Origin of the sequence: Xaviernesmea oryzae, assembly GCF_900109605.1 — a bacterium.
Lineage (GTDB): Bacteria > Pseudomonadota > Alphaproteobacteria > Rhizobiales > Rhizobiaceae > Xaviernesmea > Xaviernesmea oryzae.
The window spans coordinates 285,490-340,991 of record NZ_FOAM01000005.1; the positions used below are offsets into that span (position 1 = coordinate 285,490).

A 55,502-nucleotide genomic window follows, 5' to 3' on the forward strand; every position below is an offset into this window, starting at 1 on the left:
ACTCGTGCGCCTGGGCGGCAGCAAGATATTCGATGGCGAGGATCTGCGCGGCATTGTCGAGGATCGTGTGCAGCTTCAGCGCCGCCGCGGTGGGATGGGCGAGAAAATCCTCCTGGAGACCGGAGGTGACGCCGCCATCGGTTGAGGCCGGTGCGGCCAGGCGTCGGCTGTCATTCGCGAGCGCCGCAGCCGTATATTGCGCGATCATGAAGCCGGAGCGACTGCCGGCGTCGCTGGCGAGGAAGGGCGGCAGGCCACTGACGAGCGGATTGACCAGCCTGTCGAGCCGGCGCTCGCTCATTGCCGAGATCTGGGCGAGCGCGATGGCGAGACCATCGGCGGCCAGCGCCAGCCCGGGTGCCACGGCATGGGCCTGCGAGGACACGATGGGCGCCTCGGGCGAGCCGGAAACGGCGGGATTATCAGTGACCGAGGCCAGTTCCCGATCGACGGTCGCTGCCACCTGGTCGAACAGATCGCGCGCGGCGCCATGGGCATGGGGAATGGCGCGCAGGCTCAGCGCATCCTGCGTGCGCCGGCCAAGGCTTGCGGCAATCAGCCCGCTGCCGGCAAGCCGCGCGCGCAAGGTTCGACCGACGGTCTCGATGCCTTCAGACGGACGCAGCGCCAGAATGTCCGGATCGAAGGCCGCCATCTGCGCGCCCGCGGCCTCCAGCGTCAGCGCACTGACCGCATCGGCCCAATTGAGAAACCGGAGCGCGTGCGACAGAGCGAGCGCGGCAAGCCCCGTCGAGCAGGCGGTGCCGTTGACGAGGCTCAGGCCCTCCTTTGCGCCGAGCACCAAGGGCTCCCGGCCGATCTCGGCCAAGGCCTCGCGGCCAGTCAGGCGCCGGTCGCCACAACGCACCCAGCCTGCCCCGATCAGCACCAGCGCCGTATGGGCATTGTGCGTCAGATAGCCCGCCGAGCCGCCGGCCGGCACTTCGGGGATCATATCCTTTTCCAGAAGGGCCAGCAGCGTCTCGACAATCACGGGACGCACGCCGGAATAGCCATGGGCGAAATTGGCGATCTGGGCGGCGATAATCGCCCGCACAGCCTCGCGCGGCAGCAGAGGCCCGACGCCGCAGGCATGGCTGAAGAGGATGTTGCGCGACAGCGCGGCCTGCGAAGCACGATCAACCACCGTATCGGACAGCGCGCCGACACCGGTCGTAATGCCATAGGCGCGCACGCCCGTTTCCACCAGGCTTTCGACGATCGACGCCGCACGCGCCAAGCGTGCCCAGGCGGACTCGGCAAGGCGCAGCACCGCACCATCGGCCACGGCGGCGATATCCGCCCAAGTCAGGAGCTGCTGATCTAGAACAATGGTCATGGCGCTTCTTCAAACTCGACGATTGGGGGCAAAAAGCATTGCGCCGATTCCGCTTTTCGGGCCAGCGCTCTAGGCGGGGCCGAGATGGCCGATGAACTGGCGAAAGGCGGGCGAGCCGCCGCCACCGAACATCTCTTCCGGCGTGCCGCTGCTGTCGACCACGCCTTCGCGCATGAAGACGACGCGGTTGGACACATTGCGGGCGAAGCTCATCTCATGAGTGACGACCAGCATGGTCATCCCCTCCTCCGCCAGCGCGCGCATGACGCGCAGCACCTCGCCAACCAGTTCCGGGTCGAGCGCGGAGGTCGGCTCGTCGAACAGCATGGCCTTGGGCTTCATGGCGAGCGCACGGGCAATCGCCGCGCGCTGCTGCTGCCCGCCTGAGAGATGGGCGGGATAGGCATGGCGCTTGTCGACGATGCCGACCTTTTCAAGCAGCGCTTCCGCCTCGGCGATGCACTCGGCGCGCGGGCGCTTGAGCACATGCACCGGTCCTTCGATGACGTTCTGCAGGATGGTCATATGAGACCAGAGATTGAAGCTCTGGAACACCATGCCGAGTTCGGATCGGATATGGTCCACCTGTTTCTGGCTGGCCGGCTGGTTCCGCCCGCCCTTCTTCACCATGCGGATCTCCTCGCCATCGACGAAAATCTCGCCTTCGGTGGCGATCTCCAAAAGGTTGATGCAGCGCAGGAAGGTAGACTTGCCCGAGCCGGATGCGCCGAGCAGCGAGATGACATCACCATCTTTCGCATCCAGCGAAATGCCTTTCAGCACCTCATGCGTGCCGAAGCTCTTGCGGATGTTGCGAACGGACAGTCGGGAAGGACCGGACATGAAGGCTCCGAAGATCAGCGGGGAATGGGGCTGGGCGAAGTGGGCGGCGCGCGCCGGTGCTTCGATAGGGCATATTCCAGCAGCGAAAGCGCCTGCAGGATGATGAAATTCAGCGCGAGATAGATCAGTGCCGCGCAGAGAAACACCTCCATGGTGCGGTAGGTCTGCGAGATCAGCCGCTGGGCAACGCCGGTGACCTCCCAGACCGTGACGAGGCTGGCAAGCGCAGTCGATTTCATCATCAGCACGATCTCGGTCGAATAGGCCGGCAGCGCATGGCGAAAGGCGATCGGCGCCAGGATGCGGCGCACCAGGAGGAAGCCGGACATGCCGATGGCGCGCGCCGCCTCGATTTCCCGTGTCGGCACGGCTCTTAAGCCAGCGCGGAAGATTTCCGCAGAATAGCCGGCCGTGCACAAAGCGAGCGAAAGCACGGCGCAGACCATCGGCTCGCGCAGGAAAGGCCAGAGGAAGGAATAGCGGATAACGCCGAACTGCCCCAAGCCATAAAAGACCAGAAACATCTGGATGAGCAGCGGCGAGCCGCGAAAGACGAAGATGTAGCCGCGGGCAAAGCCCGCCAGCAGCCGATTGCCGCTGACGCGCATCCAGACGATGAGAAGCGCCAGCAGGCCGCCGAAGAAGACCGACAGTGCAAACAGGATGAGCGTGGTCGGCACGGCCTTGATCAACGTCAGCATGGTCTGCGAGAGGAAGGCGATATCCATCTCTTACCCCCTGCCGATCATGGCGGCGGACTGGCTGCGGTCGGCCTGTCGCTCAGCGCCTTTGAACACCCGATCCGACAGGCTGGTCAGGATCAGATAAAGGCAGCCGCCGACGATATAGAAGAGAAAATACTGCCGGGTGGAGCCGGCCGCGACCTGGCTGGTGCGCATGAGCTCGGCCAGGCCGGTGACGGAGACCAGCGCCGAATCCTTCAGGCTCAACTGCCAGACATTGCCGAGGCCGGGAATGGCGAAGCGGATGACCTGCGGGAGCACGATGCGGCGCAGGCGCAGGCGCCTGCTCATGCCGATGGCCAAAGCGGCTTCCAGTTCGCCGGGGGGGATCGCAAGATAGGCGCCGCGATAGACCTCGGCCTGATAGGCACCGGAAATGATGCCGACCGCCAGCGCGCCGGCGAGGAAGGAGGGCAGGCCGAGAAAGCCCTCAAAGCCCAGCGCGTGACCAAGGGCTGTAACGGCGGAGCTGCCGCCGAAATAGATGAGATAGATGATCAGAAGCTCCGGCACGCCGCGAAACACCGTGGTGTAGACATGGCCGACAGCGGCACGCAGCGGACGGCCAGAGAGCTTCATGGCGGCCACCAGCGCGCCCAGGACAGCGCCGATGGCGAGCGCCGAGGCGGTGACCGCCAGCGTGATCAGCGCGCCCAGGAGCAAAAGCGCGCCCCAGCCACCGGAGCCGAAGCCGAGAAGTTGCAGGCTTGTCATCATGCCGTTCCCGCTCTGGCGCTCTTTGCGGCGCCCTTGCCTGAATTTGCCCGGCGGCGCGGGAGAGCCTTACCCGCGCCGTCGCATCACCTCACGCAGGCCTGGCGGCACGATGACCACCGAGCCCGTCCTGCCCGATCAGCGCGGGCTCACATCGATCTTGAACCACTTCATCGACAGCGTCTTCACCGTGCCGTCCGCCAGTGCGGACTTGATCGCCTCGTTGAACTTGTCGCGCAGGTCGGTGTCGGCCTTGCGGATGCCGAGGCCTTCTCCTTCGCCCCAGATCGAGCCGACGATCTCCGGGCCCGTGAAGGCCAGCGTGTCGTTTGCGGCGGCAAAGGCGTTATTGAAATAGACGGCATCGTCGAAACCGAGATCGATCCGGCCGTTCTGAAGGTCGAGGTCGCGATCGGCGCCAGTCTTGTATTCGCGAATTTCGGCAATATCGCCGAAATTGTCATAGATGAACTTGGCGTAGACGGTGGCGGCCTGGATGCCGATGGTCTTGCCCTTGAAGGCGGCCTTCAGCGCGTCGATCTCCTTCACGCCGGTCTGGCCGGGGGTCATCTGGATCGTGGCGCCTGTGCCGGCGGCTTTCGCAAGCGGGCTATCCTTGGCCGTAGCGAAGGCGGCGGGCGTGGCGGCGTAAGGAATGGTGAAATCGATGACCTGCTTGCGCTCGTCGGTGATCGACAGCGCATCCATGATCACGTCGAACTTGCCGGCATTGAGCGCCGGGATCATGCCGTCCCAATCGGAAGCCACCAGCTTGCACTCGAGCTTTGCGCGCTCGCACAGGACCTTGGCAAGCTCGGGTTCGAAGCCGCCGAGCGTGCCGTCGGCATTGGTGAGGTTCCACGGCGCATAGGCGCCTTCGAGCGTGATGGTGACGGTCTTCCATTCCTTGGCCTGGGCGGCCGGGGCGGCCAGCATCGTCAGGGCGCAGGCGGCGGAAAGAAGGGTTGCGCTAAGCTTCATCAAGCAGTCTCCTCTGAGGGTTGGGTCGTGACCCTTGCGGGCCATCATCGGCGTGAATGCGGCAGACCTGCCTAAATCACGACGATCTAAACCAAAAGCACGGAAGACCGGGTTTCGAACGAAAATCGCCTGAGGATCTGCGCTCCAGCCCTGCTCCCGCGTAAACCACCGGTCTGCCGCCGGCTTGCCCAAGCAAACACATGGTTTTGCGCTGCCGGGAGGTTGTATAGGGCAGCATATGGTTTATTGTGGCTGGCGCAAGAGGAAAGTCGCTTTATGAGCATTTTCATGCACTGCAAAAGGATTAGGCAATGAAACGGACCGACGGGCTTGGCCGGCAGAGGGCGCAGGGCGAAACGACCCCGCTCTACAGGGGTGTCAAGCAGGCGATCCTGGAGCGCATTCATAGCGGCGAATGGCCGCCGCGCCATCGTGTTCCCTCGGAAAACGAACTGGTCGCCGAATTGGGCGTCAGCAAGATGACGGCGAACCGCGCCCTGCGGGAGCTTGCCAGCGAAGGCGAATTGGTGCGCATCCAGGGTGTCGGCTCCTTCGTTGCCGAGCGGAAGGGCTATTCCGCCTTGTTCGAGGTGCGTAGCATTGCCGACGAAATTGCCGAGCGTGGCCATGTGCACGAGGCGTCCGTGGTGGTTCTTGCCCGCGAAACCGCCTCTCCCGAGGTCGCAGACGCCTTGGAGATCGAGATCGGCGCACCCGTCTTCCACTCGCTGATCGTTCACAGCGAGAACAGCGTGCCCGTGCAGGTGGAGGACCGCTTTGTGCGCCCGGATGCCGCACCCGCCTATCTGCAACAGGACTTCACCACCACCACGCCGAACGCCTATCTGACCTCCGCCGCGCCACTCTCCGGCTCTGAGCATATCGTCGAAGCCGCCATGCCGCAGCCTTGGGAATGCAAGCTGCTGACTATTCTACGCACCGAACCCTGCCTGACGATTCGCCGCCGCACCTGGTCCGGAAGCCAGGTGGTCTCGCTCGCGCGGCTGATCTATCCGAGCAATCGCTATCGGTTGGAGGCGCGCAACGGCCGCATCTTCGAGGATCAAACGCGCTAACTTGTATAGGGAACTTGGGACGCGGTCGCCACCGCAAGACCAAGAGAGCCTGAAATGTCCTCCAGACGGCCAGCCATTCCATCTCGCCGCAGGTCAAAATTTCCATCGAGATTATAAACTATATTATATCATATATTGATTTTATGTCCTGCTGTGCCTTATCTTGGCGCAGGACGAGGTCGGGTATCATAGCGCGGCCCATCGCGCGGCTGGCGCTGCCGCTTGGGCGCTCGTCATGCACTTTGAGATGAGAAAACCGATGAGTCGGACACGGGAGGGCGAGCTTGCGGCCCAAAATATGGCGGCAAAAGCCGAAGAGGTTGCGCTTCTCCTGAAGACACTGTCGCATCCGGCGCGCCTGATGATCGTCTGCACGCTCGTCGATACGGAATTGGCGGTCGGTGAACTGGAGGCGATGCTGGAGCTGCACCAGCCGCATCTTTCGCAGCATCTTACCGTGCTGCGCGCCGCGCGAATTGTCGAGCCCCGGCGCGCGGGAAAGCAGATCTATTATCGCCTGACACAAGCGAAAGCCGCCGAACTGGTCGGCGCGCTCCACGCTATCTTCTGCAGGAGACCCGAATGATCAGCGTCTTTCTCCCTTCGCTTTTCGGTGGCGCGCTGATCGGCCTGTCAGCGGTGATGCTGCTGCTTCTGAACGGCCGGATCGCCGGCATCAGCGGCATTCTCGGCGCGCTGGTCAGCGGCACCGGCCTTGCTGTCAATCTGGCTTTCGTGCTGGGTCTGATGCTCGGGCCCTTGGCTTATCTGTCGGTCTTCGGCCAATGGCCGGCGGTGGAGATCGAAGCGGGATGGCCGCTTGTCGTGCTCGCAGGTCTTTTGGTCGGCTTCGGCACGCGGATGGGCTCCGGTTGCACCAGCGGCCATGGCGTTCTCGGGCTCGCGCGGCTGTCACCGCGTTCGATCGCCGCCGTTGCCACCTTCCTGGCAGCTGGCATTCTCGCCGTCACGGCTCTGCGGGCGGTGGCGCCATGACGCATCCCCTCGCCCGGCCCGCGGCTGCGCTCGCCTCCGGCCTTGTCTTCGGCTTCGGCCTGTCCCTGTCGGGCATGCTTAATCCGGCACGCGTGCAAAGCTTTCTCGATGTGTTTGGCGCCTGGGATCCAAGCCTTGCCTTCGTGCTCGGCGGCGCCGTGCTTGTCGCCTTTGTCGGCGTCCAGGCCATGAAGCGGATGAAGCGCCCCGCCTTCGACGACCGCTTTCAGCTACCGGCGAACCGCCGGATCGATGCGCGCCTGCTGCTCGGCTCGGCGCTGTTCGGCCTTGGCTGGGGTCTTGGCGGCTTCTGCCCCGGTCCAGCCGTGGCGTCTCTGTCGCTTGGCCTGCCGAAGATCATGATCTTCGTCCTCGCCATGCTCACGGGCATGATCCTCCATGACCGTGTTGTAAGAAAGCGCTGAAAGGCATCGCCGCGCTGCATACTGCGGCGTGAAGACGGTAGCTCTTGCAGGCAACCGTCTTGAGCAACACTGCTGCGGATCGTGCCCGACCGAGAGGCCGTGCAGATCCACGACACTTAAGACATGATCAGACCGCCATCGACATTGATCGTCTGCCCCGTGATATAGGCCGCGTCGTCGCTGGCGAGGAAAGTGACGAGCCCCGCCACATCCTCCCCGGAACCGGCGCGTTTCATCGGGATGTTTTCCACCCACTCCTTCATCAACTCGCCGGGCGCATACGTGCCGAGCAGCTTGCCCCACGCTTCGTCATTATAGGCCCACATATCCGTTTCGATAATGCCGGGGCAGAAGGCGTTGACGGTGATGCCATCGCGCGCCACCTCCTTGGCAAGACTCTGGGTGATGCCGACGACGCCCATTTTGGAGGCGGCATAATGCGGAGTATAGATGAAGCCGTCACGCGCCTGGCCGGAGGCGGTGTTGATGATCCGCCCGCCGCTTTTGTGCTTGCGCATGCGCGCGATCGCCTCCTGGGCACAGAGGAAGACACCCTTGGTGTTGACCGCCAACACCTTGTCCCACTCCGCCTCGGTCATCTCCTCGATCCGGGCGATGGTGATGACGCCCGCGTTCTGGATGGAGACATCGACGCGGCCGAAGGCTTCTTCCGCCCGGTCGTAGAGCGCCACGACGCTCGCCTTGTCGGTGACATCGCAGAGAACCGAGATGGCCCGGCCACCAGCCGTTTCGATCTCGCGCGCAACCTGATGCACCGCCTCCTCATTGGCGGAAACCACGAGATGCGCGCCCTCGCGCGCGAAGCGCTTGGCGATGGCCGCGCCGATACCCCGGCTTGCGCCTGTGATCACCACCGTCTTGCCGTCGAACCGTGCCATTTCATCCTCCTTGCCGGCACGGTCGGGCTCCTCTTCTGCCCGACGCCGCCAGCCCTTGTCGCGAACTCAGATTGCGGCCACGCCTCATGCGGCCCTGGCGATGCCTAGAAAATCCTCGGCCTTCAGCGAGGCGCCGCCGACCAGCGCGCCATCCACATGCGGGACGGCGAAGATACTGGCAGCATTGCCGGCCTTGACCGAGCCGCCATAAAGCAGGCGCATCTCCGCGCCTGCCGTGCTGAAACGTGCCAGCAGACCTTGCCGCATCGCGGCATGGATCTCGGCGATCTGCTCTTCCGCCGGAACGCGTCCGGTGCCAATGGCCCAGACCGGTTCATAGGCAATTGCAGTGTTCTGCGCCGTCGCGTCGTCCGGCAGGGAACCGGCAAGCTGTTCGGCGACCACCCCAAGCGCCCGCCCAGCGTCCCGCTCGGCTTCGGTTTCGCCGACACAGATGATCGCCACCAGACCGGCGCGGTAGGCGGCGCGGGTCTTGGCGGCCACAAGTGCGCTTGCCTCGGCATAGGCCATGCGCCGTTCCGAATGGCCGACGATCACATGCGACGCGCCAGCCTCGACCAGCATCTCAGCCGAGATATCACCGGTAAAGGCGCCGGCCGGCTGGGCGTGGCAATCCTGCGCACCGATGCGCAGGGACGTGCCGCGCACAAGGCGTGCTGCTCGCTCGACCAGCGTGGAAGGCGGGCAGAGAACGAGATCGCAGGCAAGATCACCGGCGGCCGCAGCCATGGCCTCGATTTCGCGCAGAGCCTCGCCCGTGCCGTTCATCTTCCAGTTTCCGGCGATCAGCCTGCGCGGCCGGCTGACGATAGGCGTGCTTTCCATCTCCATCACCAGCAGCAGAAGCCGCCATCCACCAGGAGATCGACCCCGGTGACGAAGCTTGCGGCATTGGAGAGAAGGAAGACGGCGGGGCCGACCATTTCATCGACATTGGCCATGCGGCTCATCGGCGTCTGCTCTTCGAAGAGCTTGGTCTGATGCACCATTTCCGGCCGGGTATTCATCGGCGTGGCGGTATAGCCGGGCGAGATCGTGTTGACGCGAATGCCACGCCCGACCCACTCCATCGCCATCGACTTCGACATGTGGATGACACCGGCCTTGGACGCATTGTAATGCGCCTGGCTGAGGCCGCGATTGACGATGACGCCGGACATGGAGGCGATGTTGACGATCGACCCGCGCCCATGCTTCAGCATGGCCTTGGCCTCGGCCTGGCAGGAGAGGAAGACGCCTTTGAGGTTGATGTCCATCAGCGTCTGATACTGGTCTTCCTCCATCTCCTCAGCCGGATTGGCATTGGCGATGCCGGCCGCATTGACGGCAAGCGAGAGCGGGCCGAGATCGGCTTCCGTGCGGGCAACGGCGTCTGCAAGCGCTGCCTTGCTGGTGACGTCGGCGGCGATCTGGATGGCCTTGCGGCCGGCCTTCTCGATGAAGGCGGCCGTGGTGGCCAGGCCATCATCCGTGCGCCGGTCGATCAGCGCGATATCGGCGCCGCATTGGGCCAGCCCCATGGCGATGCGCTGGCCGATGCCGCTGCCGGCACCGGTGACGAGCGCGACATTGCCGGACAGATCGAACAGACGCGGTGCGTTGAGCGTGATCTCACTCATCGCTTTTCCTTTCGTTACAAAGTTGCAAGTTCCATGACCGAGACGTCATTGGCCTCTTCACGGGAAAGAATGCCGGCCTGGTTGCCCTGGGCCAGAACGAGAATCCGGTTGGAGACGCCGAGCACCTCTTCGAGGTCCGAGCTGACGACGATCACCGCCACGCCGCGCCGGGCGAGGTTGACGATGATGTCATAGATGCCGGCGCGCGCGCCGACGTCGATGCCGCGCGTCGGCTCGTCCAGCACCACTACCTTGGGATCGCGCATCAGCCATTTGGCGATGACCACCTTCTGCTGGTTGCCGCCGGACAGATCGGAAGCCGGCTGCTCGCCCCGCCCCTTGACGCCGAAAGCGGCAATGGCCTTGTCGGCAAAGGCGCGCTTGGCAGACGGCGTCAGCCAGCGGCTGGCGAAGCGGTCGAGATTGGCATAGACGAGGTTTTCGCCGATGCCGTGGGCCACGACCAGGCCCTGCTCCTTGCGATCCTCCGGCACCATGACGATGCCGCGCGCGATCGCATCCGCCGGGCTTTTCAGCGCCAGCACTTCACCATCGAGCTTGACGCTGCCGGAGGCGACGGGATCGGCGCCCGAAATGGCGCGCACCAGCTCGGTGCGGCCGGCGCCGACCAGGCCGGCAATGCCGAGGATCTCGCCCGCCTTGACGCTGAAGGAGACATCGCGGAAAGCGTCTTCGGCCGAGGTGAGCTTCTCCACCTCCAGCATGGTCTTCGGCTGCGGCTCCGGCAGGCTCGGGAACATCCGCTCCAGCGAGCGTCCGACCATGCTTTCGACGATGGTGCGCACGGGAATGGCGCTGTCGGCAAATTCCTGCACCTTCTCGCCATCGCGCAGGACAATGATGCGGTCGGTGATCTTGCGGATCTCTTCCATGCGGTGGGAAATATAGATGATGCCGACGCCCTCGGCGCGCAGCTTGCGCACCTGCTCGAACAGCGCCTCGGTCTCAGCGCCGCCGAGCGCGGCCGTCGGCTCGTCGAGAATGAGGAGGCGAGCGTTCAGGGCCAGCGCCTTGGCGATCTCGATCAGCTGCTGATGCGCGGTGGAAAGGCCCGCGACCTTGCGCGTGGCCGGGATATGCAGGTTCAGTCGCGCCAGTTGCTCCTGCGCGCGGCGCACCATCTGCGCCCGGTCGACCACGCCGTTCTTCATGGGCCAGCGGCCGATGAAGACGTTTTCGGCGACCGACAGCTCCGGCAAAAGCTGAAGCTCCTGGTGGATCAGCACCACGCCTTTGTCGATCGCTTCGGCCGGATTGGCAGGCGCATAAGGCTGGCCGAGCCAGGTCATGCTGCCTTCGCTCGGGCTGCGCGAACCGGCGATGATGCCCGAAAGCGTCGATTTGCCCGCGCCGTTTTCGCCCAGAAGTGCGACGACCTCGCCGGCATAAATGTCGAAGCTGACATCCTTCAGCACCGGCACCGGGCCGTATCGCTTGGAAATTCCCTTAAGGGACAGAACCGGTTCGCGCATGGCGCACCTCGATGTGGCAAAGGAGAAGGATGGACCGAAGGACCGAGCCGGCGGCGTGGAGGGAGAGGTCCGCGCCGCCGTGGCCAGATGCCATGCCCCGGCTCGTGAGGAGCTGCCGGAACATGGCCTGTTGTCCCGGCCGATCAGCCATGCCGATCGGCCGGATGCAGCCTGCGATCAGGGATGCTCGGCGATGAAGGCGGCGACATTGTCCTTGGTGGTCAGTGTCGCATCCATCAGCTGCACCGGCTCGACCTTCTCGCCACCAACGATCTTGGCAGCCATTTCGACGGCCATGCGGCCCATCTTCTGGGTCTGCTGGGTCGCGGTCACGTCGAAGACGCCGTTCTTCAGCGCTTCGAGCGCGGCGGTATCACCATCGAAGCCGCCGACGACGATCTTGCCCGAGGGATTGGCGACCTTGATCGCCTGGGCCGCGCCGAGCGCCAGGCCATCGGCCTGGGCGAAGACGATGGAGACATCGGGATGGGCCTGCAGCATGTTCTGCATGATCTGGAAGCCTTCGTCCTGGCTCCACATGTTGGACCACTGCTCGGCCACGACCTTCACGCCGGAATGCGCCTTGACGGCTTCCATGCAGCCCTTGGTGCGGTCGACTTCAGGCGTGGTGCCCTTCTGGCCATGGATGATGACCATATTGCCCTTGCCGCCGGCCTTTTCGATGATGTGCTGGCAAACCGCCTTGGCCGAGGACACGGAATCGGTGGCCAGGAAGGTATCGCCCGGCGCGCCATCGGCATTGCGGTCGACGTTGATCACGGGAACGCCGGCGGCCTTGGCGAGCTTCACCGGAACGGTGGCGGCGGCCGCACCGGCGGGGATGTAAATCAGCGCGTCGATATTCTGGGTCAGGAGATCCTGGATCTGGTTGACCTGGGTCGGGCCATCGCCCTTGGCGTCGACGGTGACGACCGAAATGCCGCGCTTCTTGGCTTCCGCCTCAACCGACTGCTTGATCTGGTTGAAGAAATTCGCCTGAAGATTGGCGACGGCGAGGCCGACCTTCTTCAATTCCTTGGCCTGGACAGGCCCAAGCGACAGAGCGAGCGTGGCAGCGGTCGCCAGCAGGATGCGAGACAGTTTCATGAGTTCCTCCTTGGGGTTGATCGGGACCGGGGTTAGCATTCCTCCCCCCGCGGGCCCTGGGTCCGCGCCACCTCGGGCGGCACGGAAATTCTGGTCGAGCCGGACAGGACCTGCCGGCCTCAGCGACGCTTGCGGCGCACGGTCTCGGCCCCGACGGCGAGCACGATGACCACACCGATGATGACCTGCTGGATGAAGGGCGAGACGTTGAGAAGATTGAGGCCGTTGCGCAGCACGCCGATGATCAGCACGCCGATCAGCGTTCCGCCGATGCCGCCGGCGCCGCCCGACAGCGACGTGCCGCCGATGACGACCGCAGCGATGGTGTCGAGCTCATAGCCGAAGCCGCTCGATGGCTGCACCGAGTCGAGACGCGCGGCCAGAACGATACCGGCAAGACCGGCCAGCATGGCGCAGCAGACATAGACGGCAATGGTGACGCGAGCGACGTTGATACCGGCCAACCGCGCCACTTCCTGATTGCCGCCGACGGCATAGAGCATGCGGCCTTCGGCGCGCAACTGCAGGAAGGCCCAGGCAACGACGAGCACGACCAGCATCAGGAAGACCGTGGCCGTCAGGGCCCCGAAATGGCGGTCGATGGCCAGCATCATGAACCAGTCCGGAAAGCCGACGATCTGCTGGCCGTCGGTGATCATATTGGCGACACCGCGCGCGGCCGACATCATGGCCAGCGTGGCGATGAAGGCCGGCACGCGGAACATCGTCACCATCAATCCGACGAGCAGGCCGCTTGCAGCGGAAGCAGCAAGACCAAAGACGATGCCGACGCCCAAAGGCAGGCCCGCAACATTGGCCGTCCAGCCCATGACCATCATGGAGAGCGCAAGCACGGACCCGACCGAGAGATCAATGCCGCCGATCAGAATGACGAAGGTCATGCCGACGGACATGATGCCGAGCACGGTGATCTGATCGAGAATATTCAGCCCGTTGCGCGTCGACAGGAAGGTGTCGGTCGCCAGGCTCAGAAACAGGCAAAGGCCGATCAGGCCGATCAACGGACCCGTTGCGCCGCGCAGCCAGGACCAGGACGGCTTGGATGCGTGCTTCTGCTCATTGATGCCGAGTACGGACATCGTTTCCTCCCTCATCAGCGGCGCTAGCGGCTATTCCTCCCAAGCAGAATAAATATTCATGCTTGTTGGAAAATTCATTAGCAAGTCTCTTTTAACGTGTCAACAGCGCCGAACGCGCTTCATATGCTTTGCTGCATCGCAATAGCGCCGCACTCGCCCGAAAAACCGGCTTGACTAAAGAGCGAACTGTGCAAAAATATCTATACAAGAATATTTATGCAAAGAGGATCCCATGGAGATCAACGAACTCGAGCGGATGGCGCGCGCTATCCGCCGCCGCGATCTGGAAGCCGTCTACGCCGCCGGCGCCGGCCATATCGGCGGGGAAATGTCGGTGATCGACATTCTCACGGCGCTCTATTTCCGCGTACTCAAGGTCTATCCCGACCAGCCGAAGCACCCAGGACGGGACCGTTTCGTGCTCTCCAAGGGGCACACGGCCTGCGCGCTCTATGTGACGCTGGCCAAGCGCGGCTTCCTGCCGGAAGAGGAGATCGCCACCTTCCTCGCGCCGCATTCGCGGCTGAACGGCCACCCGAACTGCAACAAGGTGCCGGGCGTGGAAACCAACACCGGCCCGCTCGGCCATGGTCTGCCCGTGGCCATCGGCATGGCGAAAGCCGCCAAGCTTTCCGGCGCCGGCTACCACACCTATGTCGTCACCGGCGACGGTGAGATGCAGGAAGGCTCCAACTGGGAAGCGATCATGGCCGCCGCCCAGTTCGGCCTCGACAATCTGACGCTTGTCATCGACCACAACCGCTTTCAGCAGGGCGCGTCGCTCGCCGATACCAACGGGCTTGCGCCGCTTCGCCCACGCCTGGAAGCCTTTGGCTGGGAGGTTGCCGAGATCAACGGCAATGCCATGGCCGAGGTCGTTCCCGCGCTCGAACATCGCGCAAGCCGCCCCTATTGCATCGTCGCCCACACCAATAAGGGCCATGGTATTTCCTTCATGCAGGACCGTGTCGACTGGCACCACAAGGTGCCGAACAAGGATCAATATGAAATCGCTCTCGCCGAGCTGTCGGAGGCCCTGTAAATGAACGCCCCCCTTTCCCAGCCCAAGCTGTTCGCCACCCCGCAATTGTTCGATTGCCGCGATGCTTTTGCCGAGACGCTGGAAGCGCTGGCTGCAACGGACGAAACCGTGGTCGCCGTCTGCAATGATTCGGTCGGGTCGTCGAAGCTCGGCGGCTTCAAGACGAAATTTCCCGAGCGGCTCGTCAATGTCGGTATTGCCGAACAGAACATGGTCGGCGTCGGCGCCGGCCTCGCCAATGGCGGCCGCCTGCCCTTCGTCTGCGCCGCTGCCTGTTTTCTCACCGGCCGCGCGCTGGAGCAGATCAAGGCCGACATTGCCTACTCCAACGCCAATGTGAAGCTGGTCGGCATTTCCTCCGGCATGGCCTATGGCGAACTGGGCCCGACGCATCACTCGATCGAGGATTTCGCCTGGACCCGCGTCCTGCCGAACCTCCCCGTGATCGCCCCGGCCGATCGGATCGAGACGGCGGCGGCGATCCGCTGGGCCGCCTCCTATGCCGGACCCTGCTTCCTGCGCCTGTCGCGCGTCGGCGTGCCGGACCTTTTGCCGGAAGGCCATGTGTTCGAACTGGGCAAGGCCAATCTTCTGCGCGAGGGCGGCGATGTCACCTTGATCGCCAATGGCACCTTGACCCACCGCATCCTCACCGCCGCCAAGCTTCTGGCCGAGCGCGGCATCGAGGCGCGGGTGCTGAACATGGCGACGGTGCGCCCGATCGATGAGACCGCGATCATCGCCGCCGCGCGCGAGACCGGGGCGATCCTGACGGCTGAGGAGCATTCGATCTTCGGTGGCCTGGGCTCGGCCGTGGCGGAAGTCGTGGTCGACCATGCACCGGTGCCGATGAAGCGACTCGGCGTGCCCGGCGTCTTCGCGCATACCGGTTCGGCCGAAATGCTGCTGGACGAGTACGGCATGACGCCGCCCGCGATTGCCGACGCTGCAGCAGCGCTTGTTCAGCGCAAGGGCTGAGCCATCATCATCGATGGGTATTGGGTTTTCAGCCGGCTTTAGGGCATGGACTGAGAATCATCCGCTTAGCGCACGACGCGAATGATTATGGGCTTGGCGACCCCCTCATCCGCCTGCCGGCACCTTCTCCTCGCTGGGGAGAAGAGACCTAGACGATAGCCCAACGCTTCAATCGAACGCCTAAAAGAACATATCCGGTTTTTCGGCGTGTGAATTGGAATGCAGCGGCGCGGCGCGTTTCTTCTCCCCAGCGGGGAGAAGGTGCCGGCAGGCGGATGAGGGGGCGCCAAGCCGTGAAACCTTTCTGTCGTGTGCGGTGGCGACAAGACCACCGCTGTGCGGCCACCCTGCCCCCGGCCCGAAAAGGCGACGGCCGGGTAAGGAGAAGAAGCCGGGCAAACCAAACGGTTTCAGGCGGTTTATGGGGAGTGAGACGATGCGGGCCATTCTGGCGATCGACCAGGGCACCACCAATTCCAAGGCCATTCTGGTGGACGAGAGCGGGGCGCTGATTGCGCGCGGCGCATCGCCCGTCGGCATAGCCTATCCGCAACCGGGGTGGGTGGAACAGGACCCCAACCGCATCTGGGCTTCCGTCTGCGAGGCGATCGCCGCCTGCCTGGCCAGCGCGCCCGGCAGCGTCACCATCGAGGCGATCGGCATTTCCAACCAGCGCGAATCCGTGACCATGTGGGATGCCGTAACAGGCGATGCGCTCGGTCCGGTCTTAAGCTGGCAATGCCGCCGCACTGCGCCCGACTGCGAGAGGCTGTTGGCAGACGGCCATCAGGAACGGGTGCAGGCGATCACCGGCCTGCCGCTCGACCCGATGTTTCCCGGCCCGAAACTGCGCTGGCTGAGCGAGCGTGCGCCTGCCGGCGCCAAAGTGCGCCTGGGCACCATCGACAGCTGGCTCATCCATCGTCTCACAGGCGGACGTCGACATGTCTGCGATGCATCCAACGCGGCGCGTAGCCAGCTGCTCGATCTTGAAGGCCAGCAGTGGAGCCGGGATCTGGCCGCGCTTTTCGGCGTCGATCTGACACGGCTGCCCGAGGTTCTCGACAGCTCGGGCGATTTCGGCGTCACCCTTAGCGTGCCGGGCATTGCCGATGGGACGCCGATTCGCGCTGCGATCGGCGACAGCCATGCCGCGCTCTTCGGCCATGGTGCCTTCCATCCCGGTGACGGCAAGGTCACCTTCGGCACCGGCTCCTCGGTGATGGCAACGCTCGATGCCTATGTGCCCCCGCGCGATGGCATCACCACAACGGTCGCCTGGCGTCTCAAGGGCAAGCCGACCTTTGCCTTCGAGGGCAATATTCTCGTCTCCGCTGCCAGCCTGCCGTGGATGGCGGAGATCCTTGGCCTCGCCGATGTCGCAGCGCTGGTCGCCCTTGCCGAGACCGCCGAACCCGGCGGCCCTGGCTTTGTGCCGGCCTTTGTCGGCCTTGGCGCCCCCTACTGGGATTCGCAGGCGCGCGCGCTCTTCTCCCAGATCAATTTCTCTACCACGCGCGCGCAAATGGCCCGGTCCGTGACCGACAGTCTCGCCTTTCAGGTGCATGACGTCTTCAGCGCCATGCGCGGCCAGACGCGCACGGCGCTGGGCGCGCTCTTTGTCGATGGCGGGCCGAGCAAGAGCCGGTTTCTCATGCAGACCGTGGCCGACACGCTCGGCCATGCCGTTATCCAGTGCGAAGCGCCGGAGGCTTCGGCTCTGGGAGCGGCCTATCTTGCCGGTCTTTCTCTTGGCCTCTGGCCGGATCTCGACGCCATTGCCCGGCTGCCGCGTGCGCACAGCGAAATCGCTCCCGCGCCTCAAAAGGACGACAGCCGTCTTCGAACCTGGGCGGATGCAATTCAACGCTCGACCTTCTGCCCGCCGATGGCTAAAGGGGAGTGAGAGCCGCTTTCACGAACCTCAGGTTTTGAAAAGCGGCTCGTGAAGTCCCCGGAGCCGTCATGGGTCGCATCAACGAACTTCGCCTGATTTCCCGCGTGGCGCAGATGTATCACGTCGAGCGCAAGCGGCAGGCGGAGATTGCCGAGCATCTGCGCCTGTCGCAGGCCACCGTTTCGCGCATGCTCAAACGCGCGGAAAGCGAAGGCATCGTGCGCACCAGCGTCATTCCGCCCGCCGGCACCTATAACGATCTGGAGCAGGCGCTGCGCGAACGCTACGGCCTGCCCGAAGCCGTGGTGGTGGACTGTTCGGAGGACCGCGACGGCGCGATCATGGCGCGGATCGGCGAAAGCGCCGCCCATCTTCTGGAAATCACCCTGTCGCCGGGCGAAATCATCGGCGTGTCCAGCTGGAGCCAGACCATCTTCAAGATGGTGGAGAATATTCATCCGCAGAAGGGCGCGCGTGCCCGCTATGTCGTCCAGACCCTGGGCGGCATGGGCGATCCCTCGGTGCAGACGCATGCGACCCAGCTCACCGCACGACTTGCCAAGCTCACCGGCGCCGAGCCGAAGCTCCTCTCCGTGCAGGGCGTTACCTCGTCGCGCGAGGCCAAGCTGTTGATGATGGCCGACCCGTTCGTGCGCGACACGCTGGATCTTTTCGGCGCGATCACGCTCGCCATCGTCGGCATCGGCGCGGTGGAGCCCTCCGAGCTTCTGGCTCGCTCCGGCAATATCTTTTCGGCACGAGAGCTGGCTGATCTCGCCGAGGCCGGCGCCGTTGGCGATATCTCGCTGCGATTCTTCGACAAGGATGGAAAGCTCGTCAAAACCCCGCTCGACGAGCGCGTCATCGGCATGTCGCTCGAAGACCTCGCCAAGGTCGATCGCGTCATCGCGCTGGCAGGCGGCAAGGCCAAGACCGACGCGATCGCCGGCGCGCTTCGCCTCGGCGTCATCGACATGCTGGTGACGGACCGCTTTACCGCCGAAAGGCTGACGGCCTGACGGCAAAGCAAATGTGGACAAGATTGCCTGGACCGCGCTGCCGGGAACCCGGGCTAACAGTTCCACCTGCGTTTCGCAGACATCCGATGCGAAAACGACGAAGTGACAGCGTCGAGCCGATCCCGATGTATGGATCGACGCATTATGCGGTGCGTGTCGCCTCGACGTCGCGCACGGCGAGATCGGCAAGCGCCAGTGCGGCCTCGCGCGTAGCAGCGGCGGCGATGAAACGGCCATTGTGGCAGAAGCTCGCGCCCTTGACGCCGCTGGCCGCCTCGAGATCGGCGCCGGTCAAGCCAGCCCAGGCGGCGGGAAGATCGGCCCGCAGCTCGAAGCCTTCCTCAGACCTGCGGATGCCGGTCAGGCACCAATCACTGTCGCGCGGATGAACGACGAAGAGCAGGTGGTCGGCCCCGGCCTTGACCACCGCCGAGCGGAACGGCATGCCCATCGGCAATTCCAGGATGTGTCCCGGTCCGGCGGTCTCGATCGCTCTCAGCACCACGGCCTCGGCGCGCAGCTTCGCGTGGATTCCCCCGATCTTGGCCTCGACGAAGCTACGGGCAATACCGACAGCGCCGTGAAAGGCCCGGTCGGTCGCCGTCGGATCCGGATCGTCGAAGGGCGGCTTGAGCGTTTCGAGAAGCGAGGACAGTGTCAGGCCCGCCAATGGCCCGGCGCTTTCCGGGTTCAGAGCGCCATTGTCCGCGAGATCGATCGGCAGGACGAAGCTGGTATCGAACGCTTCATGCACCGTCTCGATCCAACCGGTCGGAACGGCCTGGGCCGCGAGATAATCACGACCGAAATGTTTCCAGATCAGGCCGAAGGAGCTGAAAGGCTGTCCATCCGGGCGCATCGGCGCGCCACGCTGGTGGTGATCGAAGATGCCGAGCTGTGCATCATAGGCGCCGCCGACATCATAGACGATCCGGTCCTCGCCGGCCGTGATCCACTCGCGCGCGCGGCTGCGCACGAGCTGGGCATCGGGAAAAAGCCGCGTGAGAACGACGCTGGACAGCACCTCGTCCGCGTGAAAGCCGCCGGAATGCGTAACAAGAAAATTCGGAGCCATGCCGGCGCGACCCATCGTTTCGTGAGGATGGAACGGCACATACTCGCTTGCAGCAGGCAGAACAACCCACTCGGCCAGCGGATCGCTTCCAGACAACAGATCTTGCCACAAACCGCACAGCTCGAAGCGCGGAGGGCCGCCAACAAGATCGGCATCCAAAGCAGACCCTGGGCCAAGTCTTCGACACAGAGGAGCTTGCCGCCGGCAGGAACGCCGACCAAAAACCGGCGACAGCCAGGAAAAAACGGGCAGGCTTCAGCCCAGATGTCTCTTAAGCCTCGCCTTTCCTGACGAACAGAATCGCGACAGAGCCTGCATCGATCCTGTCACAAGAAAGTCCGCAAGTGCTTACGCGTCCTGTTCATCTTCCGTCGAAGCAGGCGTTGCAACGGCGTTGTCGGCGCCGGACCGAGGTGCGTCATCCGTAACCTTCGCCGAACGCTTTCGTGGCTTGGCAGTCTTGGCGGAGGGGGCAGAGGTGGGGCGCGCCTTCGCGGCGGTCTTGCGGCCCTTGGCGGGCGCCTTCTTGGCGGGAGCATCGGCCGCCTCGCTTACCGTCTCAGCGGGGGCAGCATCAGCAACGGTCTCGCTTTCGGCGGAGGCTGGCGCGGCGGCGCGGCGGCCGAGACCGATACGCTTGGCAGCAGCGCGGCGTAGCTCGGAATAGGACGGGGCGACCAGAGGATAGTCGGCCGGCAGATCGTAACGTTCGCGATATTGCATGGGTGACAGGCCATGGCGCGCCAGATGCTGCTTCAGCGCGCGGTAGGGCTTACCATCGATCATGCTGATGATGACGTCGGCAGATGCCAGGCTCTCTTCGACGGAGACGGCCGGCTTGTAGGTCTGAGCTTCCTCCACGGGCGCGACAGGGGTCTCCTGCGCCTGGGGCTCTTCGGCGTCAGAGCCCTGCGCAGGCACAGCGGTCGGTGCATCGCCCGTCAAAGCCGCGCGGGTGGCACGCACGAGCGTGGGAAGATCCTGACTGGCGACGGGGTTGTTGACCAGATAGGCGCTCAGCAACTGTACTGTCAGATGGGCATAGTCAGGTTGCTCAGCGAGGGCCATATCAAATCCTTGGCGTTGTGACGGGATAACATGCTCTATTGGAAGACTCAGCAATGTACGTCGCGGCAAACAAAGTCAAGCCGATTGCCGGGATGAAATGCTTTGGCGAAAACATCTTCAACATATCGAGTTTACTTGGCGATCATCAATACATCCTTGGGTTGGCGCTCGCAAGATTTACGCTCAACATGGTGTACAATTTGAAGAGGTAGCTTTCTGGAAATATCCCGCTGCGGAGGTCTCAGATCTCCGGGAAGTTCCTGGCCAAATGATCGATCAAAGCGCGGACAGCCGGCGGAAGGCCGCGCCGCGTGGTGAACACGAGATGGACGATGCCATCGGGACTGCGCCAGTCCGGAAGAACATGCACGAGCCGCCCCGCCTCGATCTGCGCACGGCAGGCATGATCGGGCAGGAAGGCAACGCCCAGCCCTTCAGCCGCTGCCTCGCAGAGGAGCGTGAAGTCCGCACAAGCCATGCGTGGCTCATGGCGCAGGACATGGCGCGTGCCGTCGTCGCGCTCCAATGTCCATTCCGCATCGACGGGCCTGTCATTGACATCCAGCGTGGGGAAACAGCCGAGCGCGTCGATATCCGTGCCAAGTGCGCGCGCCATGCTCGGACTAGCGACCAGGATCCAGCGTGATCGGCCAAGCGAGCGCATGGTCAGCGAGGCATCGCTGGTCAGCGCGCGGCGCACCCTGAGCGCGATATCGACGCGCTCCTCGATCAGATCCACGGCGCGATCGGTAATGACGAGCTGAAACTGCACACGGGGATAGCGCAACAGGAAGCGGCGCAGCAGCGCTGAAACGAGAGGCGACAGTCCCTTCGGACAGCTCATGCGGATGCGCCCATGCGGCTCCGCCTGCGCTTCGGCCACCAGCGCCTCCGCTCTCTCGGCTTCCATCATCATCGCCCGGCAGCGTTCGTAAAAGCTCTGCCCGACCTCGGTGATGCGAAAGCGGCGGCTGGATCGCTCGATCAGGCGCACACCAAGTCTCGTCTCCAGCGCGGCGATGCGGCGGCTGAGCTTGGACTTGGGTTCGCCAAGCGCCCGCCCCGCCGCGGTAAAACCGCCGTGGGTGACGACCTCGGCGAAATAGACATAATCATTCAGATCGGCGCGCATCATCGTTCCTCCTGTGGAACGCTATGTGCCATGTTTGCCGGCTTTCAGCATCATCGTTCCAGGCGCATTTCTGTGTTGCGGCACGACAGCTGTGCAACACAAGAGAAACGACAATGACAAACAGGTTTGAAAACAAGGTCGTAGTGGTCACGGGCGCAACCAGCGGCATCGGGCTTGCCACGGCCAAGGCGTTCGCAGCAGAAGGTGCGTCGGTTTTCATCACCGGGCGCCGGCAGGCGGCGCTGGAAGCGGCAGTCGCGGCGATCGGCGGCCGGATCACCGGCGTGCGCGGCGACATGGCGAAACTCGAGGATATCGATCGGCTCTATGATGCCGTCCAGCAGGAGCATGGCCAGATCGACGCCGTCTTCGCCAATGCCGGCGGCGGTGAATTCGCACCATTCGGCGCCATCAGCGAAGAGCATTTTTACGCGACCTTCGACACCAATGTGAAGGGCGTATTGTTTACCGCGCAGAAGGCGCTGCCGCTTCTCAAGGATGGCGGCGCGATCGTGCTCACCGGCTCCACGGCAGGCACCGAGGGAACGCCGGCCTTCAGCGTCTATTCGGCCACGAAAGCGGCGGTGCGCAGCTTCGCGCGCAACTGGATCCTCGATCTGAAGGAGCGGCGCATTCGCGTCAATGTCGTCAGTCCCGGCGCAACCCGAACGCCGGGCCTTGTCGGTCTTGCCGGCGAGGATGCGGGTGAGCAGCAAGGTCTTCTCGACTTTCTCGCCTCGCGCATTCCGCTCGGCCGCGTCGGAGAAGCCGAGGAGATCGCCAAGGCGGTGCTGTTCCTCGCATCTGAGGATGCAAGCTTCATCAACGGCATCGAACTCTTCGTGGATGGCGGCCAGGCCCAGGTGTAAGCGCCGCGCGCCTGCTCATGTCGACGCGCGCCATCCTCGCGCAAACCCGCGCCGCGCTGTGCGCGAGGCGTCTCAGCTCTCCGCAAGGATGATCGCCGCGCCCTTTTCCGCCACCATCATCGTCGGCGCATTGATGTTGCCGGCGGTGATATTGGGGAAGATCGACGCATCGACGATGCGCAGGCCGGCAAGTCCGTGCACCCTCAGCTTGGCATCGACCACGGCACAGCGGGCGTCCGGACCCATCGCGGCCGAGCCGCAGAGATGGTAGATCGAGCCGGCCGATTGGCGAAAATAGGCCAGCAACGCCTCATCGCTGCGCGCCTCGGCCGAAGGCGGCATTTCGGCTTCGGTGATGGCGCGCAGTGCCGGCGCTTCCATGATCTGGCGCACCAGCCGGCTGCCGGCCACCACCTCCTCTTCGTCCCGCACCGTTGTGAGATAGTTGGGCTGGATCGCGGGCGCATCGGCTGGATCGGGCGAGCGGATGGTCACGCTGCCACGGCTCGTCGGCCGGCAGGCATTGAAAGCCAGCAGAAAGCCGGAATAGGGCTCCGGCTTCAGCCCGGCCTTTGGGTCGGCAGGGATACGGTAGGACAGCGGATTGAAGTAGAGCTGGATATTCGGCCGGTCCGCTCCGGGGCCGGCGCGCAAGAAGGCACCAGCTTGGTTGACGCTGAGCGCCAATGGCCCCTTGCGCGTGAGCAGATAGCGCAGCGCGTGGCGCGCCTGGCCGAAGAGGGAGCCGAGCTCGTCATTCAGCGTCGGGACGGTGGAGCGATAGTAAAAGCTCGTGCAGAGATGATCCTGCAGGTGTTGTCCGACAGCCGGCAGATGATGCAGCACGGGAAGGCCCAGCGCTTGCAGCAGCGCGCCATCACCTAAGCCGGAGAGCTGGAGAAGCTTCGGCGTATCGATCGCGCCGGCGGACAGGATCACCTCACATCGCGCATCATAAGTGGCCATGCCTGCCGGCCCCATCACCTCGATGCCCGTCGCCCGGGCTTCCGCCGAAACAAGGATCCGGCGAACCTGCGTGTTGCGCAGGAGGGTAAGGTTCGCGCGCTTCAGGGCCGGACGCAGATAGGCCATGGAGGACGAACAGCGCATGCCGTTGCGCGTGTTGATGTCATAAATGCCGGCGCCTTCGATGCTGTCCCCGTTGAAATCGGGGTTCAGCGGCCACTGCAGCTGCGCGCAGGCATCAAGAAAACGATCGGTGATCGGATGGGCCTGGCCGCGCATGGGCGTGACGTGGATAGGACCGTCCCCGCCGTGCCAGGGGCTGTCGCCGGCGGCATGGGTTTCCAGCTTACGGAAATGGGGCAACACATCCTCATAGCCCCAGCCCACATTGCCGGCCGCCTTCCAGTCCTCGAAGTCGTCCTTTGCGCCGCGCACGAAGATCATGGCGTTGATCGAGCCTGAGCCGCCCTGCACCCGCCCGCGTGGCGCGTAGATCCGGCGACTGTTCAAAGCCGGTTCGGGCTCGCTCCAATACATCCAGTTGACCCGGGGGTCATAATAGGACCGCGCATAGCCGATTGGGATGCGGAACCAGGGCGAGCTGTCGCGCCCACCCGCTTCCACCAGCAAAACCCGGTGCCGGCCGCTCTCGCTCAGGCGGGCGGCGAGGATACAGCCGGCCGATCCGGCGCCGACGATGATGTAATCATAGGCCGCGCGCGCCATGGCTAACCAAGCGCCGGTGCGAAGGCTTTCACGTCGGCCGGCTTGTCGTCCATCTGCAGATGCAGGCGCGTTCCCCGGTAAGGCGAATGCCGGGCAACGGCATCGCGATCGAGCTCCACGCCGAGCCCCGGCTCCTCGGAAGGGATGAGATAACCATCCTCGAAACGCAGCGGCTTTGTCAGGATCTCGGCGTAGAAGCCGGAGAAATCGACGATGGCTTCGTGAATCAGGAAATTCGGCGAGGCGGCGGCCAGTTGGATGCTGGCGGCAGCGCCGATCGGGCCGTTGTAGAGGTGCGGCGCGATCACGGCATAATGCGCCTCCGCCATGCCCGCGATCTTCTTGCATTCAAGAATGCCGCCGGCCCGCGCGACGTTCATCTGCAGGATCGACGCTGCGCCAGTTTCCAGCACCCGCTGAAATTCGTATTTCGTCGTCAGCCGTTCGCCTGTCGCAATGGGGATCGAGGTCTTGCCCGCCACCTCGGCCATGGCTCTTTCCTGGCCCGGCGGCACGGGCTCCTCCAACCAGAGCGGATCATAGCGCTCCAAACGCCGCGCAAGGCGGATCGCCGAGGCAGGGGCCATTTGCCCATGGGTGCCGAAGAGGAGGTCGGCGCGGTTGCCGACGGCTTCGCGCAGCCGGGCGCAAAACACCTCGCACCGCTCCATCACCGCCAGCGAAAGATGGTGGCCGGAATAGGCGGTATAAGGCCCGGCCGGATCGAATTTGAGCGCGGTGAAGCCCATGTCGAGCATCTCAAGCGCACAAGCGGCGGCGAGGTCCGGATCGTTGTAATCATAGGCGCCGGCGGCATTCTTGGGGTAGAGATAGGTGTAGGCGCGCAGCCGGTCATGAACCCGGCCGCCAATGAGCTTGTGCACCGGCTTGCCGGCCGCCTTGCCGATGATGTCCCAGCAGGCGATCTCCAGCCCGGAGACGATGCCCATCATCGTCGCGTCCGGCCGCTGGGTAAAGCCGCTGGAATAGGCCAACCGCCAGAAGCGCTCGATATCGTGCGGATCATGGCCGAGCAGATAGCGCTGAAACACATCCTCGATCAGCGGCACCAGCGCATTCGGATCGAAAGCGGTGGAATAGATTTCCCCGACCCCCTCGATGCCGTCCTTGGTCTGAAGACGCACGAAGATCCAGTACATTCCGCCGATATGCGGCGGTGGCACGGCAACGACATCGGTGGAAAGGGAAGCGATCTGCACTGTCCTGCTCCTCCATGCCTCCTGCGCCGGCTGCCAGCGGATATCCGGCCATGCTCGCGCAGATACCAATGACGCAGCCGCCCCGGACCGTCCATCCTGGTCGCATCATCACGGCAAGCGTAAAGCGCAATTTGGCTGAGGATATCGCAAGGCCGCCATTGGCAGGCCGAACCGCGGCATGATGCGCATAGCGAGCGCCCCATCACGAAAAAAAGCCGCGAGGCGGATGCCGCGAGAGAGATATGTAGATGTGTTGGAGGCGCGCCTCGTCAGCGGCAAGCGTGCCGCTTGACGATCGGCGGGCGCAATCGAAACCCAACGCAGGCAGAGCCGACGGGATCAGCCATGCCCGCGACATCAGTTCATTCGGCGGCCACCCGCCGTTCGGCCGCTTCGCGGCGCTTGACCGCCTCGATATCGCGATAGCGGTCGGCCGGGTGTGTCTTCGGCAAATACGGCCCCTGGCCAAAGAGCTTTTCCCGCAGCGTGCCGGGCTTGTAAGCCGTCGGATAGGCACCGCGCGCCTGCAATTCCGGAACGATGTAGCCGACGATGTCTTCAAAGCTATCTGGCGTCACGGCATAGGCGATGTTGAAGCCGTCGACATCGGTCTCTTCAACCCATTCCTGGAGGATATCGGCGATCCGGCCAGGGGAACCGACGAAGACCGGCCCCATACCGCCAATGCCTCCAAATTTCGCGAGCTCGTCGATCGTCCAGGTTTTGTCGCCGCCGGCGATATGCTCGACAAAGGAGTGGATGGCGTTGGTTTCGATCCGTTCGACCACGTCGGTGGGCGCATATTGGCCGAAATCGATACCGCTCCAGCCGGACATGAAGGTGAGCGAGCCGTCATAAGAAATATAGCGGCGATAATCCTCGAACTTGGCCTGCGCCTTGGCCTCGGTTTCGTCGGTGATCAGGGTCACCAGCGTATAGATGAAGACCGACTTCGGATCGCGCCCGGCTTCCGCGATCCGCTGCCGGATATCGGCGACATAGGCCTTCAGCACGCTCTTGGTCGGCGCGGCGACGAAGATGCACTCCGCATGCGCGGCGGCGAAGGCCTTGCCGGGCCCGGAAGCACCCGCCTGATAGAGAACCGGCGTGCGCTGCGGCGAAGGCTCGGTCAGCCCATAGCCCGGCACCTCGAAGAACTGCCCCTTATGGCCGATCTCATGCACTTTTTCCGGATGGGTGAAGACGCGGTTTTCGCGGTCGCGCACCACCGCGCCTTCCTCCCAGGAGCCCTCAAGGAGCTTGTAGAGAACCTCGACATATTCGGCCGCGACTTCATAGCGATTGTCGTGGCGGCGAAGGCCACCCTGGCCGACGTTCTTGGCACCGCTTTCGAGATAGGAGGTGACGATGTTCCAGCCGACCCGGCCCTTGCTGTGATGATCGGCGGTCGCGATCCGGCGGGCGAAGGTGTAGGGATGTTCGAACGAGGTCGAGGCGGTGATGCCGATCCCTAAATGCTCGGTGGCCAGCGCGATCGGCGCGGCGAGTTGCAGCGGATCGTTGACAGGCAATTGCGCCGCCTGATGGATCGCGTGGTAATTCGAGCCCTTGTAGACGTCGTAGTAGCCGATGACATCGGCGATGAAGATCCCGTCGAAAATGCCCCGCTCCAGCGTCCGGGCCAGATCCTGCCAGTAGTCGAGATCCTTGTAGGTCCAAGATTTGTCGCGCGGATGCGCCCAGAGGCCCGGCGATTGATGCCCGACGCAGTTCATGTCGAAGGCATTGAAACGAATATGACGCGCCATGAGCCGATCCTGAAGAAGCGATGATCCAGCCCCTCTTATCGGTCATTCCAGAGCGACAATAACAGTAAATCTATTTTTTTGGTGGACAAATTTGGAGAAAATCCTTCCCTGCACTGACCATTTCGCCAGATGCCGTGCTTATGGCGGCACGCTATTCCGGCTTTCCTTCTGGACCCTTACGGCAACAATGTAAGCCGCTGCGCGGACAAGTAGAATTTTGTAGAAGGAAATCAGTAACAAGCAATGCATTCTGGATTATTATTTTTTTATAGAAAAAAATACTCATATATAGAAAAATCAAGAAAAACAATCTTGTTTAGCGGGCTTGTCGGCCTATTGGACGGCGGCTAAGCGTCGGGCATCGTTTCGTCGATTGCTAAAATATGAATCGGCGTCGCGTGTCCACCTCCTCAGACGGAAGAACTCGATGTCCAAAGAGCCTAAGCATTTCACCACGCTCGGCGATGTTGCCGCCCGCCAGCTTGCCAATGCCACCAAGACCGTGCCGCAGATGGCCAGCATCACGCCGCGCTGGCTGGTGCATTGCCTGGAATGGCAGCCCGTCGAAGCCGGCATCCTGCGCGTCAACCGTGTGCGCAACGAGGACCAGGTGGTTGTGGAATGCTCCGGCCGCGACGAACGCTCCCTGCCGCAGACCTTCGTCGATTACGATGCAAATCCGCGTGAATACATGCTCTGCGCCGTCAACACGGTGGTAGACGTCCACACCCGCATTTCCGACCTCTATTCCTCGCCGCACAACCAGATCGCCGAGCAGCTGCGCCTGTCGATCGAGGTTATCAAGGAGCAGCAGGAAAGCCAGCTGATCAACAGCCCGGAATATGGCCTGCTCGCCAATGTCGCCCCCTCCCAGCGCATCAAGAGCCCGACCGGCACGCCGACCCCTGACGCGATGGACAGCCTGATTACCAAGGTCTGGAAGCAGCCGGCCTTCATTCTGGCCCATCCCGACGCCATTGCCGCTTTCGGCCGCGAATGCACCCGCCGCGGCGTTCCCCCGGCAACCGTCACCATGTTCGGCTCGCCCTTCCTCACTTGGCGCGGCATCCCGATCGTTCCCTCGAACAAGCTTCCCGTGGTCAAGGGCAAGTCGTCCTTCATCCTGCTGCGTGTCGGCCAGGAACGCCAGGGCGTCGTCGGCATCTTCCAGCCGAACCTGCCGGGCGAACAGAGCCCCGGCCTCTCGGTGCGCTTCATGGGCATCAACGACAAGGCGATCGCCTCCTATCTCGTCTCGCTCTATTGCTCGCTCGCCATCCTGACCGAAGACGCCGTTGCCGTTCTCGAAGACGTCGATATCACGAAGTTCCACAACTATGGCTGATATCCCCTCCTCTCTCCTGACACCGGGAGCGCAGGCGCCGGATTGGCTTCCGGATCCGGCCTTCCTCGCCCAGATGGCCAATGCGTTGCTGCACGCATTGCCGGGCGAGAACCCGGTTCTGCCGAGCGGGGCAGGCGGCGCATCCGCGCCATCTCTGCCCGCCGCACCCGTCACGCCGCCCATCGTGGTGGCGCAGGCGCCCGCTCCCTTGGCGGCGCTGCCCGTCAGCGCGGATCCCAACATACCGGGCCTTGCCGAGCAGGGCATCTTGGGAACGGGGTCCAGGCCCTATTTCCTGGGTTATGGCGAGCGCCGCACCGGCTTCGAACCGAAGCCGATTGCCCCCCTGTCGCAAAGCGTGCCCGGCGATGCCGAGTTGGCTTCGCTTCTGGGCAGCAAGAACGCTGCTCCGAAGGGCTTCGAGCCCGGCCGCGGGGCTTCCGGGAACCAGGCCGCGAAGGCTCCCTATTTCCTGAACGCCGTGCCGAAGGCCATAAGCCCAACCTCCGGCTCGTCCGCCTATTCGCCCGAAACCGCTCGCGGCGATTTCCCGATCCTCTCGGAGCGGGTCAATGGCAAGCCGCTGGTCTGGCTCGACAATGCGGCAACCACGCACAAGCCGCGTCAGGTGATCGACCGTCTCAGCTATTTCTATGAGCATGAGAACTCGAACATCCACCGCGCCGCCCATGCCTTGGCGGGGCGTGCCACGGATGCCTATGAAGAGGCCCGCGAGACAGTTCGCGGCTTCATCAATGCGGCCTCGGCGGACGAGATCGTCTTCGTGCGTGGCACCACCGAGGCGATCAACCTTGTCGCGGCCAGCTGGGGCCGGCGCAATATCCGCGCTGGTGATGAGATCCTCATCACCTGGCTGGAGCATCACGCCAACATCGTGCCCTGGAAGCGGCTGGCGGACGAGACCGGCGCGATCCTTCGCGTCGCGCCCGTCGATGACAATGGCGACATCATCCTCGACGCCTATGCCAAGCTTCTGGGACCGCGCACCAAGCTGGTCTCCCTGACGCAGGTGTCCAATGCGTTGGGCACGGTCACGCCGGCGCAGCTGATGGTGGCTATGGCCCATGCGGCAAGCGCGCGCGTTCTGGTGGACGGGGCGCAATCGGTCTCGCATATGCGCACGGATGTCCGGGCGCTGGATGCCGACTGGTTCGTCTTCTCCGGCCACAAGGTGTTCGGCCCCACCGGCATTGGCGCGCTCTATGCTCGCGCCAATGCCATCCCGGAAATGGACGCCTATCAGAGCGGCGGCAACATGATTGCCGACGTGACCTTCGAGCGTATCCAGTATCAGCCCGCGCCCGCCTTCTTCGAAGCGGGCACCGGCAATATTGCCGATGCGGTCGGTCTGGGGGCAGCGCTGAAATATTTGGAGGCCAAGGGCATCGAGGCGGTTGCCGCGCATGAGGAACATCTGATCCATCATTGCGTTGATCGTCTTTCCGCCTTGCCCAAGGTGCGCATCGTCGGTGCGCCGAAGCATCGGGCGGGCGTCGTCTCCTTCGTGGTGGACGGAATGAAGACCGAAGAGGTCGGTCAGGCTCTGTCGAAAGAGGGCATCGCGGTGCGATCCGGACACCATTGCGCCCAGCCGATCCTGCGGCGTTTCGGGCTGGAAAGCTCGGTACGTCCGTCCTTCGCGCTTTACAACACGACGGGCGATATCGACGCGCTGATCGACGTGGTGCGCAAGCTCTAGCTCTTTCCAGCCGGGGCGCGACCCCGAGCGTATGGACGGAGCAAAAGGCATGGTCGGCCTGGACTTTAGGTCCCGGCCGGCCCGTTTCATGCAGAATTAGCGGCGGCCGACAAGGCCGCGCTGGATCGGGCGCGCAGACGCTTGGGTTCTTTGAGGGGAGGCATGCCATGCATTTGTTCGTCAACGACGCTTTCGCACTCGAGCCGGTGGCCGTCAGGCAGGTCGGCGATATCTGGGCTCAGCTGTGCGAGGAGGCCGTGCTGGCCGCCAAAAGCGATATCGCGCTGACTCGGGCGATGAATGCCGCCATTCTCTATCATGGCAGTTTCGCCGCAGCGCTGACGCACCGCCTGGCCCTGAAGCTCGCCGATCATGATCTCGATGTGGACGAGCTGACGGTGGCGATCACCCAGGTCTTCCTCAGCGATCCGGCGATCCTCACGGCCGCCGCCGCCGACCTTCTGGCCATCAAGGAGCGCGACCCCTCCAATGCCGAAATCCTGACGCCCTTCCTTTACTTCAAGGGCTTCCTCGCGTTGCAGGGCCAGCGTGTCGGCCATTGGCTCTGGCACCATGACCGCCTGCACTTTGCGCGCCACCTGCAAAGCCGCATTTCGGAAGTGTTGGGCATCGATATCCACCCCGCCGCGCGGATGGGCAAGGGCATCATGCTCGATCATGGCAGCGGTCTCGTCATCGGCGAGACAGCAGTGGTCGAAGACGACGTCTCCATTCTCCAGAACGTGACGCTGGGCGGCACCGGCAAGGAAAGCGGTGACCGTCATCCCAAGGTCCGTCACGGCGTGCTGATCGGCGCGGGCGCCAAGATCCTCGGCAATATCGAGATCGGCGAAGGCGCCAAGATCGGCGCCGGCTCGGTGGTCGTCCGCTCGGTCGCGCCCTACACCTCCGTCGTCGGCGTCCCCGCCCGCCCCGTCGGCCATGCCGCGCCCGGCTCCGCCCTACCCGGCGTTTCCATGCAGCAGACATTGGACGAGCCGGATTATGTGATCTGAGCCGGCATAGTCGTCGCCGACCGGACCTCATAGCGATCAGACGCACATTGCCACGGCGCCTGCGTCGGCATCGATGGCCGGACACCTATTAAGGCCGCACCGGGCCAGAGCATTTCAGAGGGTCGTGCCGGAGCAGGCTCGACGCTCAGGTTTTTCGCTTCGCATTTCCGATAGCCGCCAACCTCTCAGTCTCTGCCCATCCATCGGCCGATACTCTGTCAGCGCGAGCCTTTTAGCGCCTTCTAGCCACGGGCCCGCCGCAATGCAGCGCCCCAACGCTGCCCGTCCTGTCACCTTGCTTCAACGATCGCCTGAAAGCCGGCATGCCTGGCGCGGCGTTACGTCCGCCTGCGGCGACTGCGCGTTGGCAATGCCTTGCTCCAACATCAGCATGCCGATGCCGACCGGCACGCAGCGAGACCCTCCGCCTTGCTGACCGCCGTCTGAAACATTAGGGCGGCACTCAGCCCACTTTTGCTGCGATCACCGCACGGCCAGGCGTGCCAGAAGATGCGCCATCGGCAGCGCCCCGTCATCCCCTTTCACTGCGGATCAAGCCTTGGTTTTGCGCAGCAGCGCAGGCATCCAAAGCCGCCCACTCATCACCCTCACCTTTTCCACCGCCTCTGGAAAAAATGGCAGCCATGCGCAAAAGCGCTTGCACCCCTCAGTTTGTTTGTTAATGTGCCTAACAATCGCTGGAAAGATCCGGAACGGATGCCCGGCAGGAACAGCAACATGCATCAGGAGACCATTCGATGAGTTTCAAAGCTGGCTTCGGCCTCAGCGCGCTGGCGGCAGGCGCTCTTTTCTCCGTGGGAACGGCCCACGCTCAGGAGAAGGTCACGCTCGAATACTGGGTTTATTCCGACTTTGCGCAGGGCGAGGCGCTGAAGCTGCAGCAGAGCTTCATCGATGAATTCGAAGCCAAGCATCCGGGACTGACCATCAATATAGCCGGCAAGGGCGACGACGATCTGCTGACCGGCCAGATCGCTGGCGCCGCCAGCGGCAGCGGCCCCGATGTCTTCATGAACTCGACGTCGGCCGGCGCTTCGCTCGTTCAGGCCGGCGCGCTGAAGAACATCTATGCCGAATGGATGGCGATGCCGGACAGCTTCCGCGCTCAGTTCAACAAAGATCTGATCGCGATGTGCACGCCGAAGCCGGAGACGATGTACTGCATCCCCTATACCGGTTACGGCTCGCTGATGTTCCGCAACCTGACGGTGCTCGAACAGGCCGGCGTCGACACCAAGGCGCCGATCAAGGATTGGGCCGACTGGCTGTCGCAGATGGAAAAGGTCAAGGCCGCCGGCAAATACGGCGTTCCCGACATGACACAGAACTGGGCGTCGTTCCTCAACATCTATTCCGGTGTGGCCGAAGCCAGCGAATGGGGTGCGGATTTCGAGACCAAGAAGACGCTGATCAATCCGGAAAAATATGCCAAGACGGCCGAATTCTTCCAGAAGCTGAAGCCCTTCTCCACGGGCACCAACATCAACGACCAGGCGACGCGCGATCTGTTCATCAGCAACGAACTGGCCTTCTACATCAACGGCCCCTGGGTCAATCCGCCGCTGGAGCAGGCCGCCAAGGCCTCCGGTCTGAAATATGACTGGGTGATGGTTCCCGGCGCGACGGAAGGCAAGAAGGCTGGCGTGCAGGGCTATGAGTTCATCGGCGTGGCGCCCAAGGCCAATTCCAAGCTCGCCTTCGAATTCGCGGCCTTCGTCACCGAGAAGCAGCAGATGACGCGCTGGGCCGCAGCACTCGGCCGATACAACAGCAATGTGGAGTCACTGGCGGATCCCTCGGTATCCAGCAATCCGCTTCTGGCTGCGACCTACGAGTCGGCGAAGACCGCTCTATACAACAAGCCGCCCTTCTTCCTCGGCACCTTCCCGAACAGCTACTGGTCGGCCATCACCGACAATGCCTCGGCTGTAGCGGATGGCGACATGAAGCCGGACGAAGCCGCCTCCGAGCTGATCGAGCAGCTGAACGAAATCCTGGCTGACGGCTGACGCTGATGCAGCAGCCGGTTCTTGCCGGCTGCTGCAGGCCTCGCGTTGAAGGAAATATCATGTCATCGAGAACGACGCGCAGCATCGCGCATTACCTGATGCTGTCTCCCTTCATGCTGCTCTTTGCGGTGTTCTTTCTCTATCCGATCGTCAGCGGGTTGTTCTATTCGTTCTTCGAATGGAACGCGTCGCAGACCTCGCATTTCGTCGGGCTTGCCAACTACACCAAGGTCTTCACCTCGCGCAATTTCGAGAAGGCGACCTGGAATCTCCTGATCTATGTCTCGATCACCGTGCCGCTCGGCATCTTCGTCGCTCTCAGCCTGGCACTGCTGGTCGATAGCTTCAGCGGCTTCTGGGCGAAGTTCTTCCGCAGCGCCTTCTTCATTCCGGTGGTCATGCCTTTGTTCCTGGCCGCCACGATCTGGCGCTGGATCTATGCGCCGAATTTCGGCCTGCTGAACACCATTCTCGGCTGGTTCGGCATGCCCTCCGTCCAGTTTCTGAACGACACCGGCACCATGCTCTATGCGATGATCGCCGTCGATGTCTGGGTCTCCGCCGGCTTCAACATGGTCATCATCCTGGCCGGGCTGAAGAACGTGCCGCGCCACTATTACGAGGCCGCGCGTCTGGATGGCGCCAGCACCTTCCAGCAGGTCGTACATGTCACGCTGCCCTCCATCCGGCCGGTGCTGTTCTTCGTGATCACCTACGGGCTGATCTCCGCGCTCCAGGTCTTCGATGTTCCCTGGCTGCTGACCGGCTCGTCCTTTGCCGAATATGGCGGCCGCGCCAACGCGCTCCTCTTCCCGGTCATGGACATGATGGGCCGCGGTTTCGGCAGCGTCCGCTTCGGACAGGCCTCCGCCTATGGCTTCATGCTGACCATCCTCATCGTCTGCGTGACCGCCGTGATGTTCGCCCTGCGCAAGAAATTTGGTGACGCATGAGCACGACCGTAACGCCTGCCGCAACTCTCTCGTCCGCTTCCGCCTCCATTGCATCACGTCGGTCCGTCTCGATCGCGACCATCCTGAAATGGCTCGTCGCCATTTGCGTGGCGATCGTCGCCGTGTTCCCGATCTGGTGGATGTTCAACGTGGTCTTCTCGCATCCCGGCGTGCCGATCTCGATCAATCCGCGTCTCTACCCGACGTCGTTGAGCGCAGGGCTGAACAACATCCTGACCATCTTCACGGAGACGGATTATCTTAGGGCTTATTATGTCTCGGTGATGTACACGCTGCTGACCATCATCGGCATCCTGCTCTTCTCGTCGATGGCAGCTTTCGAGTTCGCGCAGTTCCAGTTTCCCGGCAAGAACCTGCTCTTCGGCATCGTCATGATCTCGCTCATGGTGCCGAAGGCCGTCACGATCATCCCCACCTACCTGCTGACGGTGCAGCTCGGCTGGCTCAACACGATGCAGGGTCTGGTCGTGCCCGGGCTTGCCTCCGCCTTCGGCCTGTTCATGCTGATCCAGTTCATGAAGAGCATTCCCGCGGAAATGATCGAGGCGGCCCGGCTGGATGGGGCCAACCACTTCCAGATCTACTGGCATGTGGCGATACCGCTGTCGAAGAACGCGCTGATCACGCTCGCGATCCTCACCTTCATGAGCACCTGGGGCAACTACATCTGGCCGCTGATCGTGGCGCCGAGCCCGACCATGTACACGGTCGGTCAGGTGGTGGGTCTGTTCAACGCGCCCTATTCGCACACCACGGTCGATATCGTCATGACGGCCAATCTGCTCGCCGCCGTCCCGCCGCTGATCTTCTTCCTGATCTTCCAGCGCCAGATCGTCGAGGGAATCGCGCACTCCGGAACCAAGGGCTAGGCGCGCCTCACGCCTCCCCACACCCTCCGCTTCTGACCGCAGTCTCCTGCGGCGCGACCAGCCATGAATAAGGTCATCGCCATGTCCAGCTTACAGATTTCGAACGCCGCCAAGGCCTATGGTGCGGTCCCAATCCTTGATAACATCAACCTCGATATCGCCAGCGGCGAGTTCGTCGTCTTCGTCGGGCCGTCGGGCTGCGGAAAATCCACGCTGCTGCGCATGATCTCGGGGCTCGAAGACATCACAGCTGGCGAGATGCGCCTGGATGATCGCGTCATCAACCATGTCGATCCTGCCAAGCGGGGCATCGCCATGGTGTTTCAATCCTATGCCCTTTATCCGCACCTGACCGTGTTCGAGAACATGGCCTTCAGCCTGACCATGGCGCGCGCGCCCATGGCCGAACGCAAGGAAAAGGTCGAGCGCGCCGCCGAAATCCTGCGGCTCACGCATCTGCTGGATCGGCGGCCGGCCCAGCTTTCCGGCGGGCAGAAACAGCGCGTGGCCATCGGCAGGGCGATCGTGCGCCAGCCAAAGGTCTTCCTCTTCGACGAGCCCTTGTCCAACCTCGATGCCGAGCTGCGGGTGCAGATGCGCGCCGAGCTGATCCAGCTGCATCAGCGCCTGCGCGCAACCATGATCTACGTCACGCACGATCAGGTCGAAGCGATGACGCTCGCCGACAAGATCGTCGTGCTGAACGGCGGCCGGATCCAGCAGGTCGGCCGCCCCCTCGATCTCTATGACGATCCGGACAACAAGTTCGTGGCCGGTTTCATCGGCACGCCGACGATGAACTTCCTGTCTGCGCGGGTGAAGGACGTGGCGGCCGACCACATCGTGGTGTCAGGCCTTGGCGGCGATACCGCAGCCGCCGGCCTTGTCATTCCTTTTGCCGGCTTCGATCCCTCGATCCGCGAGATCCAGCTCGGCATCCGGCCAGAGCATGCGACGATCGCCATCGACCCTGCCTCGGCCGAGGGCCTGGCAGCAAAGGTGACCCTCGTGGAGGAACTCGGCGATCTCACCTCGGTCCACACGGTTCTTGCCAATGGCGAGCGGCTGGTGGCGCAGAACCATGGCCGCCGCCACAGCGGGGCCATCGAAACGGTCGTCCGCATCGCCGCCGACAAGGCGCTGGTCTTCGATATGGCGGGGCAGCGCCTGCGGCCGGCCAAGGCGTAAGCGCAGCCGCGCACGCCTCTCATCATACGAATGACGTCTGGAGAAGAACCATGAACGGCATCACCGTCGGGATCGATATCGGTGGTACGAAAACCCATCTGCGCGCCTATGATGCAGATGGCCATGCCGAGGATCTGGTCGTGCCGAGCGCGGATTGGCGCCGGCGCGACTGGGTGGAGGACGCACGCGCGCTGACGGCCTTCGCCGAACGGATGGCCGACGGACGACCGGTTCTCACCATCGCCGTCGGCGCCCATGGCTGTGACAACCAGGCGGAATGCGACGCGCTGGAGGCGGGCTTCCGCGCCGTCACCGCCATCCCGGTCAAGGTCGTGAACGACGCCGAACTGATCCCGGCCTCCATCGGTCAGATCAATGGCATCGGCGTCGTCGCCGGCACCGGCTCCATCGCGGTGACCCGGAACGCGGATGGGCGCATGCTCGTCGCCGGCGGCTGGGGCTGGGTGATCGGGGATGAGGGCAGCGCGGCGGGCTTGATGCGCGAAGCAGGCCGGGCCGTGAGTCTTTATCTGGATTGCGGCGGCGCGCTGGACGAGCCCTTGGTCAAGGCCCTGTTCACCGCACTCGACATCGACAATCCCGCCCGCATCGGCAGCCAGATCGCTAGTGCCGGCGGCGCGGCGGCGCTCGGTGCCCATGCACCGATCATCTTTGCCGCCGCCTCGGCCGGCTCGACGATCGCGCAGACGGTGATTGCCGAAGGCGCCGGCGCGCTGGTCGATCTCGTCGCGCGGCTGAAGCAACTCGGTGCGGAGGCGACAGCCGTCGTCGCGGGGGGTGGCGTCATCGTGGCCCAGCCAGCTCTTGCCCAGGCCTTCGTCGAGGCCATGAACGCACGCTTCAACGGCGCGCTGTCGGTCGCCATCTATCCTGGCCCACCCGTGGAAGGCGCCTGCAACATCGCCAAGGCTTTTCTTGCCGCACAGACGGCCGAAATCTCCGGATCGCTCGGGCGCACGGCCTAGCATGATCCCCTCAAAATGATGCGGATCGGCATTTCCTATTTCAGATCAGATGTTTGGAGCGGCACGCCCGTCGCAGAGGCCGTGTGATGCTCCAGGCTTCGGATATGTGCGCATCCCCGCCCCCGCACGATCAATCAGGGGGATGCCGCCACTCCAGCAATTCAGGGCGCCGATCTCAGCCATGCGCCCTGCCCAGGGCCGGCCATTTAGCCGGCATTTCAACCGAAAGGACGCCCCCGTGAGCTATCGAGCCACCATTGCCCGCCAACCGGATTCGCTGCGTGACAGCATTGCCGCCGCCAGCGCCGATCTAGCACAGATCGACGTCTCGCCCATGTCCTCCGGCCTGATCGGCGTCACCGGGATCGGTGCGAGCTTTGCCGCAGCGACCGTCGTTGCCGGTGAGTTCCAACGGATCGGCAAGCGCGCCCAGGCCATTCGCGCGGTCGATTTGATGCAGGGCGGCAACTTTGCCGACAGCATCATCGCCATGTCCGCTGGCGGCCGTAGCATCGAGCCGGTCACGGCAATCAAGGCGCATGCGGAATGCGTCTCCTTCGGCATCACCAAGGAGGGCAACAATCCCCTGTCGGCGGCCGTCAACGCGCATATCCACTTTGCCAGCGGCTCGGATGCCACGCCGTCCAGCACCGGCTATACTGGAACGCTGGTGGCCGCAGGCCTGCTGGCCGACAAGGTCGCTGGCAGCCCGTCGGTGGACTGGTCCGCGCTGCCGGATCTGGCGGCCGATGTTCTGAAGCTGGCCGGCGCGCGGATGGATGCGCTCGCCGCGATCTTCAAGGACCGCCGCGCCATCGACTGCGTCGGTGCAGGCTCTTCCTTCGGCACCGCCGATGGGGCCTCGTTGCTCATCCGTGAAGCCGCCCGCATTCCGGCCGGCCCGTCCGACACGCTGCATTACCTGCATGGGCCCATGGAGCCGATGGATGCGACGACCGGTGTGGTGATCATCGGCGACACCAGGGAGATCAAACTGGCGCAGGACATGGCCGCCATCGGCAGCGGTGTTCTCTTGATTACAGCGGAAGACGTGCCGGACGCGCAGAACCTCGTCGTCATCAAGGTACCAGCCCAGTCGAGCCGGATCGCCCGCGCCATCCTCGACATCCTTCCGGCGCAGCTGCTTGCAGCTACCCTGTCAGATGCCGCCGGCCTGACAGACACCAAGTTCCGCTACCGCCAGACGGACACCAAGATCGCGGCCGCGTAATCGCACGATCTTGACCGGACAGACAGAAAGGGAGGCGGCCCATGCGGCTGCCTCTTTTGTTTTGCGAGACCGGGAAAGAGGATGTGCGATCAGGCGTCGATCAGCGCCGACTGCGCATGGGCTGCCGCCAGTTTGCCGATGCCCAGCAAAGTCGCATCCGCGCCGAGCGTGCTGGTCTCGATTTCGGTCGCATAACTCAGCCGGCCGACCTCCTCCCGAACATAGGGAAGGAGCACGGGGAGGCTGCCGACCCCGCCGCCCAGCACGACGAAGCCCGGATCGATGACTGCCACGCAGGCGGCAATCAGCCGTCCGACATCCTGCCCATGCCGTTTGACGTGAACGAGCGCGGCTGGATCGCCCTCACCGGCACGGCGGAAGAGATCGATGCTGTCGCGCGGCGGATCGTGATCGGGCCAGTCCGCACGAACACGCGCCATCAGCGCATCGGCGCCGATATAATCCTCCAGCGTTTCAGGCTGAGGCACGTCGCTTGCGCTCCAGGGAAAGGGCAGATGCCCAAGTTCGCCGGCCGCACCATTCTGCCCGCGCACGACCTCACCGCCGAGAACTGTGCCCATGCCGATTTTCAAGCCGACCTGGATGAAGGAAAAATCTCGCCGGCCGGCCGCCGCACCGTAATTATGTTCGGCGATCGCGGCGCAATTGACGTTGTTTTCCAGGATCAGGGGCACGCCTGAGGGCGGGGTGAAAGCGCCGAACATCCAGGTCTCCTGACCAGGCGCCACCATGCGCGACTGGCCGGTGACGCGCGCCGGCACGGCCACGCCAATGGCACGCAGCGGGCCCCAGTCAGGAACGCAGGAGGCCAGCGACTGCGCCACCGCGTCATCCACCTTGCGGCTGATCTCCGCGCTCATATGCCTTTGGCCCGATGACAGCGCATAGGTCCCCGTCAACAGCACCCGCCCGTCCAGATAGGCGACGCGATAGCGGATCACCGTGGAACCGGCATCGATGGCGATGGTGTGACCAGCACCCTTGCCGATCCGGTAGATCGACGCCGTTCGGCCGGTATGGCCCTGCGCCTGACCGACGACTTCGACATAATCCAACCGGCTCAATTCGGTCATCGCCGCCGACAATGTCGGGCGCGACAGGCCGAGATCCTGGCAAAGTTGCGGACGCGTGGCCTGGCCGACAGCAAGCAGGCGTTTGAACACCGCGCGTGCGCTGGAGGTGAAGCTGGCCGGTAGGGCCGACGTGGCGAGGGAGGCAAGGGACAAAGCACGGGCTTTCATGGGTCAGGAGCGGTTTTTTACAGGAGGCCATACCGCTTGGTAAAGCTGCAAAACAAACGTCCGGCTCATGAAGAGTGATCTTATCTTGAGAAGGTGCTGCGCCCACGAACGTGCCCCGCTGGGCTGGCGGATCTCAAATCCAGCCGAGCCAGGCGAACCAGAGATAATCCAGGGGCGCGAGCAGCAGCAGGGTGATGACCGCGAGAAGCAGGGCCAGGCGGATGCCGTCGCGTGGCGGGACCTTCGCCATGCCCATGGCCACGACGATGGGCGACGCCTGATAGGGCAGCAGCGGGGTGGCATAGCCGATCACCTGGATCATCAGCGTGGCACCCAGCGAAAAACCGGTCGAGGTGGAAAGGCGTTCCGCCAGGGGCGTATAGAGAGCGGGAACGCCGTTGGCGGTGACGACGAAATTCAGCGCCGTGACCAAAGAGAGCAGTGCGGCGAAGTTGCCCCCCGGCCGCGCCGGATCGAGCGGCAGAAGGCCCACCACACTCGCCCCGATCATCGACCCCAGGCCGGACTGCGAGACGAAGGCAGCAAGCCCGAGGATGCCGGCGATATAGAGACAGGTTCTCAGATTGACGCCGGATGCAAATTCGTCGCCGTTCAGGAACCCCACTTTCGGCAGGAGGCAGAAACAGGCTGCGGCAAGGCCGATCCAGGCCGGCGAGATGCCATGCAGCGTGTCGCTCATCCAGAGGCCGAGGGTGACAGCGAGCAGGGCCACCAGCCGCCATTCCGCCTGCGTCATGGGCGCCTGGGCGAGCGCTGTTGCGGGCAGACGTGGTCTGGCGGGAAACAGCCAGCAAATGCAGAGCGCCAGCGCCAGTCCCTTGAGGATGCCGAGCACCGGCGCATGAAGCGCCAGATAGGCGAGATAGGACAGGCGAACGCCATAGGCGCTATCCGCGGCCCCGGCCATGATAAGGTTCGGCACATTGGCCGGCAGGATGCTGGCGGAGAGTTGGAAAGTGCCGAATCCTACGGCCAGCGCCAGGCCGATACGGCCTCGATCCGTGACGGCAAGGCCGCCCTGCTCGGCTAACGCCATGACGATCGGCATCAGCAGGGCGATGCGTCCCATGTTCGAGGGCATGACGAAGGCCAGCGCATAGGTCAGCAGAACCACGCCAGCGACCATGCGCCACCAGGAGCCCGCCAGATGCCCAGCCAGCAGCGCGGCGACCCGATCGGCAAGCCCCACCTTCCGGATCGCGGCGCCAAGGACGAAGCCGCTCAGGATCAGCCAGAAGGCAGCTGAGGAAAAGCCAGAAAACAGAATGTCAGGGGGAACGAGATGCAGAATGGCCGCCGCTGTGAAGAACAGCAGCGCAACCAGATATTCCGGCAGCAAGGCCGTAGCCCAGAGCCCGATGGTGGCGGCGACGAGGATCGCCGAAAGTATCAGGCTGCTATCCATATCGCACTCCCTTCCCTTTTCTTTTCTCAAGGGTAAAGGCGAAAGCCGCTGGACTGAATGCGTATCTTCGGATGGAATGCTTCGGAAAACGCGAAGGATCGCCGATGCGCCCCGATCTCGACGATCTCCGTCTTTACCGGCACATTGCGGAAGCAGGCAGCATCACGGCAGGGGCGGCGCGCGCGCATATCGCGCTGGCGGCGGCGAGCACGCGCCTGCGCGACATCGAGCTGGCAGTCGGAACACAGCTGATGGCGCGCAGCCGCCAGGGCATTACGCTGACGCCGGCCGGTCATGCCCTGCTGGCGCATGCACAGGATCTTCTGGCGCAGGCCGAGCGCATGCAGGAAGACCTCGCTTCTTATGCAGACCGGGCGGGCGGCCATGTCCGGCTCCTGTGCAACACCAATGCCCTGACGGAATTTCTGCCCGAGGTGCTCGGCCGGTTTCTGACCGCCTATCCCGGCACGACGATCGATCTTCAGGAGCGGCTGAGCGACGAGATCGTCCGGATGGTCGCGCGCGGCCTCGCGGATATCGGCATCGTCGCCGGCACGGTCGAGACAGGCGCGCTGCGGGTCATTCCGTTCCGCTCGGACCGGTTCGTGATCGTCGCGCCGAAGGGTGATCCGCTTGGCGACAGGGAAAGCATTGCCTTTGCCGACGTGCTGGACCGCGATCTCGTTGGCCTGGAGCAGACCAGCGCGCTGCAGCGGTTTCTGGCCGGCAGAGCCGAGCGCGACGGCCGCCGTCTGCGCTTGCGCGTTCAACTGCGCAGTTTCGATGCGGTCTGCCTTCTGGTGGAAGCCGGGGTCGGCGTCGGCATCGTTCCGGAGACAACCGCACATCGGGCCGCACGAATCATGGCGCTGACGATCATTCCGCTGCAGGACAGCTGGGCGCGGCGCGACCTGCAGCTATGCCTGCGGGCACAGGGCGACATGTCGCCAAGCCTGCGCCGCCTGATCGACTGCCTGGTATAGGCTGGCGCAACTGCCTGTCCGACACCGAGCATGATGATCCCACATCCTCCGAGACAGAGATCGACAGGGCGCTCTGCGACCCGAGAGAGACGGGACCGCATGCACCCGTGAGGGCGCATGCGGTTTGTTGGAGGATCAGCGAACGCCGCCGCTGACGGCAATTTCCTCGCCTGTTACCCAGCGCGCATCGTCGGAGGCCAGGAAAGCGACCACATCGGCAATGTCATCCGGCTGGCCGGCGCGGCCAAGCGGCGTCTGCGCCACCATGCCGGACTCCATCTCTGAGCCAGCGATGCCGGCCGTGTGCGTGCCTTCGGTCACGACGAAACCCGGGCTGACGGTGTTGACCCGGATGCGGCGGGGCCCCAGCTCCTTGGCAAGCACGCCGGTGATCGCAGTGACGGCGCCTTTGGTGCCGCTATAGACTGCGGTCGATGGCGGATGGATGCTGGTGACCACAGAGGAAATGTTGATGATGCTGCCGCCCTCCTTCAGGTGCTTCGACGCGGCCTTGGTCGTCAGGAGAACACCCAGTACATTGACGTCGAAGTGACGGCGATAATCCTCCTCGGTCACGTCCTCGATCGCCGCGAAGCCATAGACGCCTGAGTTGTTGACCAGCACGTCGAGCCCGCCGAAAGTCTTGATCGCTGTGTCGATCAAGGCATTGGCCTCCGCCCCCTTGGACACATCGCCCTGAACGGCGATGGCCTCGCCGCCGGCAGATGTGATGGCGCTAACCACAGCCTGCGCGCCCTCGGCACTCGACGCATAGTTGACAACGACCTTGGCCCCATCCCTGGCCAGCGCTTTTGCGATGGCCGCGCCTATGCCCTTCGACGCGCCCGTGACGATCGCGACCTTGCCCTCAAGTTTCGACATATTCCTGAACCTTTGCGATGGGCCGGCGCCAAGAGGGCGCCTCTAGTCCCATAGTTCAGAACATCGGAACTAGTGAAGTCGAGTTCAAGATCCTATATGGATAAATCATGCGACCTTTTTTTCACCCCGCGACCGAAGACTTGCGCCCCGACGCGATCCTCCATGCCCTGGCGGATCCCGATCGCGCGGCCATTTTTACCCGGATCGCCACCCAAGGCTGTGTCGGCTCCTGCGCGACCCTGGCCGCGCTCGGTGACAGGATCATCCCGAAATCGTCGCTATCGGCCCATTTCAAGGTTCTGCGCGAAGCGGGCCTGATCCGCAGCGAGCGCCAGGGTGTTGAAATGCGCAATCACGCCCGCTGCGCCGATGTGGAGATGCGCTTTCCGGGCCTGCTGACGGCGATCCTGAATGCCTATACCAGCGGCCCGATGCCCGGGCCGCGTTCCTAAGATCCAGTGGGCGTCGGAATGGACAAGCCACCGGTGCGTCGCGATCTTCGGCATACTCCTTTCCGCCGGCGATCTTGACCGCCGGCTTGGGTCGTGGAGACAGGAGACGGTCGGGCCATGGGCGAAGAGATGCCGATCGCCCCGTCCCATCGCCCTGCGCGCCGTCATCCTCACGCAGCACGAACGAGCTCGGCCGCGACATCCCGATAAGCGTGCAGCGGGCGGCCGAGAAGCGTCGTCAGCCTTTCGACATCGCCTGCCTTCGGCACCATGCCGTCGCTGACATAGCGCTCGGCCATCAGCCGCATTTCATAGGCTGTCCATTTCGGCATGAAGCGCGCCATCGCCTGCTCAAACCCGCTTGGATCATCGCCGCCATAGACGATCGGACGGCCCAGGAGGTCGGACCAGATCCGGGCGACTTCGGGGCCTGTCAGCGTGTCCGGACCGACGATGTTGATCGTGTCGAGCGGCAGCTTGCCGGCAGCCTCGTCGCGGCGGATCAGCTCGATGGCTGCGACCTCGGCAATGTCGCGGGCATCCACCATGGCGATACCCTTGCTGCCGAGCGGCATGGGGTAGACACCATGATCGATGACCGTATCCTTGATCATCACCTCATTGTCGATGAAGTAGGTGGGACGCAGGATAGTGGCGCTGAACCCCATCTCGGCCAGCATGCGCTCTGCGCCGAACTTCACCGCGAAGTGCGGCACATTCACCGCCTGGTCGGCTTCGAAGACCGAGAGATAGACGACGCGCTCCACGCCAGCTTCGCGGGCCACATTCAGCGCGATGATTGCCTGGGTAAATTCATCGCCAGTGACGGCGTTGAGAAGGAACAGCGTGCGTACGCCGTCGAAGGCGCGGCGGAGCGCGTCGATATCCAGCAGATCGCCCTGCACCACCTCAACTCCGGCGGCAACGTCGACCTTGGAGGGATCGCGGGTCAGCACGCGCACGGCCGCGCCACGCTGGACGAGCTGCTGGACGAGATGGCGGCCGACACGGCCGGTGGCACCGGTTACGAGAATGGTCATTGTGGTTTCTCCTGGGTTGCGTCTTGTTGACACCACCAAGATAGTGATCCAAGAATTCTGCGATAGACGGCGATTTTGGACACATCGTCTCACAGGTGGAACAGATGGACCTGCTCGCGCTTGCCGATTTCAATCTGGTTGCCCGCCATGGCGGCTTCGGCAAGGCCGCGCGCGCCTCAGGCCGTCCCAAAGCGACGCTGTCACGCCGGGTGGCGGAGCTGGAGGAAAGCCTGGAGCTTCGCCTGTTCGAGCGCGGCGGCCGGCTGCTGAAGCTGACACAGGAAGGCCGGGCTTTGTTCGAGCGGACGAGCGCATTGCTGACGGAACTGGACGAAACGGCGAGGGCGATCGCCTCTGGCGGCCATCGTCCTCGCGGCCGGCTGCGCATCAGCGCCCCGCTTTTGTTTTCGCAGACCGTGATGGGCCGGCTGGCAGCAGGGTTCATCCTGGCCTTTCCGGAAGTCCAGCTTGAGATCACCACGGACGACCGCGCCGTCGACATGGTCGAGGAAGCCTATGACCTCGTCATCCGCGTCAATCCAGTGGCCGACGAAAGCCTTGTTGGCCGCGCATTCCTGCAGGACCGGCTGGTGGTCGTCGCCAGCCCCAGCCTTGCCCTTCCTGAAGCCGGGATTGCCGTGCCTGCGGTCGTCAGGGGCGCGATCACCGAGGCGGAATCCTGGGAGATCGCAAGGCCTGAGGGGCCAGTGCGCCTGGCAGTCAAGCCGGTGCTCAGCCTCTCGTCCTTTACGATGGTGCGCGATGCCGCACGCAGGGGCGTCGGGGCGGCGCGCCTACCGCTCTCGCTTGCCAGCGCCGATATCGCTGCGGGTACGCTGATCAGCTGGGGCGAGGTAAAGGGATTCGAGACGGCGCTCTGGGCGCTCTACCCCTCACGACGATTGCTCAATGCACGCGTCCTGGCCTTTTTGGACTATCTGAAGGCCACCTTTCCAAAAGGGACGCCGGAAGAGCTTGCCGCCTATATGGGGAACGACGCGGCCCGTATGACGGCTCGATGAGGTGTCGCGTGTAAGCAGCTTAAGGTGCTCTGCCGCATCGCCCCATCGGTCTTGTGTCCAGGCTGGTGCATCGAGGCTCATCATAGCCTACAGCTGTGCAAGGCGCGGGGAAGATGCTTGATTTCCGTCCGCAGTCATTTACGTTGACGTTAACGTCATTTCACCAGGAGAACGGACATGAACGACCTTGTGACCCGCGTGAGCGAAAATGTGGGCATTGCGCCAGATAAGGCGGAAAAGGCCATCGGCATGATGCTCGGCTTCCTCCAGCGGGAAGCGGCCGACGGTCCCGTTGCCCGCATGATCGAAGCCACGCCCGGCGCGACCGAGCTGGTCGCGCGCTTCAACGGCGAGGGCACCGGCGAAGGCTCCGGTGGCCTGCTTGGCAAGGTGATGGGCGCCTTCGGCGGCGGCGGGGTCATGGCGCTTGGTCAGCAATTGATGTCCCAGGGTCTCGGCATGGGCGAAATCACCGCGCTTGCCAAGGAAGTCATCGCCTTCGGCAAGGAACATGCCGGAGAGGAAACGGTGGACGAGGTGATCGATTCCATTCCCGGCCTGCGCCAGTTCGTCTGACCCACAGCGCGACGGATCGCTGACCGATCTCGTCCGAAATTAGAAGGATCACTCCCAACGCTCAGGCGACTGCCCACGGTTGCTCTCAGGGGATCTCCTTCTAGCGAGACGTCATCCTCGGACCTGTCCCGAGGATCGGCGCCGCCAAAGGAATCGACGAAGTGCACAGGCTCGGAACATAGCCGGGCACAACGAAACGAGGCCCTGCGTTTCAGCCATCGACCGGAAATCTTTTGAGAGAACCCGATGCATCCGAAGGGGGCACCGGGTTCCCATGAAGGATGCGTCTGCTGCTCGCCCTCAGGCGGCCCTGTCCCAGGCAGGAGCAAGGCCGTTGGGATTGACGATGCGCCCATCGGCCTTGGCGAGCCCATGGATCGCCGCCATCTCATCCTCCGTCAGCGTGAAGTCGAAAATCTCGAAATTCTCCTTCAGCCTTGACGCGGTTGAGGTCTTGGAGAGCGCGATGACGCTGAGCTGCTGAGTGAGCCAGCGCAACGTCACCTGTGCGGCGGTCTTGCCGTGGCGCGCGCCGATATCGTTCAGCAGCGGATCTTTCGGCACCCGGCCGTCGGCCATGGCGTAATAGGCCGTGATCGACATGCCCAAGCGATGTGCGGCATCGAGCACCGGTGTCTGGTCGAGATAGGGATGATACTCGACCTGATTGGTCACGATTGGCGCCTGCGATGCCTTGACCGCTTCTTCCATCTGGTGACGGTTGAAATTGCTGACGCCGATATGGCGCACTTTACCGGCCTGCCGCACCTTGTTCAGCCCTTCCACCGCCTCGGCAATCGGCGTCGGGCTACCCGGCCAATGCAGAAGCAAGAGATCGACATGATCGGTCTTGAGCTTGCGCAGGCTTTCCTCGACGGAGGCTTCCAGCTCACCCCGTCCAAATCGATCGACCCAAACCTTGGTGGTGAGAAAAACCTCATCGCGCGCGATGCCGGACTGCTGGATCGCCGCGCCGACTGCTTCCTCGTTCTTGTAGATCTGGGCCGTGTCCACATGGCGAAAGCCCAGCCGCAGCGCCTGCGGCAGGATATCGAGCACTTCGGCATCCGGCATGCGGAACGTGCCGAAGCCGAGCGCCGGGATTTCGGCGCCATGCGCCTTGACGGTGATCATTCACACTCTCCTTTGCGTATTGCGCGCCGCCTTCAGCGGCCCGCGTGGACAGGATCACGGCTCATCTCTTGCTGCCGGAGGCGACGCGGGATCGGCCCATGCCCTGCCCGTCCGGCTTTTGCCGTGATCCCCGCTACATCCGAGCCTTGGATCGGTATCGATCCGGACGACGAGGATGCAGCGACTTGAAATCCTATCGGCCTTTTTGTCGTGGGCGATCCAAGGATCGTCACGGGTTTTCCGAGCGGCAACGACCGGCCAAAACCACAGAGTGCATGGGGACACAAACAATGCCCTGCATCGTCCCCTTGATCGCTGATTCGGCAGATCTTGCGCTTGCAACTCCGTCCGCGCGGTCCGGGCTCTGGATCGACGCCGGTCTTGCTCGCCGTGTTTCCGGAGGAGGAACTGGCGCAGCACGCCTATGCGTCAAGGCAAGCGGCCAGATCCTGCCTCAGAACGATACCTTCAAAGACGCAGCCGCCTGATCAGGCATGCATCTCCAGGCTTTTCAGGCTCGGCAGAATCAGGTCTGGCGCATGATCGGGATATTCGTCGGCTTGGGCCTCGCGGTTGATCCAAACCGTGCGGAAGCCGAAGCAAGCCGCCCCGGCGACATCCCAGCGATTGGCCGACTGGAAGGACACAGCTTCGGGATAGAGGCGGTAGCCGGTCGTCACCATCTCATAAAGCGCTGGGTCGGTCTTGTAGCGGCATACCGCATCGGCCGAAAAGACGTCATCGATCAGCATGTCCAGTCCGGCGCGCTTGACCGCCGCGTCCAGCATGGCGCGGGTGCCATTGGACAAAAGCGCGATGCGGCCGCCGCGCGCCTTCAGCGCATGCAGCACGCTCGGCACTTCGTCATAGCAGTCGATGGTCCAGTAACTGTCCAACAGGGTAACCCGCGCCTCCCGAGGCACGCTCGGAAAGGTCGCCAGCGCATGATCCAGGGCACGCTCGGTCAGCGTCCAGAAATCACGCCAGTCGCCCATGAGGGCGTGGGTCCAAGAATATTCCAGCTGCTTGCGCCGCCAGAGCGCCGACAGCGCCGCCGCATCCGGCCCCAGCGCCGAGGCGTGGGCGCGCGCGGCGGCATGCACATCGAACAACGTGCCATAGGCATCGAAGACATAGACCGAAGGCGTCATGGTTCCTCCCGAACGCCTGCGCCCTCTCCCGCCGCGGCAGCATCATGCATCCAATCGACACAGTGCTTTCAGTCTGACGCATCAGTCATCAGATCCTGTCCGAAGAATGGCGCGGCAAACAGCGGGAGCGAACGCATCATATATTGGGGATATAGGCGCACTCTCGCATCGCACAATGGCCGTGCGACGCAAAAGATCAGGAGTTTGCTGGCGGTGATAGAATGCCGCGTCTGGCCTTATCGCATTCTTGGAGATGAAGGCTTCGCGCGCAAACAGGCTAGCCGCTCAGCCTCGAACGGCCGGTGCTAGGCCACTGTACGGCATGATCGCAGACGCATGATCCGAGGCCACTCGGTCGGACCCTCAGCCCTTTGCGGGCTTCCAGACCTTGGCCGGGAAACGCAGAGCCTGGCGCGCCAGCTTGCCTTTCAGGCTGAGATGCGCATCGCAGAGGGTGACGACATGGCGGTTCGGCTTGGCTTCCGGGCGCAGCATGTGGAGATTGGCAGCGGCAGCCTCCGGCTCCATGTAGCGTCCGAGAATACCGAGCGCCAAAGCCGGAGCGCGACCGAGGCCGCGCAAACAATGGACCAGCAGATGCGCATCGGCCGGCAGCCTGTCGATAAAAGCGAAGGCCTGATCGACCGCTTCGGCCGTTGCGGCATGCGGCTCTTCCTGATCGAGCGCATCGCTGAAGATCAGTTGCAGATGATTTTCGTCCGGCAGGTCGATCATTGACAAAAGCTTGGTGCCCGGCGCGCGGATGGAAATCAGATGGCTTGGCGCCCAGAGACGCCGATTATGCCGCGCTTCGGTCTGTGAGGCGACCATCATGCGGATTGGCCAGCCATTCGGGTGCCCGGGATTATCCGCCAAAATCGGCGTAAAAAACTCCTCGACCTGCTTCTCGGCCAAACGCGCCATCGGTCTTCCCCACTGATTCTCATGCCCCACCTCAGTTTATCGCGGGCTAAACATGAGGCAAGCTTGCGTTCATCATGCGCACTGCGAGACGCGCTGCAACCGACAAGCCTCTTTGCGGTGAAGCGCCTGTGACGGCCCGCAGTAGCCTGCCTCGTTTTGGCACAGCGTGGCGCCATGCATGCGGGGCTAGGCAAGCGAGGGTCGCCACGCTGCGTGCGACCGTGCTCTTATTCCACCGGCGGGATGGCCTTGAGATAGGCGGCGATGGCCGTGCGGTCTTCAGCCGGAAGGCGGGCGATGTTCTGCTGCACTTCCGCCATGCTGCCGCCCGCGCTGTCGAACTCGGGCGTGAAGCCGGTTTCGAGATAATTGGCGATGTCGGCGGCGCTCCAGCTGCCGATGGTCTTGGACGCCGGGGTGATGTTCGGCACCTGCCCCTCGCCTTCCGGGTTGGGCGCACCGGCCAGCCAGCGGCCGGAGACGAAGCCGCCGAGGCTATTGCGCGGAGTATGGCATTCGCCGCAATGGCCGGGGCCCTCGACCAGATACTGCCCGCGCAGCACAGCTGCATCGGCATTGGCAAGCGCAACACGGGGCGCGTCGCTGAAAAACAGCAGCTTCCAGCCGCCCAGCGCGATCCGCAGATTGTAGGGGAAAGGCAGCTCATGCGGCGGCGCGACCGCCTCGCTTTTGGGCAGGGTCTTGAGATAGCCGAAGAGATCCGACACATCCTTCGGGGTCAGCCGGCTATAGGACCCATAGGGAAAGGACGGGTAGAGATGCTCGCCATTCCTGCCGACGCCGCGCGTCATCGCATCGCCGAACTCGGCTAGGGTCCAGGCGCCGATTCCGGCCTTTTCGTCAGGTGAGATATTGGGAACGTGGAATGTGCCGAAAGGGCTTGTGAGCGGCAGTCCGCCTGCAAGCACTAGCTTCGCCTCCCCCTGCGCGCCCGGCACCGCGTGACAGCTGACGCAACCGCCGGCCCAGAAGATGCGCTCGCCATTGGCGAGATCCGGTGCCGGAAGGCCCTGCCAATGGGCGGCCGCCTGACGCTCCGGCTTGGTCAGAAACCAGCCGAGCGCGCTGACAAAGGCAAGGACAAGAAGCAGGCTAATGCCGATACGACCCCGTCTGCGCCGCATGCGCGTCTCCCTCTCGAACCCGGTCCACCAACGCGGCGCGTCTAAGCCGTCCGCATTTTATCAAAACGTCGACGGAATGTTCGAAACATCCAACCTGCGTCATAAAGCCCGAAAGCCAATTCTGTTTCAACCGGTCCGCGAATTTCGGCAGGCGAACAGCCTGCCTCCGGCGGAAGGGGATGACGACGCGGCGTCGAGGTCGAGGGCACTCGAGAGAGTGCCTGAAGGAGAACTCGGATCAACCCAGCTCCGCTGCAGGATCGCCAACCTCCTCTAACTGGGTTTGGGTCCATGCCACTGCCCGGCCGCCGCGTCGCGGATGCGCGCTATTTCTTTACGCGGTAGCTCTGGTGACAGTCCGAACAGAGCGGGCCCAGCTGGCCGACGGCGGCGCCGACGGCGGCCTGGTCGGCAGGCAGCTGGGCCAGAAGCGTGTCGGCTTCCTTGGCGAGGTTCGCAGCCTTCGCCTTGAAGTCGTCCATATTGCTCCAGATCTTCGGGCTGGCTTCCGACTTTGCATCCGAGCCGGGCGGAAACTGATCGGGGAAGGCCTTGATGTTCTTGCTGATGGTTTCGAGCGAGGTCTTCACCACAGCCGCATCATAGGGCTTCTGGCCCTTGGCGATCGCGCCCAGCGCGCCGACCGAACCGCCGATCTGCTTCATCATGCCTTCGCGCACGTCCTGCGGCTCGGCCGCCGTGACCGCGCCGGCGGCAAAGCCGGCCAGTGCCAGCGACATTACAACGGTTTTCAGCTTCATGGGTCCTCTCCTTGGATCGACGCCCTATGGGCGGCATGTCTTTGACAACTTACGCATGATTGCATGTCGCTGCCGTGAAGGAAGTCACTTTTTGCGTGATCAAGATGATGCTCGCCGCCCAGCCGGCAACCTCGAAAAGGCTGCTGCGCAACGAAAAAAGCCCCGGCGCATCGGCCAGGGCTCTCATCATCGTCAATCCGGATCGGCTTAGGCCGAAGCCTTCTCGTAAAGCTCCAGCACGTAATCCCAGTTGATGAGATTATCGACGAAGGCTTCGAGATATTTCGGACGGGCGTTGCGGTAGTCGATGTAATAGGAATGTTCCCAGACATCGACGCCGAGGATCGGCGTGGCGCCATGCACCAGCGGGTTTTCGCCATTCGGGGTCTTGGAGATTTCAAGCTTGCCGTTCTTGACCGAAACCCAGGCCCAGCCCGAACCGAACTGACCGGCGCCGGCGGCGAGGAAATCGGTGCGGAACTTGTCGTAGCCGCCGAGATCGGAGGCGAAGGCCTGCTCCAGCTTGCCCGGCAGCTTGTTGCCGCCGCCGTCCTTCTTCAGCCAATGCCAGAAATGGATGTGGTTGTAATGCTGGCCGGCATTGTTGAAGAGCGGCTGGTTGGTGCCGTAGGACTTCTTGACGATCTCCTCAAGCGACAGATCGGCCAGGCCGGCTTCTTCTGCCAGCTTGTTGCCATTGGTGACGTAGGCCTGGTGGTGCTTGTCATGATGATATTCGAGCGTCTCGCGCGACATGTAGGGCGCAAGCGCATCGTAATCATAAGGCAGATTCGGAAGCTCGAAAGCCATGGTGGTTCTCCTTTTGGCATCGGTTTCGTCACGGAAAGCCGTCGCCGGGAACATAGGCAGAGGGCCGCCGGGTGGCAACAGCGGCCAATCCATAAAGCCTGAGCTTTGCAGAAAATTCTTGCGCGGGGGAAAACTTGACAGCGCCGAGGGTGTTGGCATCATAGCCAACATGAAGGCGGAGATGGTTCATCGCTCGAAAAGCGTTCTTTCGGATGGCGCGATCATCGAAATGGTGATCTGGCGCGTGCCGGAGCCTGTGGCCGGGAGCCTGCATTCGTTTAAATACAGACTCTTCTATGGCCGTGACGGGGTTCGCATCGTCGGCTTCGACAACGAGAGGCAGAAAGGCGACAATTGTCACCTCGATGGCGTTGAGACGACCTATCGCTTTACGAGCGTCGACCGGCTTGTTGACGATTTCCTCGCCCACGTAAAAAGGAGGCGGAAATGACCAAGGCATTGATCCGAATTGTGCGGGACGACGCCGAGGCGCTTGAGGACGCGGCTGCGCGCTTCAGGGAAGCCTGGGCAGGACGAGGCGACAGCCAGGTGGTCCTGACCTTTTCTTCGCCGACACAGCTCTTCGAGGTGCTCTCGCCGAAGCGCTGGCAGTTGATCGAAACTTTGCAGGCGACCGGACCTCAGTCCCTGCGGGCACTGGCACGTGCGCTGGGGCGCGACGTCAAGCGCGTGCATCAGGATGTTCATCAACTGATCGACTGGTCCTTGATCGCTCACGACGAGGCCGGCCGCGTCTTCGTCCCTTTTGAGGTCATCCATGCCGACTTCGATTTGCGGGCCGTCGCCTGACTTTTCGTTCGTCGCCTGTCGCCCGCGCGCAAGCGTGCGGAAATCGCCGTTGATCGAGACGAGTCAAAGATGAACCAGTCTCCAACCGGCATCACCGCTGTCTTCGACGCGGAGGTGCGCGTATGGGTTGCCACCAGCGAGGATCTTGATGGCTTGGCCGTGGAGGCTGACACCATGGAGGCGCTGGCGTGCAAGGTCGCGGCTGCCCTGGAGGATCTGATTGCCCTCAACGGCTTCGCACTTGAAAGCTGGCATCTCTGTCCGAAGGAAACCTTCTGATCCCCGGCCTTCATTTCGCCCGGATCTTAACCCTCTGTTAAGCGATCCCACCCCTGGAGATCGCAGATCCATGGCGCTTGGCGCTTCCCAAAGATTGCAGGACGGCGTCGAAGCCGTCGAAACCATGACGCGTTTCGCGCTGGCGGTTCTGGCGCTGGCCTCGGGCGTCTATACCTATCTCGGCGTGCGTTCGATCCTCGATGGCTCGGCAACCGCCGTGTTCTTCGCAGCGCTGATCTATTCCAGCGCCGTCTCGGTCGCCATCTATGCCTTCTGGAGCTATATGGCGCGGTTCTATCCGCATGTGACCGGCGCCACCGGGCGCGGGGCCATGCTCGGCGTGATGGCGCTCGGCTGCGCCATGATCATCGCCATGTCCAGCTGGCTGAATGCCGCCGCACTTGCCGGCTCCGCCGCGCTCGAACAGCATCTGGCCGAAACGCTGGAGGATTATACCGGCGATCTCGACAGGGCACATCAGAATGCGCTGGCCGCCCAGAGCCTGCTGCCGGATATCCAGCGCACGCAGGAGCGCTTCAACCGCCTGGCCGAGCAGGAACGCGCCACCGGCGCGCTGACCGGCACCACCGGGGCCGGCAGCGTCGTGCAGCTGTTGAGCCAGATGGCCGCGCAACTGAAGGAGCTGGAAACCGGCATCAATGCCTCGCGCGAGCGGGTCACCACCCTGTTCGACCAGGGCCGCAAGCATCTGGAGACCATGCGCGGACTGGTGTCTTCGCCTGGCGCCATCGACCCCCGGGCCGATCAGTTCGCGGCCGAAGCCGTGGCGCTGACCGGCGTCGTCACCTCGCTGGAGCAGACCTCGATCGCGCCGTCGGTCAAGCGCGCCGCCGACGATCTCTCGCTCGGCTTCATCGCGCCTGTGGCCGACGGGCAGGAGGCGAACCTTGCCGACCGGCAGGACAAGGTGATGGAAACGATCCGCACGTCCGTCGCCGCCCAGTCGAAGGTGCTCTCGAACGCGGCCGACGAGATCCTCGCCCGGCCTCCGGTGGCCGAGCGGCGCTTCGTGCCCCTGTCTTCGGCCGAAGCCGTGCTGCGCTATGCCGGGGATTTCATTCCGAGCTGGGCGGGGGCGATCTCGATCGATCTCCTGCCCGCCGTGCTGATCTTCATGCTGTCGATCGTCCACGCCGCTATTCGCCGGCAGGACGAGCGCCTGCCCTTTGCCGAACGGATCACCGCCGCCGAGCTGTTGAAGGCGCTGGAGGTGCAAAAGGCTGTGACGGCAGGCGGCGTCGATCTGGCGGCCATTGCCCGCGACAGCGAGGCTGCGGCCGAGGCCTCCGAGGATCGCTCGGCCACGGTGACCGCGCTCGACGTGGCGGCCAAGGCGTCGCGCAAGGGACCGCCGGCATGACGCTGACCGACGAGGCCATGCAGCGTCCGGCAGCGCAGGCCGGCGAGACGCCGGCCGGCCGGGCCGCAGAGCCGCGCCGCGATAAGATGAGCGAGGCCTGGCAGAGCGTGAAAGCCTATGCGCTGAAGGCGGATGACGGCACGCTGATGCGCCATGCCTTCCAGATCCTGCTGGCGGCCGCCCTGGTCTTCGTTGTCATCGACTTCCGGGAGATCAATGCCGCCAAGGCGCTTGCCCCCTTCGATCCACAGGCGCCCGGCGCCGCGCCGATCCTGCCGCCGGCCCTGACCGAGGGCGAGCCCGAGGCGCCGCCTTCGGAAATCACCACGGAAGCCGAGCAACTGAAGAATGCCATCCGCTTCGAGCTCCAACCCGGCGGTATTCTGCGCGCGCAGGGCGCAATCGATCCTGGCGCGGCCGAACGGTTCAGAACGGAAATCGAGGCGCGCGGCGAATATGTGAAGACCGTGCTACTCGACTCCCCCGGCGGCTCGGTTGGCGATGCGCTGGCCATGTCGAAGCTGATCCGCGAACGCCAGCTCGATACGAAGGTGGAAAAGGGCGCCCTCTGTGCCTCCTCCTGCCCGATCGTCTTTGCCGGGGGGGTGGAGCGGACGGCGGAAAAAGGCGCCGTCATCGGCGTCCACCAGATCTTCAACGGCTCGACCACGCGGCTCTCGCCCGAACAGGCCATGTCAGATGCCCAGCGCACCACGGCGGAGATCACCCGTCATCTGGAAGAGATGGGCATCAAGCCCGCGCTCTGGCGCCGCGCCATGGAAACCCCACCCGACCGCCTGTTCTATCTCAGCGCCCGCGAAATGGAGGCGGACGCGCTGACCACGCCGCCACCGCCGAAGCCGGTGGCTGCCAGCCGAGGCAAAACGGCGTCTCCCCAGTAAGGAGATAAGGCCGGCTCCAAATCTCCATCTTTCCGCTTCGGCTCGCCTTAAAAATCCGATGTGTCGCGCGCCCATTCCATGTAGAG

Annotated in this window: 55 protein-coding genes (2 of these 55 only partly in view); 27 read left to right on the forward strand and 28 right to left on the reverse strand. The window is 63.6% G+C overall.

The genetic code is table 11. The features are described 5' to 3' along the window. The 5 genes from BMX61_RS08400 to BMX61_RS08420 form a co-directional block, all read right to left on the reverse strand. Positions 1–1,339, reverse strand: partial view of an HAL/PAL/TAL family ammonia-lyase gene (locus tag BMX61_RS08400; protein ID WP_075626280.1) — the 5' portion only. The gene continues 152 nt to the left of window position 1, outside the view; 1,339 of the gene's 1,491 nt are visible here — the first part of the coding sequence; it begins with the start codon at positions 1,337–1,339; its stop codon lies beyond the left edge, outside the window. Between the two features lie 69 nt (positions 1,340–1,408). Beyond that, positions 1,409–2,182: an ABC transporter ATP-binding protein gene (locus tag BMX61_RS08405; protein WP_075626279.1), complete on the reverse strand. Its 774-nt coding sequence runs from the start codon at positions 2,180–2,182 to the stop codon at positions 1,409–1,411. A 14-nt stretch (positions 2,183–2,196) separates the two neighbouring features. Next, on the reverse strand, positions 2,197–2,910 hold the full coding sequence (locus tag BMX61_RS08410) for an ABC transporter permease (RefSeq protein ID WP_075626278.1): 714 nt from the start codon (positions 2,908–2,910) through the stop codon (positions 2,197–2,199). A 3-nt stretch (positions 2,911–2,913) separates the two neighbouring features. After that, on the reverse strand, positions 2,914–3,639 hold the full coding sequence (locus tag BMX61_RS08415) for an ABC transporter permease (protein WP_075626388.1): 726 nt from the start codon (positions 3,637–3,639) through the stop codon (positions 2,914–2,916). 138 nt (positions 3,640–3,777) lie between these two features. Further along, positions 3,778–4,620 (reverse strand): transporter substrate-binding domain-containing protein, encoded by an 843-nt coding sequence (locus BMX61_RS08420; RefSeq protein WP_075626277.1) that lies wholly within the window; start codon positions 4,618–4,620, stop codon positions 3,778–3,780. Positions 4,621–4,931: 311 nt separating this feature from the next. Between BMX61_RS08420 and hutC the strand changes: the two genes are divergently transcribed. From hutC to BMX61_RS08440, 4 genes are all read left to right on the forward strand, one after another. Continuing rightward, complete coding sequence (gene hutC, locus BMX61_RS08425; RefSeq protein ID WP_075626276.1) at positions 4,932–5,696, forward strand: histidine utilization repressor; 765 nt, start codon at positions 4,932–4,934, stop codon at positions 5,694–5,696. A 259-nt stretch (positions 5,697–5,955) separates the two neighbouring features. Then, positions 5,956–6,282 carry an ArsR/SmtB family transcription factor gene (locus BMX61_RS08430; RefSeq protein ID WP_234801460.1) on the forward strand — a complete coding sequence of 109 codons (327 nt, stop codon included), beginning with the start codon at positions 5,956–5,958 and terminating at the stop codon, positions 6,280–6,282. Then, the gene (locus BMX61_RS08435) at positions 6,282–6,692 is read left to right on the forward strand and encodes a YeeE/YedE family protein (protein WP_075626387.1); all 411 of its coding nucleotides are present in this window, start codon (positions 6,282–6,284) and stop codon (positions 6,690–6,692) included. The genes BMX61_RS08430 and BMX61_RS08435 overlap by 1 nt, the downstream gene beginning before the upstream one ends. After that, positions 6,689–7,117 carry a YeeE/YedE family protein gene (locus BMX61_RS08440; protein ID WP_075626275.1) on the forward strand — a complete coding sequence of 143 codons (429 nt, stop codon included), beginning with the start codon at positions 6,689–6,691 and terminating at the stop codon, positions 7,115–7,117. The genes BMX61_RS08435 and BMX61_RS08440 overlap by 4 nt, the downstream gene beginning before the upstream one ends. A 116-nt stretch (positions 7,118–7,233) precedes the next feature. On the opposite strand, the gene BMX61_RS08445 is transcribed toward BMX61_RS08440, so the two are convergent. From BMX61_RS08445 to BMX61_RS08470, 6 genes are all read right to left on the reverse strand, one after another. Next, entirely contained in the window at positions 7,234–8,016 is a 783-nt protein-coding gene (locus tag BMX61_RS08445; RefSeq protein WP_075626274.1) for a glucose 1-dehydrogenase, read from the reverse strand. Between the two features lie 84 nt (positions 8,017–8,100). Continuing rightward, on the reverse strand, positions 8,101–8,862 hold the full coding sequence (tpiA, locus tag BMX61_RS08450; RefSeq protein WP_075626385.1) for a triose-phosphate isomerase: 762 nt from the start codon (positions 8,860–8,862) through the stop codon (positions 8,101–8,103). A gap of 5 nt (positions 8,863–8,867) precedes the next feature. After that, a complete protein-coding gene (locus BMX61_RS08455; protein WP_075626273.1) occupies positions 8,868–9,656 on the reverse strand; it encodes an SDR family oxidoreductase in 789 nt (262 codons plus the stop codon). A gap of 14 nt (positions 9,657–9,670) precedes the next feature. Continuing rightward, complete coding sequence (locus BMX61_RS08460) at positions 9,671–11,149, reverse strand: sugar ABC transporter ATP-binding protein (RefSeq protein WP_075626272.1); 1,479 nt, start codon at positions 11,147–11,149, stop codon at positions 9,671–9,673. Between the two features lie 177 nt (positions 11,150–11,326). Further along, positions 11,327–12,256, reverse strand: coding sequence for a sugar ABC transporter substrate-binding protein (locus BMX61_RS08465; RefSeq protein WP_075626271.1), 930 nt, complete (start codon positions 12,254–12,256; stop codon positions 11,327–11,329). Positions 12,257–12,375: 119 nt separating this feature from the next. Further along, positions 12,376–13,356 carry an ABC transporter permease gene (locus BMX61_RS08470; RefSeq protein ID WP_075626384.1) on the reverse strand — a complete coding sequence of 327 codons (981 nt, stop codon included), beginning with the start codon at positions 13,354–13,356 and terminating at the stop codon, positions 12,376–12,378. 232 nt (positions 13,357–13,588) lie between these two features. Between BMX61_RS08470 and BMX61_RS08475 the strand changes: the two genes are divergently transcribed. The 4 genes from BMX61_RS08475 to BMX61_RS08490 all read left to right on the forward strand — a co-directional run bounded on the left by BMX61_RS08475 (position 13,589) and on the right by BMX61_RS08490 (position 18,292). After that, positions 13,589–14,398 (forward strand): transketolase, encoded by an 810-nt coding sequence (locus tag BMX61_RS08475; protein ID WP_075626270.1) that lies wholly within the window; start codon positions 13,589–13,591, stop codon positions 14,396–14,398. After that, a complete protein-coding gene (locus BMX61_RS08480; protein ID WP_075626269.1) occupies positions 14,399–15,376 on the forward strand; it encodes a transketolase family protein in 978 nt (325 codons plus the stop codon). Between the two features lie 436 nt (positions 15,377–15,812). Then, positions 15,813–17,282: an FGGY family carbohydrate kinase gene (locus BMX61_RS08485; RefSeq protein WP_075626268.1), complete on the forward strand. Its 1,470-nt coding sequence runs from the start codon at positions 15,813–15,815 to the stop codon at positions 17,280–17,282. Positions 17,283–17,341: 59 nt separating this feature from the next. Then, the gene (locus BMX61_RS08490) at positions 17,342–18,292 is read left to right on the forward strand and encodes a sugar-binding transcriptional regulator (protein WP_075626267.1); all 951 of its coding nucleotides are present in this window, start codon (positions 17,342–17,344) and stop codon (positions 18,290–18,292) included. 142 nt (positions 18,293–18,434) lie between these two features. Here BMX61_RS08490 and BMX61_RS08495 read toward each other — a convergent pair whose 3' ends face one another. From BMX61_RS08495 to BMX61_RS08505, 3 genes are all read right to left on the reverse strand, one after another. Next, positions 18,435–19,367: an MYG1 family protein gene (locus BMX61_RS08495; RefSeq protein ID WP_075626383.1), complete on the reverse strand. Its 933-nt coding sequence runs from the start codon at positions 19,365–19,367 to the stop codon at positions 18,435–18,437. A 348-nt stretch (positions 19,368–19,715) separates the two neighbouring features. Then, positions 19,716–20,435: a Ros/MucR family transcriptional regulator gene (locus BMX61_RS08500; RefSeq protein ID WP_075626266.1), complete on the reverse strand. Its 720-nt coding sequence runs from the start codon at positions 20,433–20,435 to the stop codon at positions 19,716–19,718. A 241-nt stretch (positions 20,436–20,676) separates the two neighbouring features. Continuing rightward, on the reverse strand, positions 20,677–21,570 hold the full coding sequence (locus BMX61_RS08505) for a LysR family transcriptional regulator (RefSeq protein WP_075626265.1): 894 nt from the start codon (positions 21,568–21,570) through the stop codon (positions 20,677–20,679). 110 nt (positions 21,571–21,680) lie between these two features. On the opposite strand from BMX61_RS08505, the gene BMX61_RS08510 reads away from it, so the two are divergent. Next, positions 21,681–22,436 (forward strand): SDR family NAD(P)-dependent oxidoreductase, encoded by a 756-nt coding sequence (locus tag BMX61_RS08510; protein WP_075626264.1) that lies wholly within the window; start codon positions 21,681–21,683, stop codon positions 22,434–22,436. Positions 22,437–22,508: 72 nt separating this feature from the next. Here BMX61_RS08510 and BMX61_RS08515 read toward each other — a convergent pair whose 3' ends face one another. The 3 genes from BMX61_RS08515 to BMX61_RS08525 all read right to left on the reverse strand — a co-directional run bounded on the left by BMX61_RS08515 (position 22,509) and on the right by BMX61_RS08525 (position 27,117). After that, complete coding sequence (locus BMX61_RS08515) at positions 22,509–24,128, reverse strand: GMC family oxidoreductase (protein ID WP_075626263.1); 1,620 nt, start codon at positions 24,126–24,128, stop codon at positions 22,509–22,511. 2 nt (positions 24,129–24,130) lie between these two features. Then, positions 24,131–25,348 (reverse strand): mandelate racemase/muconate lactonizing enzyme family protein, encoded by a 1,218-nt coding sequence (locus BMX61_RS08520; RefSeq protein WP_075626262.1) that lies wholly within the window; start codon positions 25,346–25,348, stop codon positions 24,131–24,133. A 362-nt stretch (positions 25,349–25,710) separates the two neighbouring features. Beyond that, a complete protein-coding gene (locus tag BMX61_RS08525) occupies positions 25,711–27,117 on the reverse strand; it encodes an LLM class flavin-dependent oxidoreductase (protein ID WP_075626261.1) in 1,407 nt (468 codons plus the stop codon). Positions 27,118–27,544: 427 nt separating this feature from the next. On the opposite strand from BMX61_RS08525, the gene BMX61_RS08530 reads away from it, so the two are divergent. The 9 genes from BMX61_RS08530 to BMX61_RS08570 all read left to right on the forward strand — a co-directional run bounded on the left by BMX61_RS08530 (position 27,545) and on the right by BMX61_RS08570 (position 38,476). Continuing rightward, positions 27,545–28,462 carry a family 2A encapsulin nanocompartment shell protein gene (locus BMX61_RS08530; RefSeq protein WP_075626260.1) on the forward strand — a complete coding sequence of 306 codons (918 nt, stop codon included), beginning with the start codon at positions 27,545–27,547 and terminating at the stop codon, positions 28,460–28,462. Continuing rightward, a complete protein-coding gene (locus tag BMX61_RS08535; protein ID WP_075626259.1) occupies positions 28,455–30,182 on the forward strand; it encodes a cysteine desulfurase in 1,728 nt (575 codons plus the stop codon). Before BMX61_RS08530 ends, BMX61_RS08535 begins: the two co-directional genes overlap by 8 nt. A gap of 167 nt (positions 30,183–30,349) precedes the next feature. Next, positions 30,350–31,198, forward strand: coding sequence for a serine O-acetyltransferase (cysE, locus tag BMX61_RS08540; protein ID WP_075626258.1), 849 nt, complete (start codon positions 30,350–30,352; stop codon positions 31,196–31,198). Between the two features lie 758 nt (positions 31,199–31,956). Beyond that, complete coding sequence (locus BMX61_RS08545) at positions 31,957–33,228, forward strand: sugar ABC transporter substrate-binding protein (protein ID WP_075626257.1); 1,272 nt, start codon at positions 31,957–31,959, stop codon at positions 33,226–33,228. Positions 33,229–33,287: 59 nt separating this feature from the next. Then, the gene (locus tag BMX61_RS08550; RefSeq protein ID WP_075626256.1) at positions 33,288–34,181 is read left to right on the forward strand and encodes a carbohydrate ABC transporter permease; all 894 of its coding nucleotides are present in this window, start codon (positions 33,288–33,290) and stop codon (positions 34,179–34,181) included. Then, positions 34,178–35,071, forward strand: a complete 894-nt coding sequence (locus tag BMX61_RS08555; RefSeq protein ID WP_075626255.1) for a carbohydrate ABC transporter permease — start codon at positions 34,178–34,180, stop codon at positions 35,069–35,071. The genes BMX61_RS08550 and BMX61_RS08555 overlap by 4 nt, the downstream gene beginning before the upstream one ends. Before the next feature lie 81 nt (positions 35,072–35,152). After that, positions 35,153–36,259 carry an ABC transporter ATP-binding protein gene (locus tag BMX61_RS08560; protein ID WP_075626382.1) on the forward strand — a complete coding sequence of 369 codons (1,107 nt, stop codon included), beginning with the start codon at positions 35,153–35,155 and terminating at the stop codon, positions 36,257–36,259. Positions 36,260–36,309: 50 nt separating this feature from the next. After that, positions 36,310–37,245 carry an N-acetylglucosamine kinase gene (locus BMX61_RS08565; protein WP_075626254.1) on the forward strand — a complete coding sequence of 312 codons (936 nt, stop codon included), beginning with the start codon at positions 36,310–36,312 and terminating at the stop codon, positions 37,243–37,245. A 238-nt stretch (positions 37,246–37,483) separates the two neighbouring features. Further along, positions 37,484–38,476: an SIS domain-containing protein gene (locus BMX61_RS08570; protein ID WP_075626253.1), complete on the forward strand. Its 993-nt coding sequence runs from the start codon at positions 37,484–37,486 to the stop codon at positions 38,474–38,476. A gap of 89 nt (positions 38,477–38,565) precedes the next feature. Here the strand turns inward: BMX61_RS08570 and BMX61_RS08575 are convergent, their stop codons facing one another. Together BMX61_RS08575 and BMX61_RS08580 are read right to left on the reverse strand one after the other, a co-directional pair. Then, entirely contained in the window at positions 38,566–39,723 is a 1,158-nt protein-coding gene (locus tag BMX61_RS08575) for an ROK family transcriptional regulator (RefSeq protein ID WP_234794631.1), read from the reverse strand. Between the two features lie 148 nt (positions 39,724–39,871). Next, positions 39,872–41,164, reverse strand: coding sequence for an SLC13 family permease (locus tag BMX61_RS08580; RefSeq protein ID WP_075626251.1), 1,293 nt, complete (start codon positions 41,162–41,164; stop codon positions 39,872–39,874). Positions 41,165–41,268: 104 nt separating this feature from the next. Between BMX61_RS08580 and BMX61_RS08585 the strand changes: the two genes are divergently transcribed. After that, entirely contained in the window at positions 41,269–42,147 is an 879-nt protein-coding gene (locus tag BMX61_RS08585; protein ID WP_075626250.1) for a LysR substrate-binding domain-containing protein, read from the forward strand. 135 nt (positions 42,148–42,282) lie between these two features. On the opposite strand, the gene BMX61_RS08590 is transcribed toward BMX61_RS08585, so the two are convergent. Beyond that, positions 42,283–43,029 (reverse strand): glucose 1-dehydrogenase, encoded by a 747-nt coding sequence (locus BMX61_RS08590; protein WP_075626249.1) that lies wholly within the window; start codon positions 43,027–43,029, stop codon positions 42,283–42,285. Positions 43,030–43,136: 107 nt separating this feature from the next. Between BMX61_RS08590 and BMX61_RS08595 the strand changes: the two genes are divergently transcribed. Continuing rightward, positions 43,137–43,481 (forward strand): ArsR/SmtB family transcription factor, encoded by a 345-nt coding sequence (locus BMX61_RS08595; RefSeq protein WP_075626248.1) that lies wholly within the window; start codon positions 43,137–43,139, stop codon positions 43,479–43,481. A 170-nt stretch (positions 43,482–43,651) separates the two neighbouring features. Here the strand turns inward: BMX61_RS08595 and BMX61_RS08600 are convergent, their stop codons facing one another. Beyond that, positions 43,652–44,521, reverse strand: a complete 870-nt coding sequence (locus BMX61_RS08600; RefSeq protein WP_075626247.1) for an SDR family oxidoreductase — start codon at positions 44,519–44,521, stop codon at positions 43,652–43,654. Between the two features lie 104 nt (positions 44,522–44,625). Between BMX61_RS08600 and BMX61_RS08605 the strand changes: the two genes are divergently transcribed. Continuing rightward, complete coding sequence (locus BMX61_RS08605; RefSeq protein ID WP_075626246.1) at positions 44,626–45,543, forward strand: LysR family transcriptional regulator; 918 nt, start codon at positions 44,626–44,628, stop codon at positions 45,541–45,543. Positions 45,544–45,720: 177 nt separating this feature from the next. Beyond that, complete coding sequence (locus BMX61_RS08610) at positions 45,721–46,119, forward strand: DUF937 domain-containing protein (protein ID WP_075626245.1); 399 nt, start codon at positions 45,721–45,723, stop codon at positions 46,117–46,119. 300 nt (positions 46,120–46,419) lie between these two features. On the opposite strand, the gene BMX61_RS08615 is transcribed toward BMX61_RS08610, so the two are convergent. The 6 genes from BMX61_RS08615 to BMX61_RS08645 all read right to left on the reverse strand — a co-directional run bounded on the left by BMX61_RS08615 (position 46,420) and on the right by BMX61_RS08645 (position 52,044). After that, positions 46,420–47,253 carry an aldo/keto reductase gene (locus BMX61_RS08615; RefSeq protein WP_075626244.1) on the reverse strand — a complete coding sequence of 278 codons (834 nt, stop codon included), beginning with the start codon at positions 47,251–47,253 and terminating at the stop codon, positions 46,420–46,422. A 488-nt stretch (positions 47,254–47,741) separates the two neighbouring features. Further along, the gene (locus BMX61_RS08620; RefSeq protein ID WP_075626243.1) at positions 47,742–48,404 is read right to left on the reverse strand and encodes a haloacid dehalogenase type II; all 663 of its coding nucleotides are present in this window, start codon (positions 48,402–48,404) and stop codon (positions 47,742–47,744) included. A gap of 363 nt (positions 48,405–48,767) precedes the next feature. After that, on the reverse strand, positions 48,768–49,328 hold the full coding sequence (locus BMX61_RS08625; RefSeq protein WP_075626242.1) for a phosphatase: 561 nt from the start codon (positions 49,326–49,328) through the stop codon (positions 48,768–48,770). A gap of 227 nt (positions 49,329–49,555) precedes the next feature. After that, on the reverse strand, positions 49,556–50,473 hold the full coding sequence (locus BMX61_RS08630; RefSeq protein ID WP_075626241.1) for a cytochrome c: 918 nt from the start codon (positions 50,471–50,473) through the stop codon (positions 49,556–49,558). A gap of 326 nt (positions 50,474–50,799) precedes the next feature. Next, entirely contained in the window at positions 50,800–51,234 is a 435-nt protein-coding gene (locus BMX61_RS08640; RefSeq protein WP_075626239.1) for a c-type cytochrome, read from the reverse strand. Positions 51,235–51,441: 207 nt separating this feature from the next. After that, positions 51,442–52,044 carry a superoxide dismutase gene (locus BMX61_RS08645; RefSeq protein WP_075626238.1) on the reverse strand — a complete coding sequence of 201 codons (603 nt, stop codon included), beginning with the start codon at positions 52,042–52,044 and terminating at the stop codon, positions 51,442–51,444. On the opposite strand from BMX61_RS08645, the gene BMX61_RS25025 reads away from it, so the two are divergent. From BMX61_RS25025 to BMX61_RS08670, 5 genes are all read left to right on the forward strand, one after another. After that, complete coding sequence (locus BMX61_RS25025) at positions 52,043–52,495, forward strand: toxin-antitoxin system TumE family protein (protein ID WP_234794632.1); 453 nt, start codon at positions 52,043–52,045, stop codon at positions 52,493–52,495. The two genes, BMX61_RS08645 and BMX61_RS25025, sit on opposite strands and share 2 nt — an antisense overlap. Further along, positions 52,492–52,854, forward strand: a complete 363-nt coding sequence (locus BMX61_RS08655; RefSeq protein ID WP_075626237.1) for an HVO_A0114 family putative DNA-binding protein — start codon at positions 52,492–52,494, stop codon at positions 52,852–52,854. The genes BMX61_RS25025 and BMX61_RS08655 overlap by 4 nt, the downstream gene beginning before the upstream one ends. A 69-nt stretch (positions 52,855–52,923) precedes the next feature. After that, on the forward strand, positions 52,924–53,133 hold the full coding sequence (locus tag BMX61_RS08660; RefSeq protein WP_075626236.1) for a DUF1902 domain-containing protein: 210 nt from the start codon (positions 52,924–52,926) through the stop codon (positions 53,131–53,133). A gap of 70 nt (positions 53,134–53,203) precedes the next feature. Next, on the forward strand, positions 53,204–54,514 hold the full coding sequence (locus tag BMX61_RS08665; RefSeq protein ID WP_075626235.1) for a hypothetical protein: 1,311 nt from the start codon (positions 53,204–53,206) through the stop codon (positions 54,512–54,514). An 86-nt stretch (positions 54,515–54,600) separates the two neighbouring features. Further along, on the forward strand, positions 54,601–55,416 hold the full coding sequence (locus BMX61_RS08670; RefSeq protein ID WP_075626380.1) for a COG3904 family protein: 816 nt from the start codon (positions 54,601–54,603) through the stop codon (positions 55,414–55,416). A gap of 47 nt (positions 55,417–55,463) precedes the next feature. On the opposite strand, the gene BMX61_RS08675 is transcribed toward BMX61_RS08670, so the two are convergent. Then, positions 55,464–55,502: the end of a branched-chain amino acid aminotransferase gene (locus BMX61_RS08675; protein WP_075626234.1), read on the reverse strand. 843 nt of this gene lie beyond the right edge of the window; 39 of the gene's 882 nt are visible here — the last part of the coding sequence; the start codon falls outside the window, past its right edge; the stop codon is at positions 55,464–55,466.

What these genes read in the sequence shown, in the direction of transcription:
- BMX61_RS08430 (WP_234801460.1), top strand. Translation starts at nt 5,956, where the DNA reads ATGAGTCGGACACGGGAGGGCGAGCTTGCGGCCCAAAATATGGCGGCA.
- BMX61_RS08470 (WP_075626384.1), bottom strand. Translation starts at nt 13,356, where the DNA reads ATGTCCGTACTCGGCATCAATGAGCAGAAGCACGCATCCAAGCCGTCC.
- BMX61_RS08500 (WP_075626266.1), bottom strand. Translation starts at nt 20,435, where the DNA reads ATGGCCCTCGCTGAGCAACCTGACTATGCCCATCTGACAGTACAGTTG.
- BMX61_RS08550 (WP_075626256.1), top strand. Translation starts at nt 33,288, where the DNA reads ATGTCATCGAGAACGACGCGCAGCATCGCGCATTACCTGATGCTGTCT.
- BMX61_RS08615 (WP_075626244.1), bottom strand. Translation starts at nt 47,253, where the DNA reads ATGATCACCGTCAAGGCGCATGGCGCCGAAATCCCGGCGCTCGGCTTC.
- BMX61_RS08625 (WP_075626242.1), bottom strand. Translation starts at nt 49,328, where the DNA reads ATGGCGCGTTTGGCCGAGAAGCAGGTCGAGGAGTTTTTTACGCCGATT.
- BMX61_RS08410 (WP_075626278.1), bottom strand. Translation starts at nt 2,910, where the DNA reads ATGGATATCGCCTTCCTCTCGCAGACCATGCTGACGTTGATCAAGGCC.
- BMX61_RS08525 (WP_075626261.1), bottom strand. Translation starts at nt 27,117, where the DNA reads ATGGCGCGTCATATTCGTTTCAATGCCTTCGACATGAACTGCGTCGGG.
- BMX61_RS08475 (WP_075626270.1), top strand. Translation starts at nt 13,589, where the DNA reads ATGGAGATCAACGAACTCGAGCGGATGGCGCGCGCTATCCGCCGCCGC.
- BMX61_RS08420 (WP_075626277.1), bottom strand. Translation starts at nt 4,620, where the DNA reads ATGAAGCTTAGCGCAACCCTTCTTTCCGCCGCCTGCGCCCTGACGATG.
- BMX61_RS08480 (WP_075626269.1), top strand. Translation starts at nt 14,399, where the DNA reads ATGAACGCCCCCCTTTCCCAGCCCAAGCTGTTCGCCACCCCGCAATTG.
- BMX61_RS08490 (WP_075626267.1), top strand. Translation starts at nt 17,342, where the DNA reads ATGGGTCGCATCAACGAACTTCGCCTGATTTCCCGCGTGGCGCAGATG.
- BMX61_RS08545 (WP_075626257.1), top strand. Translation starts at nt 31,957, where the DNA reads ATGAGTTTCAAAGCTGGCTTCGGCCTCAGCGCGCTGGCGGCAGGCGCT.
- BMX61_RS08405 (WP_075626279.1), bottom strand. Translation starts at nt 2,182, where the DNA reads ATGTCCGGTCCTTCCCGACTGTCCGTTCGCAACATCCGCAAGAGCTTC.
- cysE (WP_075626258.1), top strand. Translation starts at nt 30,350, where the DNA reads ATGCATTTGTTCGTCAACGACGCTTTCGCACTCGAGCCGGTGGCCGTC.
- BMX61_RS08605 (WP_075626246.1), top strand. Translation starts at nt 44,626, where the DNA reads ATGGACCTGCTCGCGCTTGCCGATTTCAATCTGGTTGCCCGCCATGGC.
- BMX61_RS08610 (WP_075626245.1), top strand. Translation starts at nt 45,721, where the DNA reads ATGAACGACCTTGTGACCCGCGTGAGCGAAAATGTGGGCATTGCGCCA.
- BMX61_RS08455 (WP_075626273.1), bottom strand. Translation starts at nt 9,656, where the DNA reads ATGAGTGAGATCACGCTCAACGCACCGCGTCTGTTCGATCTGTCCGGC.
- BMX61_RS08590 (WP_075626249.1), bottom strand. Translation starts at nt 43,029, where the DNA reads ATGTCGAAACTTGAGGGCAAGGTCGCGATCGTCACGGGCGCGTCGAAG.
- BMX61_RS08440 (WP_075626275.1), top strand. Translation starts at nt 6,689, where the DNA reads ATGACGCATCCCCTCGCCCGGCCCGCGGCTGCGCTCGCCTCCGGCCTT.
- BMX61_RS08660 (WP_075626236.1), top strand. Translation starts at nt 52,924, where the DNA reads ATGAACCAGTCTCCAACCGGCATCACCGCTGTCTTCGACGCGGAGGTG.
- BMX61_RS08655 (WP_075626237.1), top strand. Translation starts at nt 52,492, where the DNA reads ATGACCAAGGCATTGATCCGAATTGTGCGGGACGACGCCGAGGCGCTT.
- BMX61_RS08530 (WP_075626260.1), top strand. Translation starts at nt 27,545, where the DNA reads ATGTCCAAAGAGCCTAAGCATTTCACCACGCTCGGCGATGTTGCCGCC.
- BMX61_RS08510 (WP_075626264.1), top strand. Translation starts at nt 21,681, where the DNA reads ATGACAAACAGGTTTGAAAACAAGGTCGTAGTGGTCACGGGCGCAACC.
- BMX61_RS08565 (WP_075626254.1), top strand. Translation starts at nt 36,310, where the DNA reads ATGAACGGCATCACCGTCGGGATCGATATCGGTGGTACGAAAACCCAT.
- tpiA (WP_075626385.1), bottom strand. Translation starts at nt 8,862, where the DNA reads ATGGAAAGCACGCCTATCGTCAGCCGGCCGCGCAGGCTGATCGCCGGA.
- BMX61_RS08600 (WP_075626247.1), bottom strand. Translation starts at nt 44,521, where the DNA reads ATGACCATTCTCGTAACCGGTGCCACCGGCCGTGTCGGCCGCCATCTC.
- BMX61_RS08465 (WP_075626271.1), bottom strand. Translation starts at nt 12,256, where the DNA reads ATGAAACTGTCTCGCATCCTGCTGGCGACCGCTGCCACGCTCGCTCTG.
- BMX61_RS25025 (WP_234794632.1), top strand. Translation starts at nt 52,043, where the DNA reads ATGGTGGTTCTCCTTTTGGCATCGGTTTCGTCACGGAAAGCCGTCGCC.
- BMX61_RS08585 (WP_075626250.1), top strand. Translation starts at nt 41,269, where the DNA reads ATGCGCCCCGATCTCGACGATCTCCGTCTTTACCGGCACATTGCGGAA.
- BMX61_RS08630 (WP_075626241.1), bottom strand. Translation starts at nt 50,473, where the DNA reads ATGCGGCGCAGACGGGGTCGTATCGGCATTAGCCTGCTTCTTGTCCTT.
- BMX61_RS08640 (WP_075626239.1), bottom strand. Translation starts at nt 51,234, where the DNA reads ATGAAGCTGAAAACCGTTGTAATGTCGCTGGCACTGGCCGGCTTTGCC.
- BMX61_RS08460 (WP_075626272.1), bottom strand. Translation starts at nt 11,149, where the DNA reads ATGCGCGAACCGGTTCTGTCCCTTAAGGGAATTTCCAAGCGATACGGC.
- BMX61_RS08515 (WP_075626263.1), bottom strand. Translation starts at nt 24,128, where the DNA reads ATGGCGCGCGCGGCCTATGATTACATCATCGTCGGCGCCGGATCGGCC.
- BMX61_RS08620 (WP_075626243.1), bottom strand. Translation starts at nt 48,404, where the DNA reads ATGACGCCTTCGGTCTATGTCTTCGATGCCTATGGCACGTTGTTCGAT.
- BMX61_RS08595 (WP_075626248.1), top strand. Translation starts at nt 43,137, where the DNA reads ATGCGACCTTTTTTTCACCCCGCGACCGAAGACTTGCGCCCCGACGCG.
- BMX61_RS08485 (WP_075626268.1), top strand. Translation starts at nt 15,813, where the DNA reads ATGCGGGCCATTCTGGCGATCGACCAGGGCACCACCAATTCCAAGGCC.
- BMX61_RS08580 (WP_075626251.1), bottom strand. Translation starts at nt 41,164, where the DNA reads ATGGATAGCAGCCTGATACTTTCGGCGATCCTCGTCGCCGCCACCATC.
- BMX61_RS08560 (WP_075626382.1), top strand. Translation starts at nt 35,153, where the DNA reads ATGTCCAGCTTACAGATTTCGAACGCCGCCAAGGCCTATGGTGCGGTC.
- BMX61_RS08670 (WP_075626380.1), top strand. Translation starts at nt 54,601, where the DNA reads ATGAGCGAGGCCTGGCAGAGCGTGAAAGCCTATGCGCTGAAGGCGGAT.
- BMX61_RS08555 (WP_075626255.1), top strand. Translation starts at nt 34,178, where the DNA reads ATGAGCACGACCGTAACGCCTGCCGCAACTCTCTCGTCCGCTTCCGCC.
- BMX61_RS08495 (WP_075626383.1), bottom strand. Translation starts at nt 19,367, where the DNA reads ATGGCTCCGAATTTTCTTGTTACGCATTCCGGCGGCTTTCACGCGGAC.
- BMX61_RS08645 (WP_075626238.1), bottom strand. Translation starts at nt 52,044, where the DNA reads ATGGCTTTCGAGCTTCCGAATCTGCCTTATGATTACGATGCGCTTGCG.
- BMX61_RS08535 (WP_075626259.1), top strand. Translation starts at nt 28,455, where the DNA reads ATGGCTGATATCCCCTCCTCTCTCCTGACACCGGGAGCGCAGGCGCCG.
- hutC (WP_075626276.1), top strand. Translation starts at nt 4,932, where the DNA reads ATGAAACGGACCGACGGGCTTGGCCGGCAGAGGGCGCAGGGCGAAACG.
- BMX61_RS08445 (WP_075626274.1), bottom strand. Translation starts at nt 8,016, where the DNA reads ATGGCACGGTTCGACGGCAAGACGGTGGTGATCACAGGCGCAAGCCGG.
- BMX61_RS08505 (WP_075626265.1), bottom strand. Translation starts at nt 21,570, where the DNA reads ATGATGCGCGCCGATCTGAATGATTATGTCTATTTCGCCGAGGTCGTC.
- BMX61_RS08665 (WP_075626235.1), top strand. Translation starts at nt 53,204, where the DNA reads ATGGCGCTTGGCGCTTCCCAAAGATTGCAGGACGGCGTCGAAGCCGTC.
- BMX61_RS08415 (WP_075626388.1), bottom strand. Translation starts at nt 3,639, where the DNA reads ATGACAAGCCTGCAACTTCTCGGCTTCGGCTCCGGTGGCTGGGGCGCG.